Below are 57,671 nucleotides of genomic sequence, written 5' to 3'. Positions count from 1 at the left end.
CATTCAGCAAGCTGTGGGCATGCCCGCGAACCGCAGCGACCAGGCGCTGGCGGAAGTGCGCCAGTTTGTCGAAGACATGAAGGCCGATGGCTTCGTGGCCCGTGCCCTCAAGCGGCACGACATCGAAGGCGCGGCTGTCGCCCCCTTGGCATGAGCGCCACACAGACCTTCACCGCGCCAGAGGGCATGGTGGCGCCACGTGGCCACTACAGCCATGCCACGCGGGGCGCGGGCCTGGTGTTCGTGTCGGGGCAGTTGCCCGTGGCCGCGGACGGCCGTGTGCTGCACGACGCGGCCTTCGAGGTGCAGGCACGGCAGGTGCTGGACAACGTGGCTGCCGCGCTGACAGGTGCAGGCAGTTCGGTGGACAGGCTTCTGCAGGTGCGCGTGTACATCACCGACATCGGCCTGTGGCCGTCCTTCGATGCGATCTACGCGCAGTGGGCCGGCGATGCGCGGCCGGCGCGTGCGGTGGTGCCCGTGCCTGTGCTGCACTACGGGTGCAGTCTGGAGATTGAAGCTGTGGCGCTGGCCTGAGGTTTGCGCATTGCTTCTCGTCTGGGGGGTTGCGCATTGCTTCTGGCAGAGGTTTGCTCCGGGCCGCTGGTGCGTGTGCCCGTTCTCCGGCGCGGGCTCGCGGGCATCTGCTCGGGTGCTCATGCACCTCTTCGTCAACACCGCGGTTGGCACGCACGCTCTGTGGCAACCGCGAATGGCGCCTGCGCCCGGACACCCACACCATCGACCCCAGTGGCACCCAGGCGCACTACCGAAAACAGCCGCAGGCACGCCACCGTGTCACTCGTTCCAGTGGCGCCCCCACATGCCGCCGGCAACAGCCGCAGGCACGCCACCATGTCACTCTCGGCGGATGGTGGGGTTCGCGGGCGCAGGCGCCATTCGCGGTTGCCACAGAGGCTGAGCGCCAACCACGGTGTTCACGCCGTGGTGCGGGCATGCCCGAGCAGACGCCCGCGAGCCCGCGCCGGAGAACGCGGACCACGCCAGCCGTCAGCGCGATCCGCAGGCGTGAAACAGGGCCGCACCAAGCCAACCATCAACGCGATGCGCAGGCGTCAAACAGGGGCGCACAGAGCAAACCGTCAAAGGATGTGCTTCCACTTCGCCCGCACGGTCTCCTGGAGTTCCTTGCTGGCCTCGGCCACCGCGGGAAACTCCTTGATGAAGTCGTATGGGCGGCACGCATCGATGATCGCCTTGGACGTGAACGGCGCCTTGGACGTGTAGGCGATGGACATAGGGTCGTTCTTCGATCCCATGCCGCGCTTGATGATGTCGATGTCCAGGTCCGGGTCGGTGCGCGTGGCCACGGCCCACATCACTTCCTGCAGGTTGGAGGGGTCGATGTCCTCGTCCACCACCACCGAGTAGCGCGACATGTACGCGCCCACGCCGCACTGGCTCAGGATGTGGCCGGCCTGGCGCGCATGCCCGGCATAGCGCTGCTTGATCGACACCACGTTGAACATGCGGGCGCCACCGATTTCGTGGGCCCAGACCGCTTGCACGTCGGGCACGCCCGATGCGAGCAACGCGTCCATCAGCAAGGCCGAACGCATGACGGCCTTGGAGTAGGAATAGTCGTTCGGCGGTTTGGCCGGCGGGCTGCCCATGATGATCGGGTTGTGGCGGTAGTACACGCGCTCGATCGTCACCACTGGCGCAGTGGCCGGCTTGCCCGGGTAGTAGCCGTGGAACTCGCCGAAGGGGCCTTCGATGCGCTCGTCGTTCACCTGCGCCCAGCCTTCCAGCACGATCTCCGCACCGCTCGGGATGGGCAGGCCCGTCAACTGGCCCTTCACCACCGACACCGGCTGCTTCAGGATGGCGCCGATGTAGTTGTACTCGCACATGCCGAACGGTACTTCGATGCCGGAGATCAGGTAGCCCAGCGGGTCGCAGCCGACCACGATCGCCACCGGGAAAGGCTTGCCGGCCTTCATGTATTTGTCGTACTGGATCGCGCCGTGTTTGCCGGGCACCATGTCCAGGCCCACGTGGTTCTTGTCGTGGACCATCACGCGGTAGGTGCCAACGTTGACCCAATCGGAGTCCAGGTCCTTGGTGACCACCATGCAGCCGGTGCCGATGTAGCGCCCGCCATCGAGTTCGTGCCACAGCGGCGACGGGAAGGCGAACACGTCCACGTCCTCGCCGGTCTGGATGTTCTCGAAGATCGGGCCGCTGTCCGCGAAGACCGGCGGATATTGATCGGCTTCGCCTTGCCACTGCTTGGGCTTGCCGCGCAGCGACTGCGTGAGGCCGCCGTTGGTGTTTTCAATCGGCAGGCGCAGGATGGACGACAGGCGCGACGGGCTGCTGGTGCTGCAGGTCATCACGCGATGGCCCTTCGGATAGCCCGGGATGTCGTCGAACAGCAGTGCGTTCGGCAGCTCCTTCTTCACGTTGAGCTCGCTGATCGCGCCCAGCTCCAGGTTCCACTCGGCGCCCGACACCTCCGTCAGTTCCCCCAGTTGTTTCACTTCATCGATCCACGCTCGCAGGTCCAGCGGGTTTCCAACGGTCGAATTGCTCATGCTCTGTTGTCTCAAAAAACTTGGAAGGACGTCGGGGTGGTGGGATCAAGACTCGATCTTGAAATCCATCTCCTTGATCAACCGGCTCCAGCGGGTCATCTCGTCGCGCATGAATTTGTCCTGGTCGTTCAGGAACAGCAGCTCGGCGCCGGCTTTTTCCACGTCGGCGACGAACGACGCGTCGGCGAGGACCTTCTTGCCCAGGTTGCGCTGCACGTCGAGCACGGCGCGCGGCGTGCCGGCGGGCGCGAAGAGCGCGTTGAACACGAGCACCTGCATCTCGTCGAAGCCGGCCTCGACCGCGGTGGGGATGTCGGGTGCGGCCTTCATGCGCTTGGGGCTGTTGATCGCCAGGATGCGGATGCGGCCGGCGCGGTGGTGCGCCAGGACGGCCGACGACATGATGGGCGTGCCCACCTGCAGGTGGCCGGCGACCACGTCCGACATGGCCGGGCCGCCCCCACGGTAGGCGATATGGGTGATGTTGAGTTTGCCGCCCACGTACTTGAGCAGTTCACCCGTGAGGTTGGTGATGGTGCCGGCTCCGGCCGACCCGTAGGAGAGCTTGCCGGGTTGGGCGCGCGCCAGCGCCACCAGTTCCTTCAGCGAATTCACGGGAAGGGATGGGTGCACGACCACGCAGGTCGGGTTGGCGCTGACCATGCTCACCATGGTGAAGTCTTTCAAACCGTCGTACTGCGGCTTGGCCGATGCCAGTGGATTGATGATCTGCGTGGTGGACGTGCCCAGCAGCAGGGTGTAGCCGTCCGGTTTGGCGCGCGCCACTTCGATCGCGCCGATGGCCCCGCCCGCGCCGGCCTTGTTGTCGATGACGAAGGTGTAGCCGGACAAGGGCGTCGCGGCTTTGGCCCAGTAGCGCGCCATGATGTCGCCATCGCCACCCGGTGCAAACGGCACCACGACGCGGATGGGCCGATCGGGGTAGCCTGCCTGTGCGGCGGCCGGAAGGGATACGCCTGCTGCGGTCACGCTGGCCGCGGCCAGCATGAATTCACGGCGTGAAAAATCGTTCGTCATCGTCTGTCTCCTTGTGTCAATGAAGTGCTGAAAGTTGCGTTGCGCGATGAGCGTTTGCCTACTGCCCCATGCCGCTCCAGCGCCGGACCAGTTGCGTGTCGATGTCGAAAAGGTCCAGGCAGCGGCCCACCGTGTGGTTGACCATCTCGTCGATCGAGGCGGGCCGTGCGTACAGCGCGGGCACCGGCGGCATGATCACGGCGCCGTTTTCGCTGGCTTGCAGCATGGTTTTGAGGTGGCCGTTGTGCAGCGGCGTTTCGCGCAGCAGCAGCACCAGCTTGCGGCGCTCCTTGAGCACCACGTCGGCCGCGCGGGTCAAGAGCGAGGTCGTGTTGCCATACGCGATCTCGGACAACGACCGGATGGAGCAGGGCGCGACCACCATGCCCAGCGTCTTGTAGGAGCCGGACGAGATCGACGCGCCGATGTTCTTGGCGTGGTGGACTTCGTCGGCGAGCGCCTCGACGTCCTTGGGCTTCATGTCCGTTTCCGTGCTCAGCGTGAGCTTGGCCGAGTCGCTCATGACCAGATGGGTCTCGATGTCGGATTCGCGCAGCACCTGCAGCAGGCGGATGCCGTAGATGGCGCCCGAGGCACCGCTGATGCCGATGATCAGACGGCGGCGTTGGGTCGGGTTGGCATTCACAGGGCGTGTGTTCTTGAGCGGTGGAGTGAAGGGAAGCCAGGCGATGGCTTTGACGAAGGGCATCGCACCGCGTGCGGAGCCGACGTGTTTTCAGTCGGCGGATTCTTGCGTCCCGGTCGGCATGCGTCTAACGATAAATTTCGCTGGAGGTCACGAAAAATCCTCATGTCGACGCGCTCGCTGGCGGACTGCATGTGGCCCGGCCATGCAAAACGGCCGCAGAGGCGGCCGTGGGTCTGTGGCGCAACGCAGTGTTGGACTGCGCGCCAGGCGTGTGCGTCAGTCGATCTTCACGTTCGCCGACTTGACGAGGTTCACCCAGAACTTGCTGTCGTCCACGAGCCATTTGCCATATTGCTCGGGCGAGTCGGACAGCGACACCTCGGTGCCCTCGCGCGCCAGCGCGGCCTTCACCGACGGTTGCTGCATGGCGGTGCGCACCGCGTCGTAGAGGGTCTTCACCACGGGCGCCGGGGTGCCGGCGGGCGCGAACATGCCGTACCAGAACTCGAGGTTGTATTCCGGCAGGCCCGCTTCGCGCATGCCCGGCAGGTCGGGCACGAGGGGTGAGCGTTCGCGCGTGCTGACCGCGATGGCGCGCAGCTTGCCTGCCGAGGACTGCGGCAGCACCGAGGGCGAGGTGCCGAAGGTGAGCTGGGTTTCGTTGGCCATCACCGAGGTGATGGCGAAGGAGCCGCCCCGGTAGGGCACGTGGGTCATCTCGGTTTTGGTGATCAGGTTGAACAGCGCCGCGCCCAGGTGCGGTGCCGACCCGTTGCCCGAAGTGGAGTAGTTCAGCTTGCCCGGGTTCTTCTTCGCTTCGGCGATCAGGTCGGGCACCGTGCGGATCGGGCTGCTCGGGTTGACCGCGAGCACCAGGGGCGAGGTCGTCATCTTGGTGATGGGGATGAAGTCGCTCGGCTTGTAGCTCAGCTTGGCGTTGAGCGCGGGGTTCACCGAAATCGCGCTGGGGCTGGCGATCATCAAGGTGTAGCCGTCGGCGGGCGCGTTGGCCACGATGTCTGCCGCGATGCTCGAACCGTTGCCGGGCTTGTTGTCGATGACCACGGTCTGCCCCAGCGCCTTGCTGAAGGCCTCGCTCATCGTTCGGGCGACATAGTCCGCCGCGCCGCCCGGCGCAAAGCCGATCACGATGCGAATGGGCTTGTTCGGGTAGGCCGCCGGCTGGGCCCAGCTCAGGGGGGCCAGGGTGCCGAGGGTCAGGGCGAGTATCAGGGTCTTGCTTTTCATGGTGTGTCTCCTCTTGGGGGTGGTGATGTCAAACGGGGTCCGCCGGCATGCGCAGGACGATCTTTCCGATGTGCGCGCCGGCTTCCATGCGCGCTTTGGCTTCTTCGAGTTGCGTGAAATCCATGACGCGGTCGATGCGGGGCTGGATGCGGCCGGCGGCGATCAGGGGCATGACCTCCGCCACGAAACGCGGCACGGCCGCGGCGCGTTGCGCCTTGGTGCGCAACTTGTTCGAGACGCCAAACAGCGTCAGGCGCTTGGCATGCAGCGCCTCCAGATCGAGTTCGGCGCGCACCACGCCGTCGACATAGCCCACGGTGGCCAGCCGGCCTTCGAAAGCGAGCGAGCGCATGTTTTCGGCGAACACGCTGCCGCCCACCGTGTTGATGACCAGGTTCGCGCCCTGTTCGCCTGTGGCTTTCAGGACCGCGGGCGCGAAGTCGGCGTTGCGTGTGCACAGGCCCAGGTCCAGGCCCAGCGGCTTCAGATCGGCCAGCTTCCCCGCCGAGCCCGAGGTGCCGATCACCTTCGCGCCCAGGGCCTTGGCGAGCTGCAGCGAGGCCACGCCCACGCCGGAAGAAACGCCGTTGATGAGCAGCCATTCGCCGGCCTGCAGGCGGCCCTGCAGCACCAGCATGTCGAAGGCCACGAGGAAGGTCATCGGCACGCTGGCCGCCTGCTCCCAGGTGATGCCGGGCGGCACGTGCATGGCTTCCGCGCCTTCCATCAGCGCGTGTTCGGAGAACGCGCCCGGGCAGCGGCCCATCACGCGGTCGCCGGGCTTGAAGCCGGCCACTTCCGATCCGACGGCCACGACCTCGCCCGCACCTTCGCCGCCAATGGCCTTCCAGCTGCCCGGCTTGCCGTGCAAGCCACCCAGCAGGAATTCGCCGCGGTTGAGCGCCGCGGCGCGCATGCGCACGAGCAGTTGATTCGGGCCCGGCGTGGGGACCGGGCTGTCGCGCAGTTCGAGCACCGATTCGGTGTCGCTCATCTGCATCCAGTAGGACTGCATGAAATGTTCCTTGAAAAGGTCAGCGGCCGGTGAAGACCGGCTTGCGTTTTTGCATGAAGGCCGTGCGGCCTTCGGTGTAGTCGGCGCTCTCGAAGCAACCGCGGATGAGCGAGGCGCAGAGCCCGCTGTCCAGCTCCGGCGAGGGCTTGAGGATTTCGCGTGTGATGGCCTTGCCCGCCATCACCGTGAGCGGCGCGTTCTCGCCGATCGTGGCGGTGTATTCGGCCAGCAGTTGCGGCAGGGCGTCGGGCTCGCAGGTGCGCGAGACCAGGCCGAGCGATCGGGCCTCGGCCGCGTCGATGCGGCGCGCGGTGAAGAAGAGGTCTTTCGCCGCGCCGGGACCGATCAGGTCCACCAGGTTCTTCATGGCCGAGTAGCGGTAGCCCAGGCCCAGGCGGCCGGCGGGAATGGAGAAGACCGAGTCGCTCGTGGCGATGCGGATGTCGCAGCTGATGGCCACGTTCACACCACCGCCGATGCAATAGCCGCGGATGCAGGCCAGCGTGGGCTTGGGAAAGTCGTGGATGCCCATGAGCGTGGTTTCGGCCATCTTCTCGTAGTAGGCGACGGCTTCGCGCGCGGCGCGCATGTCTTCGAACTGGGAAATGTCCGCGCCCGACACGAAGGCTTTTTCACCCGCGCCCGAGAACACCACCAGGCGCACGCGGTGATCGTCCTGCGCCAGGGCCAGCAGGGGCGGCACGGCTTCCCACATGTCGACCGAGAGTGCGTTGTGGCGCGCCGGGTTGTTGAATCGGATGTGCAGCGTGCGGTCGTCGAGCCAGGTTTGCACGCGTTCGGTGGTCGAGGTGTAGGTCGGGGTGCTCATCAATAGACTCCGGCGGCTTTCATACGGGCGAAGTCCTCGGTAACGAGGCCCAGTTCGCCCAGGATTTCTTCGGTATGTTCGCCGCGCCGTGGCGCGGAACGGGCAATGGTGCTGGGTGTGCGTTCGAGTTGCACCGGCTGGCCGACCATGCGCTGCGGCCCTTGCCACTTCGAGACCACGTGCTTCACCATGCCCAGGTGCTGCACCTGCGGTTCGTCCAGCGCTTCCTGCATGCTGCTGATGAGGCCGCAGGCCACACCGCCGTCGTTCAGGCGCTCGATCCAGTGCGCGCGGTCGTGCGCGGCCAGGCGCTGGTTGATCTCGGCGTTGAGCGTGTCGCGGTTCACCGAGCGCGAGGGTTTGTCGTGGTAGCGTGGATCGGTGATCCATTCGGGCGCGCCCAGGATGTGGCAGAAGCGTTCCCAGATCTTGGAGCCGAAGACGGCGATGTTCATGTAGCCGTCGCGCGCCTTGTAGACCCCGGTGGGAATGCTGGTCGGGTGGAAGTTGCCCGCTTGCGTGGCCACGTCGCCATCGATCAGGTAGCGCGAGGTCTGGAAATCCATCATGTAGACCATGGACTCCAGCAACGAGGTGTGCAGCCACTGGCCTTTGCCCGAGGCCTCGCGTTCGAGCAACGCCACCAGCACGCCCTGCGCGGCAAAGATGCCGGCACACAGGTCGCCAATGGGAATGCCCACGCGCATCGGCCCATCACCGGCCTGGCCCGTCACGGACATGAGCCCGCTCATGCCTTGCGCGATCTGGTCGAAGCCCGGGCGCGTTGCCAGGGGGCCGCTCTGCCCGAAGCCCGAGATGCTGGCGTACACCAGCCGCGGGTTGGTGGTGGCGAGCGATTCGTAGTCGATGCCCAGGCGGAACTTCACGTCGGGCCGGAAGTTCTCGACCACCACGTCCGCCGTGTCGATCAGGCGCTTGAGCGTGGCGATGCCTTCGTCCGTCTTCAGGTTGAGCGTGATGGAGCGCTTGTTGCGGTGCGTGTACTGGTAGTCGGAGCCGTCCTGGCCGCCCAGGGTGTCGTCGCCGCGCATGCTCTCGGGCATTTGCACCTGGACCACGTCGGCGCCCCAGTCGGCGAGTTGGCGGCAGGCGGTAGGGCCGGCGCGGACCTGGGTGAGATCGATCACGCGAAAGCGTTGCAAGGCGGTGGAAGCGGGGATGTGGGGCATGGGTGGTTCAGCGGGTCGTGGCGGACGGTGCAAGGCCGCAGGGCGCAAGCCTTTCGTCTCGTGAGAAATGGGTGGTCTCCGTGTTTTGTGCGCGCATCGTGGCAGCGCTGGTCTGTGTTGTAAATTGCATCTTTCTGAACACTTGATGCAGTTTGCGAAAGAATCGAATGGCCACCAAACGCACGATCAAACCCTCGCTCGCCGATTTGCGCGCCTTCGTCACGGTGGGGGAGTTGCAGAGCTTCGCGGCCGCCGCCGGGTTGCTGCATCTCTCGCAGCCCGCGCTGTCGCGGCGCATCGCCAACCTGGAGCGCGTGCTGGACGTGCGCCTGTTCGACCGCACGACGCGCAGCGTCGAACTCACGCCCCTGGGGCGGCGCTTTCTGGGCAAGGTGCGCAACATCATTGCGGAGCTGGACCATTCGGTGGTCGACCTCAGCGACGTGGCGCACATCGAGGTGGGTGACGTGGCGGTGGGCTGCGTGTTCCTGGCGGTGTCGCATTTCCTGCTCGGCGTGATCGAGCAGTTCCGCCAGGCGCATCCGCATGTGATGGTGCGCGTGATGGAAGAGGGTGCGGATGAGGTGCTCGCCTGCGTGAAGAGCGGCGAGGCCGAGATCGCGCTCAACTACGTCGGCATGCAGGACCCGGAAGTCGAGTTCACGCCCATGCTCAAGGACCGTTTCGTCCTGGCCTGCCGGGTGGACCATCCCCTGGCCAAGCGGCGTTCGGTGCGCTGGGACGAGGTGGTGAAGCATCCCTATGGGCTGGTGTCGCACGCCAGCCGCAACCGCGTGCTGATCGACCAGGCCCTGGCGGACGTGGCCCATCTGCCGCGCCCGATCTGCGAGTTCCGCCATGCCTCGACGCTGATCGGGTTCGTGGACCGCGGCCTGGGCGTGGCGGTGGTGCCGCAACTGGCGTTGCCATTCCCCTCCGACACGATCGTGGGCATTCCGATCGAGAGTCCGGTCTACCGCACCATTGGCGTGATCCGCCGTCGGGGCCGCAGCCTGTCACCGGCCGCGGAGGCGTTCGAGCGCCTCCTGATGGCGGCCAGCCGCACCACGCACAAACCCCGCCGGTAACGTGTGCGACAGGCGGCACCACGTTCTTGCACAGGGAAAACCCATGCTTGCGGCGGTGGATCGGCTTCCTAGAATGTGCCGTATCCTCTGGGCGGGCTATTCTGCCCCTGGCTCACCCATTCCTGAAGGTTCTGCAGTGCAAAAATCGAAGGCCGGTAGCGGCAGTGCGCGTTCGGACGCTGTGCGCGTGATCAAGAAGTACCCGAACCGGCGCCTGTACGACACCGACACCTCGACCTACATCACGTTGACCGACGTCAAGACGCTGGTGATGGACAACGAGCCTTTCGTGGTGCGTGACGCCAAAACGAACGACGACCTCACCCGCAGCATCCTGTTGCAGATCATCCTGGAAGAAGAAACCGCGGGCGTGCCGATCTTCACCGAGCAGGTGCTGGCGAACATCATCCGTTTTTATGGCCACGCCATGCAGGACTTCATGGGCAGCTATCTGGAGAAGAACGTCCAGATCTTCATGGACCTGCAATCCAGGATGACCGCGCAAGCGCCGGGCGCCACGCCCGAGGCCTGGAAGCAGTTCATGAACGCGCAGTCGCCCGTGATGGAAGGGATGATGGGCACCTACCTGGAGCAGTCGCGCAGCGCGTTCAACCAGCTGCAGGAGCAGATGCAGAAAAACAGCGAGCAGATGTTGGCGGCCTTGGGGCTCAAACGCTGAAGCCCGTCCCCGACCGGGGTCTGAGACAATCGGGGCATGTCTGAAACTCTCGCCCCACCCGCCAACGTTACCCCCAAAGTCGGTTTCGTCAGCCTGGGTTGCCCCAAAGCGCTGACCGATTCCGAGCTCATCCTCACGCAGCTCAGCGCCGAGGGCTACCAAACCTCCAAAACCTTTGCCGGCGCCGATCTGGTGATCGTCAACACCTGCGGCTTCATCGACGACGCCGTGCGCGAAAGCCTGGACACCATCGGCGAAGCCCTGGCCGAAAACGGCAAGGTCATCGTCACCGGCTGCCTGGGCGCGCGCGAAGGCGAGGGCGGCGGCAACCTGGTGCGGCAGATGCACCCCAGCGTGCTCGCCGTGACCGGCCCGCATGCCACGCACGAGGTGATGACGGCAGTGCACGAGCACCTGCCCAAGCCGCACGACCCGTTCGTGGACCTGGTGCCACCCCAAGGCATCAAGCTCACGCCACGCCACTACGCGTATCTGAAGATCAGCGAGGGCTGCAACCACCGCTGCACCTTCTGCATCATCCCGTCGATGCGCGGCGACCTGGTGAGCCGCCCGATCGGCGATGTGCTGACCGAAGCGCGCAAGCTGTTCGAAGCCGGCGTGAAGGAGTTGCTGGTGGTCAGCCAGGACACCTCGGCCTACGGCGTGGACGTGAAGTACCGCACCGGTTTCTGGGACGGCAAGCCGGTGAAGACGCGCATGTTCGACCTGGTGCGCTCGCTCGGTGAGCTGGCCAAAGGCTACGGCGCCTGGGTGCGCCTGCACTATGTGTATCCGTATCCGCACGTGGACGAGATCATTCCGCTGATGGCCGAAGGCCTGTGCCTGCCGTACCTGGACGTGCCCCTGCAGCACAGCCACCCCGACGTGCTGCGCCGCATGAAACGCCCGGCCAGTGGCGAGCGGAACCTGGAGCGCATCGCGCGCTGGCGCGAGCTGTGTCCACAGATCGTGGTGCGCAGCACCTTCATCGCCGGTTTCCCGGGCGAGACCGATGCCGAGTTCGACCACCTGCTGGATTTCGTGCGCGAAGCCCGCATCGACCGCGCCGGCTGTTTCGCCTACTCGCCCGTGCCGGGCGCCACGGCCAACGAGCTGCCCGATGCGGTGCCCGATGCCCTGCGCGAAGAACGCCGCGCGCGCTTCATGGCGGTGGCCGAGGCCGTGTCGGCCGAGAAGCTACAAGAGCGGGTGGGCGCGACCATGCAGGTGCTGGTCGATTCCGCCCCCGGCCTGGGCAAGAAGGGCGGCATTGGCCGCAGCTATGCCGATGCGCCCGAAATCGACGGCGTGGTGCGCCTGTTGCCACCCGAGAAGATCAGCAAGACCATGAAGGTCGGCGAGTTCACCAAGGCCCGTGTGGTCGCCGCCCAAGGTCACGATCTGTTGGCGGTGCCGATCTGAGATTGCCAGGACGGACCCGCCTCGCCGCCCCGGCTTGCTCGGCCCCGCCAGATCCGTTCGTTACTTTTGGCCACCCAACCCGGTTCCTGAGCGCTGCTCGGACCGGGTTTTTTTTCGCGCCCACGCGCGCCGCACCTCGGGTTAGTCCTCCCGTTGACCGCATTGACGCCTTCGCAGTCCGTCGCTACTATCGCGTCAGATTGTTAACAATCGTCTTTTAAACAAAATACGTGAGGATGCCGGATGGCCAAATCGGTTGAGGTTCTTTCGGAGGTTTCCGGGAGTGTGTGGAAGGTCCTGGTGCAGCCGGGTCAAGCGGTCGCCGAGGGCGACGTCCTCGTCATCGTGGAGTCGATGAAGATGGAGATTCCCGTGGAGGCGCCTTGCAATGGGGTGTTGACGTCGCTGTCCTGCGAAGAGGGCAAGCCGGTGCGGGAAGGCGATGTGGTCGCCCTGGTGGAGGCGGCATGACGCGCGACGTCCCGGGCGACAAGCTGGACTACCGGCATTGGGAGGGCGCCGTGGCGTTCCGTCTTTTTTCGGGCAGCGACCAGCCGACCTTGACCGTGGCCGAGCAGATCGCCGCGTCCATCGGCGACCGCATCATCTCCGGTGCGCTGCCGCCGCGCGAGCGCATTCTGGAAGAGGAGCTGGCGGCCGAGTTCAACGTCAGCCGCGGCCCGGTGCGTGACGCCATCCGCATCCTGGAGCGCGAGGGCCTGGTGACCATCCTGCCGCGGCGCGGTGCGCTGGTGACGGACCTGGCGGCGCACGAGGTGAGCGAGATTTTCGAAATCCGCGCCGGCCTGCTGGAGATCGTCGCGCGCAAGGTGGCCGCCGCGCGCGACCCGGATCTGCTGGCGTTGCTGCGTGCGGGCGTGGCGCGCCTGCAGCGCCTGGCCGCCATGAAAGACGACCAGGGCGCGTACGCCGAGACGTCGTACCGGCTGTCCATCCTGTCGGTGCGCGCCTGCGGCAACCAGCGGCTGACGCGCATGCTGGTGGCGCTGTCGCTGCAGACCTTGCGCTACGCCAAGCTGAGCCTGGCCAGTGCCGAGCGGCGCAAGCGCTCGGCCAGCATCTGGACCGAAGCCCTGGCGCTGCTCGACGCGGGTGACGCCGAGGGTTATGCGCGCAAGGTGCGCCAGCGGGTGGAGGAGTCGGGCGCGGAAGCTTCGCGGCAACTGGACGCGCCGGCCAGCGGCACCGCCAAGCCTTCGACGAAAGCGACCTCATGACGGGCGGCGCGAATGCCCAAGGCCCTTTGCGCGGCCTGACCGTGGTCGAGATCTGCACCACCATCGCCGGCCCGGCCTGCGCGCGGATGATGGCGGACTTCGGCGCGGACGTGATCAAGATCGAGCCGCCGTCGGGCGATCCGGTGCGGCAGATGGGCCGGCACGTGGACGACGTGTCGCTGTATGCGGCGGCGATCTTGCGCGGCAAGAAGTCGGTGGCCCTGGACCTCAAGCAAGCCGAGGGTCGCAAGCTGGCGTTCGAGCTCGCGAGCCGCGCGGACATCCTGGTCGAGAACAACCGCCCCGGCGTGCTGGAGCGGCTGGGCCTGTCCTATGAAGCGCTCTGCGCCGTGAACCCGGGCCTGGTGATGGTGCGCATTTCCGGCTACGGCCAGGACGGGCCCTATGCGGAGCGGCCGGGCTACGGCGCCATCTGCGAGGCCGTGGGCGGCGTGCGGCACATGACCGGCGACCCCGACCGACCACCGGCCCGCGTGGCCCTGGCCACCACCGACTACCTCACGGCGACCTACGCCGCGTTTGGCGCGGCCATGGCGATCATCGAGCGCCAGCGCACAGGGCGCGGCCAGGTGGTGGACGTGGCCTTGTACGAGACCGCGTTTTCGCAGATGGAGCCCTACGTGCCCGCCTACGAGAAGCTCGGCTTCGTGCCGCAGCGCGTGGGCCCGAACCTGCCGACGATGGCGCCCAACAGCCTCTACCCGACGGCCGACGGCAGCTGGATGCTGATCGCGGCCAACAGCAACCCGACCTTCGAGCGGCTGGTCAACGCGATGGGGCAGCCGCAATTGCTGACCGACCCGCGCTTCGCGGACATCCGCACGCGCGGTCAGCCGGACAACATGAAGGCCATCGATGCGATCGTGGCCGAGTGGACGCGCACGCTCGACACCGCCGCGCTGGCGGCGGTGCTGCAAGCGGCCGAGGTGCCGTCCTCGCCGATCTACACCATCGCCGACATCTACGCCGACCCGCACTACGCGGCGCGCGACATGCTGGTGAAGGTGCCGCATCCGCAACTCGGCCACACCACGCAGGCCGGCATCGTGCCCAAGCTGTCGGGCACGCCCGGCGCTATCCGGCATACCGGGCCGGACATCGGCGCCGACACCGCCGAGGTGCTGCGCGGCATGGGCCTCAGCGATTCACAGATCCAGCAACTGGAGGCCGCCCAGGTCATCCGCACGACACGCACATGAATTCACCACTCCCTCCACACCCCGTCACCGACGCCGCCAACGACGGCGAATGGGCCGCCGAACTGCAAGAGCTGGCCTACCGCCGCAAGCGCGGCGCCTCCATGGGCGGGCCCGAAGCCCTGGCCAAGCATGCGGCGCGTGGCCGCCTCAACGCCCGCGAACGGATCGCAGCCTTGCTCGACGCGAACAGTTTTCGCGAACTCGCCCGCATCGCGGGCAAAGGCAGCTACGACAAAGAGGGGCACTTCAAGGACGTCGCACCGGTGAACGCCATCATTGGCACGGGACGCGTCGAAGGCCGCAAGGTGATGCTGTCTGCCGACGACTACACACTGCGTGCCGGTTCGTCGGAGGCCACCATCTCGGACAAATGGGTCTACGCCGAGCGCATGGCGCTGGACCTGCGCATGCCGCTGGTGCGCCTGGTGGACACGGCCGGCGGAAGCGTGAAGCTGCTGGAGCAACAGGGCTCCAGCAAGATCCCCGGCTACTCCACCTGGCCGGTGGTGGACCTGCTCAAGCATGTGCCGGTGGTGGGCGTGGCGCTCGGCGCTTGCGCGGGGCTGGGTGCGATCAAGGTGCTGATGTCGCACTTCTCCGTCATGGTGCGCGACCAGGCGCAGGTCTTCGCGGGCGGGCCGCCCGTGGTCAAGCAGGCCTACGGCATCGACATCGACAAGAACGATCTCGGCGGCTGGAAGGTGCACCGCCGCAGCGCGCTGGTGCACAACGAGGCGCAGGACGAGGCCGACGCGTTCGAGCAGGTGCGGCGCTTTTTGTCCTACCTGCCGCGCAACGCGCGGCGGGTGGCCGAGCGCGGCCCGCGCGAGGACGATCCGGGGCGCGCGGACGACTGGCTGAAGAACGCGATTCCGCGCGACCGGCGCAAGCTGTTCGACCCGCGCAAGATCGTGGCCTCGCTGTTCGACACCGGCACCATATTCGAGATCGGCCGCCACCAGGGCGGCTCCGTCATCACCGCGCTGGCACGCCTGGATGGCTACCCGGTCGGCGTGATGTGCAGCGACCCGCGCGTAGCCGGTGGCGCGATGACGACCAAGTCGGCCTGGAAGATCGAGCGACACGTGAAGATGTGCGACACCTTCGGCTTGCCGATCGTGAACCTGGTCGACCAGCCTGGCAATGCCACCGGACCCGAGGCCGAGCTCGACGCGACGCTGCTCGGCGCGGTGCGCGTGTTGACCACGATCGAAGACGTGCAGGTGCCCTGGATGTCCGTGATCCTGCGCCGCGCCTTCGGCCTGGCCGGCGGTCTGCACGCGCCCAAGTATTTCCCGGCGCTGAACCACCGCGTGGCCTGGCCCTCGGCGCGCTGGGGCTCCATTCCGGTGGAGGGCGGCGTGAAGGCCGCGCACCGCCAGGAAATTGAAGGAGCCGAAGACCCGGCTGCGCGCCAGGCCGAGCTGGAGGCTTACTACAACCGCATCGGCTCGCCGTTTCGCACGGCGGAGAAGTTCGGGATCCTGGACATCATCGATCCGCGCGAGACACGCGCCTTTCTGTGCGACTGGATCGAGGACGCCTGGGAGGCCATGCTCGCCCGCCGCGTCGGGCGCGCTGTCTGAGCGCGTCGAACCACGGCCTTGTGCGTTTTCCCCCTGCATTTCATTTCAAACAATAGGAGACAAGCCATGATGTCATCTCTCGTCCGCCGCCTGTTGCGCCTGCCCGCACTCCTGGCCACCTGCGCCGCCGCCGTTGCCATGGCCCCCGCCATGGCCCAGCAGTGGGAGCCCACGCGCAAGGTGGAGCTGGTGGTGCCCTCCGGACCCGGCGCTGCGCTCGACGCCGCCGCGCGCGAAATGTTCAACCAACTGGAGAAGCGCAAGCTCGTGACGCAGCCGCTGGTGGTGTCCAACCGCTCGGGTGGCGCCGGGGCGGTCGCCCTGCAGACCCTGGAGCAGCACGCGGGCGACGCGCATTGGTTGTCCATCTTCACCACCGGCATGCTCAATGCCCGCGCCATCGGCAGCGTCTCCACGACGTACGAAGGCATGACGCCGCTGGTGGTCATGCTCGAAGAGGCGGTGGTGGTGGCGGTGCGCGCGGACTCGCCGATCCGCAATGCGGCGGACCTCGTCGCGCGGCTGACGACGGACCCGGAAGCCTTGTCCATCGGCGTGGCCACGGCGATCGGCAATCACATTCACGCCGGCATTGCCAAGCCACTGCAGGTGGGCGGCGTGAACATCGCCAAGTTGCGCGTCGTGCCGTTCAAGTCGTCGGCCGAGTCCATGACGGCGCTGCTGGGCGGTCACCTGGACGTGGTGGCGGCGAGCACGCCCAATGTCATCGCGAACATGCAGGCCGGCCGCATCCGCGTGATCGCCGTCGCCACGGGCGAGCGCCTGAAGGGCGCGCTGTCGTCGGTGCCGACCTGGACCGAACAGGGCGTGCCCGCCGTCTATGCCTCGGTGCAGGGTGTGTTGGGCCCCAAGGGCATGACGCGGGAGCAGGTGCGCTTCTGGGAGCAGGCCTTCCGCCAGGTGATCGAGAGCAGCGAGTGGCAGGAATTCGTCGCCAAGCAGAACTGGCGCCCGGTGTTCATGGGTTCGGCGGAGATGGCCAAGTACATGGAGACCGAATACGCCGCCACCAAGAAGCTGATCACCGAGTTGAAGCTGGACACGTCCGCCGCGAAGTGAAGCCATCCCGTTCCTGAAAGCGACCGATGTTCCAGAAGATCCTGATCGCCAACCGCGGCGAGATCGCGTGCCGCGTGGCGGCCACCGCGCGCCGCATGAGTTTGCGCACCGTGGCGGTGTATTCCGACGCCGATGCGCATGCCAGGCACGTGGCCGACTGTGATGAAGCGGTGCACATCGGCGCCAGCCCGGCGCGCGAGAGTTACCTGTGTTGGGAACGCATCATCGAGGCGGCCAAGGCCACCGGCGCGCAGGCCATCCACCCGGGCTACGGGTTCCTGAGCGAGAACGAGGCCTTCGCCCAGGCCTGCACCGAGGCTGGGCTGGTGTTCATCGGCCCGCCTGCATCGGCCATCCAGGCCATGGGTTTGAAAGCGGCGGCCAAGCAGTTGATGGAGCGGGCCGGCGTTCCGCTGGTGCCGGGTTACCACGGCGCCGACCAGGACCCCGAGCTGTTGCTGCGCGAAGCCACCCGCATCGGATTTCCGGTGCTGATCAAGGCCAGTGCCGGTGGCGGTGGCCGGGGCATGCGGGCCGTGGACAAGGCGGAGGACTTTCTGGCGGCCCTCGCCGCGTGCCAACGCGAAGCGAAAGGCGCCTTCGGCGACGACGCGGTGCTCATCGAGAAATACGTCCAGCGGCCGCGCCATATCGAAGTGCAGGTGTTCGGCGATGTCCACGGCCACTGCGTATCCCTCTTCGAGCGGGACTGTTCGGTGCAGCGGCGCCATCAGAAGGTGCTGGAAGAGGCGCCCGCGCCGGGCTTGTCCGACGCGATGCGCCGCCGCATGGGCGAGGCCGCCGTGGCCGCGGCGCGCGCGGTCAACTACGTGGGCGCCGGCACGGTGGAATTCATCGTCGAGCAGCGCGGGCAGGGCGAGATGGACTTCTTCTTCATGGAGATGAACACGCGCTTGCAGGTCGAACACCCGGTGACCGAGGCGATCACGGGGCTGGACCTGGTCGAGTGGCAGATCCGTGTCGCGAGGGGCGAGGCGCTGCCGCTCCAGCAGCACCAACTGCGCATGCACGGCCATGCCATCGAGGCGCGCATCTGCGCCGAAAACCCGGACAAGAACTTCCTGCCCGCCGCCGGGACGCTGCAGGTGTACCGCACACCACCGTGTGTGGCATTCCTTCCACCCGGCGAACCCGTACGTTCGCAGCCGATACGCATCGACTCGGGTGTGCGCGAGGGCGATCAAATCTCCCCGTTCTACGACTCCATGATCGGCAAGCTGATCGTGCACGGCGACACGCGCGAGCAGGCCCTGGCGCGCCTGGACGAGGCGCTGGGGCAGATGCATATCGTGGGCCTGAACACCAACGTGCAGTTCCTGCGCTACGTCGTGCGCAGCGACGCCTTCTCGCAATCCGATCTGGACACGGCGCTGATCCAGCGAGAGAAAGCAGCCGTGTTCAAGCAGGAGCCTGTGGGCCTGCCGATGGCCGCTGCCATCGCGGTTGCCCAGGCGCTGCTGGAGGAAGAGCGGAGCCATGAGGCGCAGAACGGCGACACCCGCGGCTTCGCCTTCGAATTCGGCGGCGCGCATGCTCAGGCGACGCTGACGGTTCTGCGCGATGGCGGCTTGCGGCTGGCGGTCGGCGGCACCAGCGGTGCGCTGGAGTTCCAGCAGGCGGGCGATGCGATCGACGTCCGCTTCAATGGCGAGCGCACATTGGCCCATGTGTACACGGCCGGCACCACGCGCCATGTGTTCACGCCGCGCGGTGCGGCCCGCATCACGGCGCTGGAGGAGGTTTCAGAAGGGGAGGTGGTTCATCCGCATCCATGAGGCCGAAGTTTGCTCAGGAGCGGCGCGAATCGCGGTCAATGCCATCGATGTCGCGGCACAAAAGAAAACGGCGCCTGTTGGGCGCCGTCATCATTTTCAAAGACAAGATCTTTTTGATCTTTCGGGAATCACAGTGGATTTCTGTGACTGGCTGATATCGCCAAAACCCCGTGTTAATCTTGGTGCCCAGGAGAGGACTCGAACCTCCACGATGTTACTCGCTAGTACCTGAAACTAGTGCGTCTACCAATTCCGCCACCTGGGCTTTCAGGAAAACCAGAAGTATAGCAGAGAAAAAGTGAACGAAAAAAACAGCCTGTTGGCCGAATTTGAAGGTGTCGTGTCCGGTCATCGCGACGGACATGGTTTTGTGATCCGCGACGATGGCCAGGCCGATATTTATCTCCCGTCGAACGAAATGCGGGCCGTGTTGCACAAGGACCGGGTCAAGGCCCGCATCGTGCGGCTGGACCGCAAAGGCCGCCCCGAGGGGCGTGTCACCGAGATCGTGGAACGCGCCGATTCGCCCATCATCGGGCGCTTGTTGCAAGAGAGCGGTGTGTGGCTGGTGGCGCCAGAAGACAAGCGCTACGGCCAGGACGTGCTGATTCCCAAAGGCGCTACCGGCTCGGCCAAACCGGGCCAGGTGGTGGTGGTGCAACTGACCGAACCGCCGGCGCTCTACGGCCAGCCCGTGGGCCGCGTGAAGGAAGTGCTGGGCGAGATCGACGACCCCGGCATGGAGATCGAAATCGCGGTGCGCAAGTACGGCGTGCCGCACGAGTTTTCGGATGCCGCGCTGGCGCAGGCCCGCGCGCTGCCCGACCATGTGCGGGGCCCCGATCACAAGCACCGCGTGGACCTGCGCGACGTGCCCTTGGTGACCATCGACGGCGAAGACGCGCGCGACTTCGATGACGCGGTGTACTGCGAACCGGCCAAGGTGGGCAAGGGCAAGGGCTGGCGCCTGCTGGTGGCCATCGCCGACGTGAGCCATTACGTGGAGACGGGCTCACCGATAGACGTGGATGCCTATGACCGCGCCACCTCGGTGTACTTTCCTCGCCGCGTCATTCCCATGCTGCCCGAGAAATTGTCCAACGGCCTGTGCTCGTTGAACCCGGGCGTGGAGCGTCTGTGCATGGTGTGCGACATGCTCGTCAACGCCAAGGGCGAGGTGCATGCGTACCAGTTCTATCCGGCGGTGATGTTCAGCCATGCGCGCATGACCTACACAGAGGTTGCTGCCATCCTGCAGAACACACGTGGGCCCGAGGCAGCTGCGCGCAAGGGGCTCGTGCCCTATCTGTTGAATCTGCACGACGTGTACCGTGCGCTGTTGACCGCGCGCGGCGAGCGCGGCGCGGTGGATTTCGAGACCACCGAAACCCAGATCGTCTGTGACGAATCGGGCCGCATCGAAAAGATCATTCCGCGCACCCGCAACGATGCGCACAAGTTGATCGAAGAGGCGATGCTCGCGGCCAACGTGTGTTCGGCCGACTTCATCAACCAGGGCAAGCACACCGGCCTGTTCCGTGTGCACGAAGGCCCGACGCCCGAGAAGCAGGAAATCCTGCGCAACTACCTCAAGGCCATGGGCGTTTCGCAGACCATCGGCGACAACCCCAAGCCGGCCGATTTCCAGCAGATCGCGCTCGCGACCAAAGACCGCCCCGAAGCACAGCAGATCCACACCATGCTGCTGCGCTCCATGCAGCAGGCGATCTACACGCCGATCAACAGCGGGCATTTCGGTCTGGCGTTCGAGGCCTACACCCACTTCACCAGCCCGATCCGCCGCTACCCGGACCTGTTGGTGCACCGGGTGATCAAGGCCATTCTGGCGCGCAAGCGCTACGAGCTGCCGACGCTGCCCACACCGGGCGAGGCGCACGCCAAGCTCAGCAAGCGCCTGGCCAGCCGTGTGAAACCGCCCGTTGCCGGCGAGCCGGTGAAGAAACCATCGGCTGACACCTTGGCCTGGCAGGCCGCCGGGTTGCACTGCAGTGCCAACGAACGGCGGGCCGACGAAGCCAGCCGCGACGTGGAGGCCTGGCTCAAGTGCAAGTACATGCGCGAGCACCTCGGCGAAGAGTTCAGCGGCGTGGTGACCTCGGTCACCAGCTTCGGCCTGTTCGTCACGCTGGATGCGATGTATGTCGAAGGTCTGGTGCACATCACCGAGCTGGGTGGCGAGTATTTCCGGTTCGACGAGGCGCGCCAGGAGTTGCGCGGCGAGCGCACCGGCATTCGCTATGCGTTGGGCAGCCGCGTGCAGGTGCAGGTGAGCCGTGTGGACCTGGATGGTCGGCGTATCGATTTCCGGCTGGTCAGCGGAAACGACGACCTCCTGCTGCGTGCCATGCGCGACAAGACCGGCGTGCCGGGTACGCCGGACGATGGCGCATCGGCTTCGCGTGCAGGCAAGACACGCCGAGGCAGGGACGCCAAGGCGCAGACGCGCCACGACGGTTCGCAACAGCAGCAGCCCGCGCCGGAGACGAAATCGGCGTCGCGCAAAGCCACGGGCAAGAAGCCGCAACGCGGCGGCGCACGCAGCACCGCGAGCCAGTCTCGAAAGAGTCGGCGCTGAGTCGAAGGAGGGATGACGGGCATGCCTCGTTCAACACACCCATCTCCCTCTGTGACGACGGCCCCTGCGATCAAGCCTGTACCGGCGTCGCGCCGCAAGAACGACGGGGTGGCGACCGAGCGGGCGCTGCGCATTGGCGTGTCGGCGCGCCTGTTGCACCGCGCCCCGCAGGAGCTGGGGTTTCGCAACAAGATCCTGCAGTACATCGAGCAGTCGTTGGCGCACTGGATCATGGAACACGGGGCCGTGGCGTTCATGGTGCCGGCGGTGGCCCACGACAGCAAACACGCGGCGCGCCATCTCAAGGTCGAGCAAGTGGTGCAGGAGCTGGATGCGCTGGTGCTGCAGGGTGGTGCTGACGTCGCGCCTCAGAGCTATGGCCAGACCCCGATGGACTCGCGTTGGCAGGGCGACGTGGTGCGCGACCGCTACGAGCTGGGGCTGCTGCGCACATTTCTCGCCCAGAAGAAACCCGTGCTGGGCGTGTGCCGCGGCGCCCAGTTGCTCAACGTGGCTTTTGGCGGCACGCTGTACCAGGACATCGCCACGCAATGTGCCGCCGCCCACGCCCATGTGGACACCGAGCTGTACGACCAACTCGAACACGACGTGACCTTCCTGCAAGGCACGGCATTGACCAGGCTGTATCCCAATGCGTCTCAGCTGCGTGTCACGAGCATCCACCACCAGGCGGTGGCCCAGTTGGGCAAGGGCATGGTGGTCGAGGCCGTGTCCACACTGGACGGCATGGTCGAAGCCATTCGCTGGACCGGCGATACCTATGCGAGGGGCGTGCAGTGGCACCCCGAGTTCCACCACGGCCGCGACGCCTTGGCCGACAGCTCACCGATCATGCTGGACTTTCTGGAGGCGTCGCGCGAGGCCGCGTTGGAGAGGTTGAAGCAGGGCCTTGAACCCGACCCCCGCATTCCCCGGGCGCCTCTGCGCTTTGTGGGGTCCTGAGCAAGGGGCTTGCGCCTCTAAACTCGTGCATCGCCATCCCACCCGCCTACGCCATGCGCATCGTCTTTTTTTTGCTTGAAACCTTCTTCTTTTTCCTGGTGGCGGCCGCGTTGCTGCGCGCCTGGATGAACCATCTGCGCATTCACATGTCGGCGCAGCCGGGTCGGTTCGCGATCGCGGTGACCAACTGGCTGGTGGCGCCGCTGCGGCGCGTGCTGCCCCGCGCACTGGCGCAGAGCCCGATCGACTGGGGCAGCCTGCTGGCCGCGGTTCTGCTTTGCATCGCGTATGGCGCGCTGTGGCTGCTGCTGGCGTCCAGCGTATCGGCGGCGCCGCTGTCCATGGAGGCGGCCATCGGCACGGTGGGGACCATGGCGGTGCGCATGCTGGTGCGCACCTTGTTGCAGGGCCTCATGCTGCTGTTGCTGGGCTATGCCATCCTGTCGTGGGTGCAGCCACATTCACCGGTGATGGCCACGCTGGATCGCCTCTGCGCGCCCATCTTGCGGCCGGTGCGCCGCGTGGTGCCTCTGGTGGGCGGGGTGGACCTGTCGGTGCTGCTGCTCATCATCCTGCTGCAGGTCGGGTTGATGTTGCTGGGCTGACGTCAATCGAGCGGCGTGACCCTGGCCGCGAGGCGGCTGGCGCTCAGACCGTGTGACGCGCCACCGTCCCATCGGTCGGCCAGCGCGCCATGGTGGAACACCGCATCGGCCACGCGCGCGAATGCGTGCGAAGGCGATGGGTGAGGGCGGGCCAGTGCGCCGCCGATCATGCCCGCCAGCACATCGCCCGTACCGGCGGTGGCCAGCGCGGCATTGCCCGATGGGTTGATGTGCGGCGTCTCGCCCGGCGCGGCGATCACGGTGCCCGAGCCTTTGAGCACGCACACCGACCCGAACCGATCTGCGATGGCTTGGGCTGCGCGCACGCGGTCGGCCATGACGGCGGCGGTGGTGCTCTCCAGCAAACGGGCGGCCTCCAGCGGGTGGGGCGTGAGCACGGTGGTCAGGCCACGGCCATGGCGGTGGCCGAGCAGGGTTTGCAGTGCCGGGTCGGTGGCGATGGCGTTGAGTGCATCGGCATCCAGCACCAGCGGGTTGGCGTGCGAGAGGACGCCGGGCAGCACCGCCGCCACGGAAGCACCCCCTCCGCAGCCGCACACCACGCTGGCGCTGCGCAGCACCCCGCGCTCGATCAGGCGGTCAATGTGGCGGAACATGAGTTCGGGGCACATCGGGTCCCATGCCACGGCGCTCTGCGCACTGCCTTCCAGCAAACCCACGAAGATGCGGCCCGCGCCGGCATGCAACGCGGCACGCGCGGCGAGGATGGCCGCGCCGGTCATGCCGGCGCCATCGACGGCCATGCCTTGGCCGCCGATCACGACCACATCGCCGTAGCTGCCTTTGTGGCTGGCATGGGCGCGGCGCGGTGGTGAGGTTGTGGTGCTGGTGCCGAGGCCAGAGAGCCATGCACTGGCCGCTGCGAGCGCGATGGGTGAGACGCCGAGATCGTCCAGCCACACGTCGCCCGCCGCGTCACGCCCCACGCCGGTGAAGAGGCCCGGCTTCAGTGTCAGCAGCGACAGCGTGTGGCGCGGCGCTGGCGCGACCGTGACCATATTGGCCAGCGGTGCCAGCACACCCGTGTCAGCGTCCAGTCCGCTGGGAAGATCGATGCTCAACACGGGCGCAGGGCTGTTGCGCAAGCGGTCCAGCCAGAGCGCCACAGGCCCTTCGAGCGAACGCACGAGGCCGATGCCGAAGAGTGCGTCGATGGCCAGGTCGGCATCGGCTGGCGGCGCGTCGCTGAACGTCACGCCTGCGTCGCGCGCGGCTTGCAGTGCCCATCGGGCATCGGCCGGCAGGCGGGCTTCGTCGTGAGCCGCGTGGGTCACAACCACCCGCTGTTCACCACCGCGTTCTTGCGCCCAACGGTGCAAATGGGTGGCGGCCACCAGGCCGTCACCGCCGTTGTTGCCGGGCCCGCAGGCGATCCAGATGCACCGGGCATGGGGCTGCAGCGCGAGCGCCAGGCGAGCCGCCGCCAGACCGGCGCGCGCCATCAGCGTGTGATCGGGCAGGGCGGCTGCCGCTTGCTGTTCGATGTGGCGCGTGGCGGCAGCGCCGTGCAGCGCCTCGCGGCGGTCGCCAGAGACCTGCCGAAGGCCGGCCTGTGATGTGAAGTCGGGCGTGCCCAATGCGTCGCTCCAGAGGATGTGGGAAGGTCGACGGCCACGCGGGCAGGGGACCCGCGTTCCATTTCAACACGTTTGCCCTCGCGCGGAGGGCGTCATCAACGGAAGGTTCAGAGGCCGAGGCGGCGCGGCGAACAACCCGCTACGCCCACATCGGGACTGCGGCCGGCCAGTTGGTCGGCCAGCACCCGCGCACTGCCGCACGCCATGGACCAGCCCGCGTTCCCGTGCCCCACGTTGAGCCAGACGCCGGGCAGCTTGCTGGCGCCCAGCGCGGGCAAGCCATCGGGCAGCGAGGCTTGCGCACCCTGCCATTCCTGAACGCTGCCCCGTGGGCCGCCCAGCCGCACGGCGCCGGGGAACCAGTCGGACAGCACCGCATAGAGCCGGCGCAAGGTGGTGGGCGACAGCTGACCCGTCGGGGTGCCGAAGTCGCTGCCACCGGCCACGCGGATGCGCTGGCCGAGGCGGGCGATCGAGACCCCGTTCGCGGCGTCCAGCACCGCCGATTGCGGCGCGTCCAGCGGCTCGCGCACCGCGGCACTGAGGGAGTGGCTGTGGATGGCCCGCACGGGCAGGCGCAGGCCGAGTGGCTGCAGCAAGGCCGCGCTGTGCAGGCCCGCGCAGACGATCACCGCGTCGAAACGCCGGGATTCACTGGGCGCGTGGGGTGCGGGGGGCTTGCCGCCGCCGGCCGCTGAAACACGCAATTCAACGCCCTGAGCAGCCTTTGCATCGATGGATTCCACCCGCGTGTTGAACGCGAAGTGGCAGCCCAGCTGGCGGGCCTCGTCCCGGATGGACAGCGCAAACTCACGGCAATTGGCCACCGCTTCGCCGGCCAGTTCGACCGCGCCATGGAGGGGCGTTTCGGGGTTCATCGCCGGCTCCAACGCGCGCGCCTGCTCGGCGGAGAGCTCGCGGTGCTGGATGCCGAGGTCCTTCATGTGCTGCAGCGCCGTTCGCGCCTGTTCTGCCTGGCGCGCCGTGCGCCAGAGCACCAGCATGCCCTGGCTGCGGTCGTGGTTGAGTTCCTGCTCTTCGGTGATGGACAGCAGCCGCTCCTGGCTGTAGCGCATCAATTGGTGGATCTGCTGATGCCGCGCGGGTTGGTATTCGCCGCGGCCGGCGCGCAGCCACCGCCACAGCCAGCGCCACTCTGCCCCGCGCGGCAGGTGTGCCAGCCGGAGACTGTCTGCGCGGCTCGACCAGGGCAAGTGCAGACTGCGCTCGGGCGTGTTCCAGGGGGCGGTCCAGCCGGCGGCGACCAGCGCGCCGCTGGCAAAGCTGGCTTCTTCCGCCACGGTGCTGCGGCGTTCGAACACCGTGACTTCGTGGCCATCGAGCGCGAGTTCAAAGGCGGTCGTGGTGCCCACCACGCCCGCGCCGACCACGGCGACTTTCAAGACCTACCCCGGCTGGGTGTGGAGTGGGACAGAGAGGGCAAGGCAGGGGGCATGGGGCGCGGAAGTAACGCGGAAGCGTGCCTGTGGACAGGCGTCGTTCCGCAAGAGCAGGGAAGGGGCAGGAGTGATCGGACTGCTATAATCGACGGGCTTTGCAGGTGGCCGGCCCGAACAACCGTTCGAGTGGCGCCTTGTGAAGCAAATCGCAAACCAGCCCAACCGGGTGTCGCCCGCAGCATCAGGACCTTCAACGGTCCGCCAAATGCCAAGGTGATCGGGGCTGGATTTTAGACTCAACCTCTGGAAAGTAATCACATGTCCATCTCCATGCGCGAAATGCTGGAAGCCGGTGTCCATTTCGGTCACCAAACCCGCTTCTGGAACCCCAAGATGGCGCCGTACATCTTCGGCCATCGCAACAAGATCCACATCGTCAACCTCGAAAAGACGCTGCCCCTGTTTGAAGAGGCCGCCAAATTCGTGCGCCAGCTCTCCGCCAACCGCGGCACCATCCTGATGGTGGGCACCAAGCGCCAGTCGCGCGACATCGTGGCCCAGGAAGCCCGTCGTGCCGGCGTTCCCTTCGTTGACCAGCGTTGGCTCGGCGGCATGCTGACCAACTTCAAGACGGTCAAGACCTCGATCAAGCGCCTCAAGGACATGCAGGCCCAGAAAGAAGTCGGTCTGGACAGCATGAGCAAGAAAGAGCAGCTGATGTTTGCTCGCGAAATGGAAAAGCTCGAGAAGGACATCGGCGGCATTCAGGACATGAATGCACTGCCCGACGCCATCTTCATCATCGACGTGGGCTTCCACAAGATCGCCGTGCTCGAAGCCCAGAAGCTGGGCATTCCGCTGGTGGGCGTGGTCGACACCAACCACTCGCCTGTGGGCATTGACTACGTCATCCCCGGCAACGACGACTCGGCCCGCGCCGTGGCCCTGTACGCCCGTGGCATCGCCGACGCCATCATCGAAGGCCGCAGCAACGCGGTGAACGATGTCGTCAAGGCTGTCGCGGCCGAAGGCTCCGACGAGTTCGTGGAAGTCAAAGAAGGCGCTTCCGCCTGAGTCTGTCTTTCCTCCGAAAGAGGGGCTCTTGTGGCCCCTTTTTTGTAAGACAAGCAACCGATCATTGAGCATGCCGCTGGCTTCTGTGGAGGCGCGGCAGAAAACGGAGAAACAAAATGGCAATTACCGCAAGCATGGTCGCTGAACTGCGCGCCAAGACCGACGCGCCCATGATGGAGTGCAAGAAGGCACTGACCGAAGCCGATGGCGACATGGCCAAGGCCGAAGAGCTGCTGCGTGTCAAGCTCGGCACCAAGGCCGGCAAGGCCGCCAGCCGCGTCACCGCCGAAGGCGTGGTGACCAGCTTCATCAATGGCAACACCGGCGCCATGGTCGAAGTCAACTGCGAAACCGACTTCGTCACCAAGAACGACAGCTTCCTGGCACTGGCCAATGCTGCCGCCAAGCTGGTGGCCGAGCAAAACCCGGCCGACCTCGACGCCTTGGGTGCACTCGCCTACAGCCAGGACGGCTTCGGCCCCACGCTGGAAGAAGTGCGCAAGGGCCTGATCGGCAAGATCGGCGAGAACATGAGCTTCCGCCGCTTCAAGCGCTACAGCGGCGGTGGCAAGGTCGCCGGCTATCTGCATGGCACCCGCATCGGCGTGCTGGTGGAATTCGATGGTGAGGAAACGCCCGCCAAGGACACCGCGATGCACATCGCCGCCATGAAGCCCGTGGCCCTGACCAGCGCCGACGTGCCTGCCGAGCTGATCGAAAAAGAGCGCTCGGTTGCGACCGCCAAGGCCGCCGAGTCCGGCAAGCCCGCCGACATCGCCGCCAAGATGATCGAAGGTTCGGTGCAGAAGTACCTCAAAGAGGTGTCGCTGTTCAACCAGCCTTTCGTCAAGAACGACAAGCAGACGGTCGAGCAGATGCTCAAGGCCGCTGGCACCACGGTGAAGGGCTTCGCGCTCTACGTGGTGGGTGAAGGCATCGAGAAGAAGGTCGACGACTTCGCTGCCGAAGTCGCGGCCCAGGTCGCGGCCGCCAAGGGCGGTTGATCCGTTCAGGCTGACACACCACAACGGGCCGCAAGGCCCGTTGTGCCGTGTGGACCTGTATTTTTTGGTTTTTCCCCGGCAGGCGGGCGCGATGTCCTCGCTACACTTGCCGGCTGAATCTTTTTTATCGATATCCTGAAAGTCGCCCATGCCAGCCTACAAACGGATTCTGCTGAAACTGTCGGGAGAGGCCCTCATGGGCGATGACGCTTTCGGCATCAACCGGGCCACCATCGTGCGCATGGTGGAAGAAATCGCTGAGGTCACGCGCATGGGTGTGCAAGTGGCCATCGTCATCGGTGGCGGCAACATCTTCCGCGGCGTGGCGGGTGGTGCCGTCGGCATGGACCGCGCCACGGCCGACTACATGGGCATGCTGGCCACCGTGATGAATTCGCTTGCGCTGGCCGACTCCATGGACAAGGCCGGCCTGGTTGCGCGTGTGATGTCGGCAATCGCCATCGAGCAGGTGGTGGAGCCCTATGTGCGCCCCAAGGCGCTGCAGTACCTTGAAGAAGGCAAGGTGGTGGTGTTCGCTGCCGGCACCGGCAATCCGTTCTTCACGACCGACACGGCCGCGGCCTTGCGCGGTGCCGAGATCGGTGCGGAGATCGTGCTCAAGGCCACCAAGGTCGATGGCGTCTATTCTGCCGACCCCGATAAGGACCCCAACGCGACGCGCTACGCCACGATCTCGTTCGATGAGGCCATGGGCAAGAACTTGCAGGTTATGGACGCCACCGCTTTCGCGCTTTGCCGTGACCAGAAGCTGCCGATCAAGGTGTTCTCCATTCTCAAACCTGGCGCGCTGCGCCGGGTGGTACAGGGCGGCGATGAAGGCACGCTGGTTCACGTTTGATGCCGTTGTGGCATCCTATTTTTCGTTGCATTGAGGAGTATTCATGAGCACCGACGACGTCCGTAAAACCGCTGAGCACAAGATGCTTCAATCGGTGGAATCGCTCAAGAGTGGACTGACAAAAGTGCGCACGGGGCGTCCGAACCCCGCGCTGCTGGACACCGTTCACGTCGACTACTACGGCTCCATGCTGCCGCTGTCGCAGGTGGCCAACCTGACCCTGCTGGACGCACGCACCATCGGTGTGGCGCCGTGGGAAAAGGGCATGGGCGCCAAGATTGAAAAAGCCATTCGCGAGTCGGACCTCGGTTTGAACCCCTCGAGCCAGGGCGACCTGATCCGCGTGCCGATGCCGCCCATGACCGAAGAGCGCCGCAAGGAGCTCACCAAGGTGGTGCGCAACGACGGCGAAGCCGCCAAGATCGCGATTCGCAACCTGCGGCGCGACGCCAACGAAGCGGTGAAGAAACTGGTCAAGGAGAAGCTGGCGTCGGAAGACGATGACCGCCGCTCGCAGGAAGACATCCAGAAGCTCACCGATCGCATGATCAACGAAGTGGACCGCCTGGTGGCATCCAAAGAGCAGGACATCCTGGCGGTCTGATCCGTCTGCGTGCCCACCGTCCAACCGAACATGGCTTCACCAACGTCATCCCCTATCGAGCAGGGCAAACTGCCTGGCCACGTGGCCATCGTCATGGATGGCAACGGCCGTTGGGCTCAGAAGCGGTGGTTGCCACGTGTCGCAGGGCACAAGCAAGGCGTGGAGTCGCTGCGTGGCATCGTCAAGGCGTGCATCGAGCGTGGCGTGCCTGTGCTGTCCGTGTTTGCCTTTTCGTCCGAGAACTGGAACCGGCCGGCCGAGGAAGTGTCCGGCCTCATGGACTTGCTCGTGATGGCGCTCTCGCGCGAGGTGCCCAGCCTGGAAAAAAGCGGTGTGAGGCTGCATTTTCCCGGGGACCGCAGCGGCCTGTCGCCGCGCGTGGTGCAAGGCCTGGAGGCCGCCGAGCGCGGCACCGCCCACAACAGCAAGCTGATCCTGAACGTGTGTTTCAACTATGGCGGTCGTTGGGACGTGGTGCAGGCCGCGCGGCGCCTGGCAGAGCAGGGCGTCGAGATCACCGAGGAAAGCCTGTCGCAGGCGACCGCGCTGTCCCATGTGGGCGACCCGGATCTGCTGATCCGCACCGGTGGCGAACTGCGCATCAGCAACTTTTTGCTCTGGCAATCGGCCTACACCGAGCTGGTGTTCACCGAATGCCTCTGGCCGGATTTTGACGCTGCCGAACTGGACCGTGCCTTCGGCGAATTCGCCCGGCGCGATCGCCGCTTCGGGCGGACCGCCGAGCAGCAGGCCGATGCGCAGCCTGCGGCGGGCAAGCGACATGCTTAAGCAGCGGATCATCACGGCCGTGCTGTTGCTGGCCGTTCTGCTGCCCGCGCTGTTCTACCCGTCGATCGAACCCTTTGCCGCATTGACCTTGCTGTTGATCGTGGCGGGCGGCTGGGAATGGTCCCGACTCAATGGATTCGGTTCATCCCTGTCCCTGGCTCTGGGCGTCGGTCTGGGCGCGTTGATGGTGTGCGTCTGGCTCATGGGCGGTCTGAACTGGTCGCTGCGCCCCCTGTGGTTGGCCCTTGGCGCGCTGTGGGTGGCCCTCGCGGTGGTGATGCTGCGGCGTGGCGTCAAGGGCTGGGGTCAGTGGCCTGCCGGTCTGCGCCTGTGCATCGGTCTGGTGGTGATTGCCTGTGCCTGGTTGGCGATGGTGCAGGCGCGCCAGATCGGTCTGGGTTTTCTGCTCTCCGTGCTGTGCCTGGTCTGGATGGCGGACGTCGCGGCCTATTTCGGGGGCAAGGCTTTTGGCAAACGCAAGCTGGCGCCCAACATCAGCCCGGGCAAGAGCCAGGAGGGCGCGGTCAGTGGCCTGTTGGGCGTCATCCTGCTCGCCGCGTGCTGGCTCCTGGTGGATCCCCAAGGCGGCAGTCTGTACGCCAGGCTCTGGGCCATCGGGCCCGCGTGGGCCGTGCTCGGTGTGGTGTTCCTCGTCGCCATGAGTGTCGTGGGCGACCTGGTGGAGTCGCTGGTCAAGCGCAGCGCCGGTGCCAAGGATTCCAGCCAGTTGTTGCCCGGACATGGCGGCGTCCTGGACCGGGTGGATGCGCTCTTGCCGGTGTTGCCGCTGGCCATGATGCTCATCACAATTTGAATCCATGACCCACCGTCCCCAAGCCGTCACCATTCTGGGCTCCACGGGCTCCATCGGCACCAGCACGCTGGACGTCATCGCGCGCCATGCGGAGCGCTACAGCGTGTTCGCGTTGACCGCGGCCACACAGGTAGACGCGATCCTCGCGCAGTGTCAGCAGTTCCATCCGCGCTACGCCGTGATGGCCAGCCCGGTGCATGCGCAGCAACTTGCCCAGCGCGTGCGCGAACTCGGCCTGAAGGTGGAGGTGCTTTCCGGTCCGAAGGCGTTGTGTGATGTCAGCGAAGTCCCTGGGGTGGATGCCGTGATGGCCGCCATCGTCGGTGCCGCGGGCCTCGCGCCGAGCCTGGCTGCGGCGCGTGCGGGCAAGAAATTGTTGTTGGCCAACAAAGAGGCGCTGGTGGTCGGCGGCGCGTTGTTCATGCAAGCGGTGCACGAAGGTGGTGCTACCTTGCTGCCCATCGACAGCGAACATTCGGCTGTGTTCCAGTCCTTGCCCGAGGATCCCGCCACGTGGTCACGCCGGGTGGAGAAAATCGTGCTGACCGCATCGGGCGGGCCTTTCCGCGAACGCGACCCCGGTACCTTGCGCGAGGTCACGCCGGAACAGGCGTGTGCCCATCCGAACTGGGTGATGGGTCGCAAGATCTCGGTCGATTCGGCCACCATGATGAACAAGGCGCTGGAAGTCATCGAAGCCAGTTACCTTTTCGGCATGCCGGGCGATCAGATCGAGGTGGTGATCCACCCGCAGAGCGTGATCCATTCGATGGTGCAATACACCGATCGCTCGGTGGTGGCGCAACTGGGTACGCCGGACATGCGCGGGCCCATTGCCTATGGCCTGTCCTGGCCTGAGCGCATCGTGTCAGGCGCTGCCGCGCTCGATTTCGCCAAGCTCGGTTCGCTGAGCTTCGAGGAGCCCGACGACCGGCGTTTTCCAGGCCTGCGCCTGGCATGGGACGCACTCGCCGGGCCCACCGGCACCACCGCCGTCCTGAATGCCGCCAACGAAGTGGCGGTGGACGCGTTTCTGGGCCGGCGCCTTCGCTTCGACCAGATTCACGCGATCAATCATGCAACTTTGCAGGCCTTGAGTCCCTCCAAGCCTCACAGCCTCGATGACCTTCTGGCGATCGATGCCGAAGCACGTGCCGTGGCGCAGGCCGGGGTCGACCGGTTGACGGTCTGATCTCCGCGCCGGCGGGCTGAGGCCCCTCCCGTTTTCAATCGAACTCCTCATGCTCACACTTGTTGCTTTCGTGGTGGCCCTGGGTCTGCTGATCGCCGTGCACGAGTACGGCCACTACCGCGTGGCGGTGGCCTGCGGCGTGAAGGTCCTGCGCTTCTCGGTGGGGTTTGGCAAACCGCTGCTGACCTGGCGCAAGAAGGGCAGCCCGACCGAATTCGTGCTCTGCGCGCTGCCCTTGGGTGGCTACGTGCGCATGCTCGATGAGCGCGAAGCGCCTGTGGACGAAGCCGAACGGCATCTCGCGTTCAACACGCAACCCTTGCGCTCGCGTGCCGCCATCGTGGCCGCCGGCCCCGCGGCCAACCTGTTGCTGGCCATCGCGATCTACGCGCTGGTGAACTGGACCGGTGTGGACGAGCCCAAGCCGATCCTGGCCACGCCGGTGGCGGGCTCGGTGGCCGAACGCGCGGGCTTGCACGGCGGCGAATGGGTGGCCGAAGCGGGCGCTGCCGACGCCGAGGCCAGTGCGGTGGGATCGTTCGAAGACCTGCGTTGGCGTCTGACGCAGGCCGCGCTGTCCAGCGACGACATCACCTTGTGGGTGGCCCCGCGCGAAGGTGGGGCCACGCGCCCCGTGCGGCTGGCGCTGAGCGAGCTGGACGTTCGCGAAGCCGATGCCGCGCTGTTCCAGCACATCGGCATCACCGGCCCATGGAGTACGCCCGTGGTGGGCGAGATCATGGCCGGCGGCGCTGCCGCGGCGGCAGGCCTGCGCGAGGGCGACGTGGTGCGTCGTGTCGATGACCAGCCGGTGGGCGATGGGCAAAGTTTGCGCGCCCGCATTCGCGCCGCGAGCGGCCCCGCGGGGGAGCCGATCGAACAGCGTTGGGATATCGTGCGCAACGGCCAGGCGATGGTCCTGACGGTCAAGCCCGTGCCCGAACAGCAGGCTGGGGTGTGGGTCGGGCGCGTGGGGGCCTACATCGGCGCCATGCCCGAAATGATGACCGTGCGGCTGGGACCTGTGGATGGCTTGGTGCAGGGCGTGGTGCGCACCTGGGAGGTCTCGTGGCTGACGCTCAAGATGATGGGGCGCATGCTCATCGGAGAGGCCTCGGTCAAGAACCTCAGCGGCCCGCTCACGATCGCCGATTACGCGGGCAAGTCGGCCAGTCTTGGTATCACGTCTTACCTGCTGTTTCTCGCGCTCATCAGCGTGAGTTTGGGCGTGCTCAATCTGCTGCCGCTGCCGGTCCTCGATGGTGGACACCTGATGTATTATCTTTGGGAGGGTGTCACTGGGCGCAGCGTGTCTGATGTCTGGATGGAGCGCCTGCAGCGAGGGGGTGTCGTGGTTCTCATGGCACTCATGTTCGTCGCCTTGTTCAACGATGTGGCCCGCCTGGCTGGCTGAACGCTTCCTTTCCATGAAAAAAAACTCTTTCGGTCTTCGCGGCCTGACCCTTTCTGCGCTCGCGACGGCCCTGCTTTCGGCCCTTCCAGCTTGGGCCGTTGACCCTTTCACCTTGCGCGACATCCGTGTCGAAGGCTTGCAGCGCGTGGAGCCCGGCACGGTGTTCGCATCGCTGCCGTTTCGCATTGGCGACCAATACAACGACGACCAGGGCTCGACCGCGATCCGCTCGCTGTTCGGCCTGGGCTTGTTCAGCGACGTGCGCCTGCAGATCAATGGCGACGTGCTGGTCGTGATCGTTGAAGAGCGGCCGACCGTGGCCGACATCGGCTTCTCCGGCATCAAGGAATTCGACGAAGACGTGCTGAAGAAGGCCTTGCGCGACATCGGCCTGACCGAGGGCCGGCCGTTCGACAAGGCATTGGCCGACCGCGCCGAGCAGGAACTCAAGCGCCAGTACATCAACCGCAGCATGTACGCGGCTCAGGTGGTGACCACGGTCACGCCGGGCGAGCGCAACCGGGTCAACCTGAACTTCAGCGTGGTCGAGGGCGACATCGCCAAGATCAACGAAATCCGCGTCGTGGGCAACCAGGCGTTTTCCGAGTCGACCCTGCGCAACCTGTTCGATCTCGACACCGGTGGCTGGCTGAGCTGGTACACCAAATCCGATCGCTACTCGCGTGCCAAACTCAACGCCGACCTCGAAACCCTGCGCTCCTACTACCTCTCGCGCGGCTACCTCGAGTTCCGTATCGACTCGACCCAGGTCGCCATCTCACCCGACAAGGAACACATGTCGGTCACCATCAACATCACCGAAGGTGATCGTTACGTGGTGAAGTCGGTGGCACTGGAAGGCCAGTACCTCGGCCGGGAAGAGGAGTTCAAGTCTCTCGTGACGATGCGCGCGGGCCAGGCCTACAACGCCGAGGACGAAACCAGCACCGTCAAGGCCTTCACCGACTACTTCGGCGCCTTTGGCTACGCCTTCGCGCAGGTCGAGCCCACGCGGGACGTCGATCGCGTGAACAAGCAAGTGTCTTTCGTGATCCGTTCGCAGCCGGCGCGCCGTGTGTACGTGCGCCGCATCAACGTCGAAGGCAACAACCGCACGCGTGACGAAGTCATTCGCCGCGAGTTCCGCCAGCTGGAATCGGCCTGGTACGACAGCGACCGCATCCGCCTCTCGCGCGACCGCGTGGACCGTCTGGGCTTCTTCACCTCGGTCGAAGTCGACACGCAGCCCGTGCCGGGCACGCCCGATCAGGTGGACATGAACATCACGGTGGCCGAAAAGCCCACCGGCAACCTCACCCTCGGTGCGGGTTACTCGCAGGCCGAAAAGCTGTCGCTCATTGCCGGCATCCGGCAGGAGAACGTGTTCGGCTCCGGCAACTACCTCGGCATCGACGTCAACACCAGCGACTTCAACCGCCAGGTCGTCGTGAGCACGGTGGACCCGTATTTCACCGCCGATGGCATCTCGCGCGCCATCGATGTGTTCTACCGCACCACCACGCCGTACTCGCAGCAGGGCGGTGACTACCGCCTCGTCACGCCCGGCGCGAGCATCAAGTTCGGTGTGCCGTTCACCGAGCAGGACACCGTGTTCTTCGGCATCGGTGTCGAGCAGACCCGCATTGATGCCGGTACCGGGCTGCCACAGGCCTACGCTCAATACACGAATGACTTTGGCGAATCCAGCACGTCGGTGCCCCTGACCCTTGGCTGGTCGCGCGATGGGCGGGACAGCGCCCTGGTGCCCACGCAAGGCCGCCTGCAGCGCTTCAACACCGAGCTGGGCGTGGCGGGGGACACCCGCTATGTCAAGGCCAACTACCAGTTCCAGCAGTACTTCCCGTTGAGCAAGCAGTACACGCTCGCCTTCAACGGTGAGATCGGCTACGGCAAGGGCCTGGGCGGCCGCCCGTATCCGCTCTTCAAGAACTTCTACGGCGGTGGTTTGGGGTCCGTGCGTGGCTTTGACCAAGGCACGTTGGGCCCGACCTCCAAAATTTTGACTGGCGTCTCCGCAGACCAGGAAGTCAACATCGGTGGCAACCGCAGTCTGGCGCTCAGCGCCGAGTTCATCACGCCCTTCCCGGGGGCTGGCAACGACCGTACCTTGCGCATGTTCGGGTTTGTGGACGTGGGCAACGTGTACGGCGACAATGACAACCGTCCGAATGCGCGCGACCTGCGTGCTTCCGTGGGGGTAGGCTTGAGCTGGATCTCGCCTGTTGGCCCCCTGCGCTTCGCTCTGGCCCACCCTATCCGCAAATTCCCTGGCGATAGAATCCAGAAATTCCAGTTTCAGATCGGAACCTCCTTTTGATGAAGACTTTTTACCGAATTTTCAACCGACGCCTCGTGCTGGCGGCAGGCCTGAGCCTGCTGACCCTGGCTGCGACGGCGCAGGACCTGCGCATCGGCGCTGTGAACCTCGAACGCATCTTGCGTGAAGCCAATCTCGCCAAGACGGCGCAGACCAAGCTGGAGCGCGAGTTCTCCGCCAAGGAGAAGGAAATCCAGGGCCTTGCGGCCCAGCTGAAGACCGCTTCCGAGAAGTTCGAGCGAGAAGCGCCTACGTTGCCCGAGGCGCAGCGCGGCACGCGCCAGCGCCAGCTGGTCGATCAGGACCGTGAGTTCCAGCGCAAGCAACGCGAATTCCAGGAAGACCTCGCCCTGCGAAAGAACGAAGAATTGCAAACGGTCGTTGACCGCGCCAACCGCGTGATCAAGCAAGTGGCCGAGGCCGAAAAATACGACTTCATCATCCAGGAAGCCGTGTACATCAACCCCAAGCACGACATCACCGACAAGGTGCTCAGCGGCTTGAACGGCGGCAAATAAGCCGTTCGGGACCCCACGTGTCGAGGCCTCTGGGCGAGATTGTTGATGCCCTGGGTGGTACGCGGCACGGTTCGCCCGACCTGTTGATCGAACGCCTGGCCCCCGTGGCCACGGCGGAGCAGGGCGACTTGGCCTTCGTGGCCCAGGCCCGTTACGCCAGCCAGATCGAAACCACGGCGGCCAGTGTCCTGATTGTTCCGCCTGCCTTGCAGGCCCAGGCCCTTGCACGTGGCGCCTGCATCGTCTCGGACGACCCTTATCTCTACTTTGCGCGGCTAACCCAATGGTGGCGTCGGCAGCACGACCCGGCCCCCACGCCTTTCATCGATCCCTCGGCCAGCATCCACCCGTCTGCCCATCTGGGCGAGGGCGTCAGCGTGGGCCCGTTTGCCGTGATCGGAGCCGACGTGCATCTGGACCGCGGCGCGCGCGTTGGCGCGCACGTCGTGCTCGGTGCGGGCGCGCGGGTGGGGCAGGACACCGTGCTGCATCCCAGGGTCACGATCGGCGAGCGTTGCGTGCTGGGCGAGCGCTGCACCGTGCACCCGGGCGCGGTGATCGGCGCCGATGGTTTCGGCTTCGCGCCGCACGCGGGCGAGTGGGTCAAGATCGAGCAACTCGGAACGGTGCGCATCGGCAATGATGTGGATATCGGCGCCAATACCTGCATCGACCGTGGCGCGTTGGGCGACACCGTGATCGAGGACGGCGTCAAGCTCGACAACCTGATCCAGATCGGCCACAACGTGCGCGTGGGCAAGCACACCGCCATGGCGGGGTGCGCAGCCGTGGCAGGCAGCGCCACCATCGGCGCACATTGCACGATCGGCGGCAGGGCATCGGTGCTGGGGCATCTCACGCTCGCAGACGGCGTGAACGTGTCAGCGCTCTCCGTGGTCACGCGGTCCCTGCTCAAGCCGGGTCACTACACCGGCTTCTTTCCCATCGACGACAATGCGAGCTGGGAAAAGAACGCCGCTTCTCTCAAGCAACTCAATCGCATGCGCGAGCGCCTCAAGGCCGTGGAGCAAGCGATGGAGCATGCGCTCAAAAACAATTCAACGCCATGATGGACATCCACAAAATTCTCAAGCAGCTGCCGCACCGTTACCCCTTCCTGCTGGTGGACCGCGTGCTGGAACTGGACAAGGGCAAGAGCATCAAGGCGCTGAAGAACGTGACCATCAACGAACCGTTTTTTAGTGGCCATTTCCCGCACCGCCCGGTCATGCCGGGCGTACTCATGCTGGAAGCCATGGCGCAGGCCGCTGCCTTGCTGGCTTTCGACACCATGGGCGCTTCGCCCGACGACAAGACGGTGTACTACTTCGCCGGTATCGACGGTGCTCGCTTCAAGCGCCCGGTCGAGCCCGGTGATCAACTGATCATGGACGTCACGCTGGACCGCATGAAGGCCGGTATTTTCAAATTCAAAGGCATCACTCGCGTGGGTGATCAGGTGGCATGCGAGGCCGAGTTGATGTGCACCGTGCGCTCCATCGCCTGACCATGCTGGAGGGCGTTTCGTGTCTTTGATTCATCCCACCGCACTGGTGGACTCGGCCGCCGAACTCGACAGCTCGGTCAGCGTCGGTCCCTACACGGTCATCGGCCCTCATGTGAAGGTCGGCGCGGGCACCACCATTGGCGCCCACTGCGTGATCGAAGGTCACACCACCATCGGTCGCGACAACCGGATCTTCCAGTTCAATTCGCTGGGTGCGATTCCGCAGGACAAAAAGTACGCGGGCGAGCCCTGCGAGCTGGTCATCGGCGACCGCAACACCATCCGCGAGTTCTGCACCTTCAACATCGGTTCGCCCGGTGACCGCGCCGTGACCCAGGTCGGCGACGACAACTGGATCATGGCCTACGTGCACCTGGCGCACGACTGCGTGGTCGGCAACCACACGATCTTCGCCAACAACTCGCAACTGGCGGGCCACGTGGTCGTCGACGACTGGGTGATCCTGGGCGGATTCACCGTGGTGCACCAGTTCGTGCGCGTGGGTGCACATGCCATGACGGCGATGTGTTCCTTGCTGTTCGCCGACCTGCCGCCGTTCGTGATGTGCCAGGGCCAACCTGCACAAGCGCGCTCGATGAACTTCGAAGGCCTGCGCCGCCGCGGCTTTTCGCCCGAGCGTGTCGCGGCCGTGAAGGGCATGCACAAGGCGCTCTATCGGGACGACCTCAAGCTGGATCAGGCGGTGGAGCGCATCCGCGGCCTGACCGACAAGACGCCCGAGGCCGCGCCGGACGTGGCCATGATGCTGGATTTCCTCGGGCAGGTGTCGCCCCAGCGCGGCATCGTCCGCTGAGGCGCCCGCATGACGCCTTCCAAACGCTTTGCCCTGGTGGCGGGCGAGACATCGGGCGATCTGCTGGCGGGTTTGCTGCTCGGCGGCGTGCGGCAGCGCTGGCCTGATCTGCAGTCGTTCGGCATTGGTGGCGCGCAGATGGCGGCGCAAGGATTCAACGCCTTGTGGTCCAGCGAAAAACTGGCGGTGCGCGGCTATGTGGAAGTGCTTCGCCATTACCGCGAGATCGTGAACATCCGCTCGCAGTTGCAGCAGCGTCTGTTGACCACGCAGCGACCCGACGTGTTCATCGGCGTGGACGCCCCCGACTTCAACCTCGATCTGGAAGCCAATCTGAAGGCCGACGGCGTGCGCACGGTGCATTTCGTGTGCCCGTCCATCTGGGCCTGGCGCGCGGAGCGGGTGGAAAAAATCCGCCGCAGTGCCGACCACGTGCTGTGCATCTTTCCCTTCGAACCCGAGTTGCTGGCGCAGCACGGCATTGCCGCTACCTACGTCGGGCATCCGCTGGCCAACGTGATTCCGCTGGTGCCAGACCGCGCGGCGGCACGCGCCAAGCTCGGCCTGCGTGAAGACGACACCGTGGTCGCGATCTTGCCGGGCAGCCGCGCCTCTGAAGTGCAGTACCACGCGCGGGCATTCTTCGAAGCCGCTGCGCTGTTGCTGCGCGCGCGCCCGGGCATGCGTTTCGTGGTGCCCGCCGTGCCGGCGCTGCGGGAGCGCATCGAGGCCGACGCGCGGGCCGTGGGCCTGGGCGAGGCGCTCAGCGTGATTCCAGGCCAATCGCACACCGTGCTGGCCGCGTGCGATGTGACGCTGATCGCCAGCGGCACCGCCACACTCGAGGCCGCGTTGTTCAAGCGCCCGATGGTGATCGCCTACAACATGAACTGGGTGACCTACCAGATCATGCGCCGCAAGCACTTGCAGCCGTGGATCGGCCTGCCCAACATTCTGTGCGGTGAGTTTGCGGTGCCGGAGTTGGTGCAGCACGCGATGACCCCGCAGGCTTTGTCGCAAGCGGTGCTGGACTGGCTCGACGCACCGGAGAAAATCAAGGCTCTGGAGCAGCGCTTCACCACGTTGCACCACACGCTGCAACGAGACACCGCTCAACTGGCCACCGATGCGATCGAACAAGTTCTTGAAAGCTGAACAGGCCCGCCTGGTCTGGGACACGCCCGGGCTGTTGGCGGGTGTGGACGAGGCTGGGCGTGGACCGCTGGCCGGGCCGGTCGTGGCCGCAGCGGTGATCCTCGACGAACGTGTGCACATCAAGGGGCTGGCGGATTCCAAGCAGCTCACCGAGGCACGGCGCGAGCGCCTCTACGACGAGATCCGCGCCAAGGCGCTGTGCTGCAGCGTGGCGCAAGCCAGCGTGGAAGAGATCGACCAACTCAACATCCTGCAAGCCACCATGCTGGCCATGCGCCGTGCCGTGCTCGGCCTGCGGCTCAAGCCGAACAAGGTGCTGGTGGACGGCAACCGGCTGCCGTCCCTGGACGTGCTGGCCGAAGCCATCGTCTCGGGCGATGCGCTGGTGCCTTCGATTTCCGCCGCATCCATCCTGGCCAAGGTCACGCGCGATCGGCTGCTGTGCGAGCTGCATCTGCTGCACCCCGAATACGGCTTCGACCGCCACAAGGGCTACGGCACGGTGCAGCACATGCAGGCCCTGAAGATGCACGGTGCGATAGCGGTGCACCGCCGCTCGTTCGCCCCGGTGGCGCGCGCGCTGATGGTGGTGGCGCCCGAACCCGACGCCGCACCATGACCGCCACACCCCACGCGATCAGCTCGCGCGACAACCCCTTGCTCAAGCGCCTGCGCCTGCTCGCGCACGACAGCACGGCCTACCGCAAGCTCGGCCAGGTGTGGCTGGAGGGCGATCACCTTTGCCGCGCGCTGTTGGCACGCGGGCAGCGGCCGGTGACGGCAGTGTTCACCGAGTCCTTCTGGGTTCAGGCCCCTCACGACCTGCGCGATGCGGCCGACCATGTTGTCACCGTGCCGGACGGGCTCATGGCAGGCATCAGCGGGCTGGAGTCGCCTGCCGGTGTGGGCTTCGTGTGGGCCTTGCCCGAAGCGGCATCGGTGCAGGCCGGCGTGGCCACCGTCGTGCTGGATCGCCTGCAGGATGCAGGCAATGTCGGCTCGATCCTGCGCAGCGCCGGGGCGTTCGGTTTTCACCAGGTGGTTGCTCTGAAGGGCACGGCCGCGCTCTGGTCGCCCAAGGTGGTGCGCGCGGGCATGGGCGCGCACTTCGGTCTGCGCCTGGTGGAAAGCCTTTCGCCCGACGATGTCGAAGTTCTCGGCGTGCCCTTGATCGTCACCAGTTCGCACCGAGGTCACTGGTTGCACGAAGCCCGCCTGCCATGGCCCTGCGCCTGGGTGTTGGGGCATGAAGGGCAGGGCGTGAGCACGGCGCTGGAGGAACTCGCGGCCCATGCGGTGCGCATTGCGCAGCCGGGGGGCGAAGAGTCGCTCAACGTGGCCGCCGCGGCGGCGATTTGTTTGCACGCAAGTGGTGCGCAACAGGGCACATCGGGCCAGAGCGCGGGTCGCCAGACGCTATAATTCCGGGGTTTACCCGCAATCGGCGCAACCCCTGCGCGCCCCGGCTTTTCACCCCAGGTTTTTTGCTCTGTTTTCAGCTCCGGCACACGTCGGTGCGAGGCAGATGCGAGGCCTGCGCGGCACCTGCCGCCGGCGCGAGGATGTTGCAGCCCCCACTCTGGAGAATTCCGTGCTTCCCGTCCACCCGAAAGCCCTTCTCGCGCTCGCCGACGGCACGGTCTTTACAGGCATTTCCATTGGCGCCGCCGGCCAGACCACGGGTGAGGTCGTTTTCAACACCTCGCTCACCGGCTACCAGGAAATCCTCACCGATCCCAGCTATTGCCAGCAGATCGTCACACTGACGTATCCGCACATTGGCAACACCGGCACCAATGTCGAAGACGTGGAGGCCAATCGCATCCACGCCGCCGGCCTGATCATCAAAGACCTGCCCCTGCTGGCCTCCAACTTCCGCAGCAACGAAACGCTTTCGCAATACCTGCAGCGCGAAGGCACGGTGGCCATCGCCGACCTCGACACCCGCGCCCTCACGCGCCGCCTGCGCACGCACGGCGCGCAAAACGGCTGCATCCTGGCCTTGCCCGCGGGCGAGGCCATCACCGATGCCCACCGCGCCGCCGCACTGGCCGCTGCGAAAGCCGCGCCCAACATGGCGGGCACCGACCTGGCCAAGGTGGTCTCCGCTCCCGCACCGTACCTCTGGACCCAGACCGAATGGCAACTCGGCTTTGGCTACGGTGAGCAGATCGCACCACGCTTCCATGTGGTCGCCTACGACTTCGGCGTGAAGTACAACATCCTGCGCATGCTCGCGCAGCGCGGCTGCAAGATCACCGTGGTGCCCGCGCAAACGCCTGCGTCCGATGTGTTCAAGCTCAAGCCCAATGGCGTGTTCCTGTCCAACGGCCCGGGCGATCCGGAGCCCTGCGACTACGCGATTGCGGCGACCCGCGAGATCATCGAATCCGGCATGCCCACCTTCGGCATCTGCCTGGGTCACCAGATCCTTGCGCTGGCCAGCGGCGCCAAAACCTTCAAGATGAAGTTCGGCCACCATGGCGCGAACCACCCGGTGAAGGATCTCGACAACGGCCGCGTGAGCATCACCAGTCAGAACCACGGTTTTGCCGTGGACGAAAAAACGCTGCCGGCCACGCTGCGCGCCACGCACGTGAGCCTGTTCGACGGCACGCTGCAAGGCCTGGCCCGCACCGACAAGCCCGCTTTCTGCTTCCAGGGCCACCCCGAAGCATCGCCCGGCCCGCACGACATCGGCTATCTGTTCGACCGCTTCATCGACCTGATGCAGGCCCGCGTGCCCGCCGCCGCCTGAGCCGACGCACACCCATAGCGAACCATGCCCAAAAGAACCGACATCCAAACCGTCCTCATCATTGGCGCCGGCCCGATCATCATTGGCCAGGCCTGTGAGTTCGACTACTCCGGCGTGCAGGCCTGCAAGGCGCTGCGCGAGGAGGGCTACAAGGTCGTGCTGATCAACAGCAACCCCGCGACCATCATGACCGACCCGGCCACGGCCGACGTCACCTATATCGAGCCCATCACCTGGCAGACGGTCGAGAAGATCATCGCCAAGGAGCGCCCATTGGCCCAAGGTGGTTTCGCCATCCTGCCGACCATGGGTGGCCAGACCGCGCTGAACTGCGCGCTCGATCTGTGGCACAACGGCGTGCTCGCCAAATACGACGTCGAGTTGATCGGCGCGACCCCCGAAGCCATCGACAAGGCCGAAGACCGCTTGAAGTTCAAGGACGCCATGACCAAGATCGGTCTGGGTTCGGCGCGCTCGGGCATTGCGCACAGCATGGAAGAAGCCTGGGGCGTGCAGAAGACGGTGGGTTTCCCGGTCGTCATCCGCCCGAGCTTCACGCTCGGCGGCACCGGCGGCGGCATCGCCTACAACCCGGAAGAGTTCGAGACGATCTGCAAGCGTGGCCTGGAAGCTTCGCCCACCAACGAACTGCTGATCGAAGAATCGCTGCTCGGCTGGAAAGAGTACGAGATGGAAGTGGTGCGCGACAAGGCGGACAACTGCATCATCGTCTGCTCGATCGAAAACCTGGACCCCATGGGCGTTCACACCGGTGACTCGATTACCGTGGCGCCGGCCCAGACGCTGACCGACAAGGAATACCAGATCCTGCGCAATGCATCGCTGGCGGTGCTGCGCGAGATCGGCGTGGACACGGGCGGCTCCAACGTGCAGTTTTCCATCAACCCGAAGGACGGCCGCATGGTCGTCATCGAAATGAACCCGCGCGTCTCGCGTTCTTCGGCGCTCGCGTCGAAGGCCACGGGTTTCCCGATCGCCAAGGTGGCCGCCAAACTGGCCGTCGGCTACACACTCGACGAGCTGCGCAACGAGATCACCGGCGGCGCCACGCCCACGAGTTTCGAGCCCAGCATCGACTACGTGGTCACGAAGATTCCGCGTTTCGCGTTCGAGAAGTTCCCCACCGCCGACAGCCGCCTGACCACGCAGATGAAGAGCGTGGGCGAGGTCATGGCCATGGGCCGCACCTTCCAGGAATCGTTCCAGAAGGCCTTGCGCGGCCTCGAGGTTGGCGTGGACGGCATGAACGAAAAAACGCAGGACCGCGAGACGCTCGAGCGCGAGCTCGGCGAGCCGGGTCCCGACCGTATCTGGTATGTGGGTGACGCGTTTGCCGCGGGCTGGACGCTGGAAGAAGTGCACCAGTTCACCAAGATCGATCCGTGGTTCCTGGTCCAGATCGAAGAGATCGTGAAGATCGAACTCGCGCTGGAAAAAACCAGCCTGGAGGCGATCGACGCCGAGACGTTGCGCGGCCTGAAGAAGAAGGGCTTCTCCGACCGCCGCCTGGCCAAGCTTCTCAAGACCAACGACCAGGCCGTGCGCGAGCGCCGCATTGCCGAGAACATCCGTCCCGTCTTCAAGCGCGTGGACACCTGCGCGGCCGAGTTCGCCACCGACACCGCCTACCTGTACTCCACGTACGAAGGCCACGGCGACGGTGAGTGCGAAGCCGAGCCGACGAACAAGAAGAAGATCATGGTGCTGGGCGGTGGGCCCAACCGCATCGGCCAGGGCATCGAGTTCGACTACTGCTGCGTGCACGCCGCACTCGCGATGCGCGAAGACGGGTACGAGACCATCATGGTCAACTGCAACCCGGAAACCGTGTCGACCGACTACGACACCAGCGACCGCCTGTACTTCGAGCCGCTCACGCTCGAAGACGTGCTGGAAATCGTGGACAAGGAAAAGCCCACTGGCGTGATCGTGCAGTACGGCGGCCAGACGCCGCTCAAGCTCGCGCTCGGCCTGGAGGCTGCGGGCGTGCCCATCATTGGCACCAGCCCCGACATGATCGACGCCGCCGAAGACCGCGAGCGCTTTCAGCAATTGCTGCACACGCTGGGTCTGCGCCAGCCGCCGAATGCGACGGCACGCGCCGAACCCGAGGCACTGGAGAAGGCCGCTGCGCTGGGCTACCCGCTCGTGGTGCGCCCGAGCTACGTGCTCGGCGGCCGCGCGATGGAAATCGTGCACGAGCAGCGCGACCTGGAGCGCTACATGCGCGAAGCGGTCAAGGTGAGCAACGACTCGCCCGTGCTGCTCGATCGCTTCCTCAACGATGCGATCGAATGCGACGTGGACGCGGTGCGCGACCACACCGGCCGTGTGTTTATCGGCGGCGTGATGGAGCACATCGAACAAGCGGGCGTGCACAGCGGTGACTCCGCCTGCTCGCTGCCGCCGTACTACCTGAGCAAGGCCACGGTGGACGAACTCAAGCGCCAGACCGCGGCCATGGCCGAAGGCCTGAACGTGATCGGCCTGATGAACGTGCAGTTCGCGATCCAGGAAGTCGATGGCAAGGACGTCATCTACGTGCTTGAAGTCAACCCCCGCGCATCGCGCACGGTGCCTTTCGTCTCGAAGGCCACCGGCATTCAACTGGCCAAGGTTGCGGCGCGCTGCATGGCTGGCCAGTCGCTCGACGCGCAAGGCATCGGCGCCGAAGTCACGCCACCGTACTTCAGCGTCAAGGAAGCAGTGTTCCCGTTCGTGAAGTTCCCCGGTGTCGATACCATCCTCGGCCCCGAGATGAAGTCCACTGGAGAGGTGATGGGCGTGGGCAAGACCTTTGGTGAAGCCTTCGTGAAGAGCCAGATTGGTGCCGGCACCAAGCTGCCGACCTCGGGCAAGGTGTTCCTGACCGTCAAGAACAGCGACAAGCCGCGCGCGGTCGACATCGCGCGCCACCTCGTGGAGATGGGCTTCGAACTGGTCGCTACGCGCGGCACCGCCGCAGCCATCGCCGCGGCTGGTGTGGCCGTGCAGACGGTCAACAAGGTGACCGAAGGCCGTCCGCACATCGTCGATGCGATCAAGAACGGCGACATTGTGATGGTGGTCAACACGGTGGAAGAGCGCCGCAACGCCATCGCCGATTCGCGGGCCATCCGCACGTCGTCCCTGTTGGCGCGCGTGACGACCTTTACCACCATCGCCGGCGCCGAAGCGGCCGTGGAGGGCATGAAGGCCATGGACAACCTTGACGTGATCAGCGTGCAGGAGATGCACGCTCAACTGGCACTGAACTGAGCTGGTGCGGCGCCCTTCCGTGGCGCCCGTGATCGGACGACCTGGACGAGACTGCCGCCGACATGGAACCGTGTCGGTGCGTCTGTTACTCAGGGTTCATGAAGCGCCGCGACACGTTCACTTGAACGGGTAGATCGCGCCTCCGCGTGGTGTCGCGGTGGCTTTGAGCCCATGGGTTGCCGGTGGTTGCTTCGCAAGGAGCTCATGCCATGTCCAAGGTTCAGACCCCAGCTACTCCGCGGTTGTCGCTACCGGTGTCGAAAGACAAGGGCATCCCCCTTGAAGTTTCAAGCCGCGGGCGCAGGAGGGCAGGTATTTAGCACGCAAACCACCACGGCCACATCCAGCAGCCAGATCGTTTTTTCCAAGGTGATCGACGGGGGTGCACTCCTGAAGCGCCTCGGCCTCGACTCCAGCGATGCCTCCCAGGCGAACCGCGACGCGCTGGCGTGGGAGTTGCGCAAACCCGGTGGCGCGGACGTCGCCAACGTCAAGCAATACCTGCAAGTGCTGGTAGCCGAAAACAAGGCGCGCTGCAACGGCCAGACGCCCGACAGATTGCACATCTACATGGGCTTTGGCGACGTGATGGGCGTGGACCGCAAGGCCGCATTGAAGTTGGCCACAGGCTTGAGAGAGAAGGCCAACAACCTGCTGGGGCACATCAACGATCCCGACTGCAAGCAGATGTTGAACTGGATCGCCGATGCCTGGGGCAGCTATTCGCGCATTTTCGCCAGGGAGCAGGCCAACGAATCCAGCATGAGGTCGTACCGACAACCGACACCTCGACCCGGTGCGAACCTCGACGATGCCAGATCGCAATCCCAGTCGATGTTCCATGGACGGGGGACGGCAGGTGCAGGCGACAGCACGTTGACGAGTGCATTCGTTGACCATTCGAACGAAGAGCAGAGCGCCGCGAGTGAGTCGCAGGAACTCAAACAACCCAAAACCACACTGGGCAACAAGGGATCCAACTTCTCCGGTGGGGCGTCCGCCGCTGTCGGCGCGACCACCACGAGCGTGGCCGTGACAACGGCCACCACAACCGGGACGACGACCACGACCGCCACGATGGGCGCGGCGACCAACGTCAACTGGTATGCCGATCTGGATATCGCACATGCCTCCTCGGATGTGATCCTCGCGCGGGCGAAGTTGCGCGACGATCTGATGAGCGCGCTGGCCGAAGGGGATGACAAGAAGTTGGCCGCTCTGCTGCGGTTGTTGCCGCCTTCGCTGGAGGAGCCCGCTTACTACTTCCCTGAGCCGGATCCGGACCCGGAGATCGCCTATGGAACGTCCTACGAAACGCTGTTGTCATTGGCCAATGCATACACCGACGCGAACCCCCAAGGCGAAACGTTTCGCAAGTTCGTGGCGTATGGCGCCGATGTGGAGCAGATGACCCTCTGGTCGAAAACCTTTCGAGCGACCTGGTCAGGGCAGGCAGCGAGCGCGCAGAAGGTCTGCTCGCTGCTGAGGAGTGTCAAGGAAACGCAACTTGGGGCCTTGGCCAAATCCATTGCGCCCGTGATCGCAGCAGCGGTGAAGGACTACAAAACGCTCGCGGACGACCTCGCTGCGCAGCCCATCGCCAAGCTGTCCATGTTGAGGGACAAGTGCACGGTGCTGGCGCCCTATATGGACGAGACGGTGATGGCGCAGTTCCTTGAAGCGATCAAGGATGCTCGGAGTTTGCAGCGCAAGGCCATCAAGACCTTGCGCGACGAGCTCATCAAGTACCCCATCAATGAAGCGGAGGTGATGCGACATCTGATGGTCGAGTGCGCGAGAGCCTGCACGACCGACCTGATAGACGATGTCAGCCGGCATGCCAAGCCGCAGGAACTGTTCACCATGAAACAGCGGCTGACCGAGCTTGGTGGCCGTATTGCCAGTGGCGCCAACGCGTTCACGGCGGAGCAAGGGCGTGCCGTCAAATTCATGATCTGGAAGCTGGATCTTGTTCTCAAGGGAAAGGACCTCTGGGGCACGGACCTGAACAAACACATGCAATCGAAGGGATGATGTGTCGGAACCGTTTGGGTGTCTCCGTTACACAAGATGCCTGAAGGCAGCAAGGAGCAACGCATGAGGGTCCGCACATGAGCCACGCTTGGTCGGCGCAGATGATTCACCTGTCCCGCGATCTGGGGGTACCAGGGTACGAAGACGGGACCCTGTGGTTTCGTGAGCAGGGCGGCATCGAGGTTGTTGTGGAGCCGCTGCTGGATGGCGAGTCCTTGGCGGTGCACGCGCGTCTGGGCCGTGTTGGCTGGGAGGACGCCTGCCCCAGTCGCGAGGAACTGCTGCGCGCCAATGCACCATCGGGTGGTCGCTGCATCACGGCCATTGACGCGGTGGAAGACGATGTGATTCTTTTTCGCCGTTTTGACGACGCCTCTTTGCCTTATGAGGTCTTCGTGGACGATGTGCAGCAATTCGCCCGGATCGCCGCCGAAGGGTTGCCAGTGCTGGCTTCGCAATCAGGTCACCACCAGGACGATGGCATGACGACATCGACGCACCTTGAGGCAGGCAACCTGGTGCGCAACGCCATCGGCGACTTCGCGCATGCGCGTGGACTGAAGCCACCAGAAGACACGAGCCACTTTCTCGTGTGCATGCCGGGCGGCGGCGGTATCAGCGTGCAGGTCGAGCCAGCGTCGGGTGATGTGCTGCTGATTTCGCACCTGGGCCCGGCACCGACCGATGATCAGGAACTGCGTCAGCTGCTGGAATTGCACATGCTGGGCGAAGCGACCGGCGGCGCTTACTTCGCAATCGACGAGCAGGGTGGCGATCTGATTCTTCACCGGAGCGTGAGCGCCGATGGGCTCGATGGGCTGGAGCTTGATCGTCTCCTGAATGCGCTGGGTGTCGCCACCCTGGATTGTGCGCAGCGGCTGGGGATCTCATTGCCCCGTTACGACTGAGGTTTGACCGACAGGGGCCCGTTGCGCTACGTGCCTATAATCCATCGAAGCAAAAAACCAACCCCAACCGCCGGCCGCCGCCGGCGGTTTTCCTTTGTGGAGACCAATCGTGGCCACCATCCCGATCACCAAACGCGGAGCTGAAAAGCTCAAGGAAGAACTGCAACGCTTGAAGACCGTGGACCGCCCCTGGGTGATCAACGCGATTGCCGAGGCGCGGGCGCAGGGCGATCTGAGCGAAAACGCCGAGTACGACGCCGCCAAAGACCGCCAGGGCTTCATCGAAGGCCGCATCGCCGAAATCGAAGGCAAGCTCTCGGCCGCACAGGTCATCGATCCGGCGACGCTGGATGCGGGTGGACGCGTGGTGTTTGGCGCCACGGTGGAGCTCGAAGACGAAGGCAGCGGCAATCCCGTGACCTACCAGATCGTGGGTGAGGACGAGGCCGATCTCAAGCTGGGGTTGATCAACATCAGCAGCCCGATCGCGCGCGCGATGATCGGCAAGGAAGAGGGCGACGCGGTCGAGGTCCAGGCACCCGGCGGCCTCAAGCGCTTCGAAATCGTGGCCGTGCGCTACGCGTGATGGCGATGGCGGTGCCCGTGCAGCAGCGCCTGTCCATCCTGATTGCCGCCGTGTGGTGGGGCGGTATCACGGCGCTGAGCTTCCTTGCGGTGCCTGTGCTGTTTGCAAGCCTGGGCAGTCCGGCCGTGGTAGGGCCGGTGGCGGCCAAACTCTTTTCGTTGCAGTGCTACGCCGGCCTGTTGCTCGGCCTGGCGCTGCTGGTGACGCTGCGCCAAGGGCATGAACGCGGCAGCCCGCCCGACGCGGCCACCCTGACCACGCTGGGCTTCGTGCTCTTCGCGATGTTGCTGGCCTTGCTGCAGGAGTTCGGCGTGGCGCAGAACATCGTCGCCGCGCGCGCCAGTGGTGGCAACCTGCGGCTGTGGCACGGCGTGGGCAGTGCCATGGTATTGGGCCAATGGCTATGTGCTGGCGTGGTGCTGTGGCGCCTCTCAGGGCGCCTGTCCAGGTAGTCGGATCAGCTCACCAGGCGCTCTGCGGATTCGAGCGTGTTCACCATCAGCATGGTGATGGTCATCGGGCCAACGCCACCGGGCACCGGTGTGATCCATCCGGCGATTTCCTTCACGCCGTCGAAGTCCACGTCGCCGCAGAGTTTGCCTTCGTCGTTGCGGTTCATGCCCACGTCGAGCACCACCGCGCCAGGCTTGACCATGTCGACGGTGAGCACGTTGCGTTTGCCGACGGCGGCGACGATCACGTCGGCCTGCAGCGTCAAGGCTTTGAGGTCCTTCGTTGCGCTGTGGCAGATGGTCACCGTGGCGTTCTGCTGCAGCAGCATCAAGGCCATGGGCTTGCCGACGATGTTGCTGCGGCCAATCACCACCGCGTGCTTGCCCTTGAGCTCGTAGCCGATGCTTTCGAGCATCTTCATGCAGCCATACGGCGTGCAGGGCCAGAAGCCGGGCATGCCGGTCATGAGCGCGCCCGCGCTGGCGATGTGAAAGCCGTCCACGTCTTTGGCTGGCGAGATGGCCTCGATCACTTTCTGTGCGTCGATATGCGCAGGCAGGGGCAATTGCACCAGGATGCCGTGGATGGTCTTGTCGTGGTTCAGCGCATCCACGCGTGCGAGCAGCTCGGCCTCGCTCAGGGTCGCGGGCCAGCGCTCCAGAACGGAGTGCATGCCCGTGTCTTCGCAGGCTTTGACCTTGTTGCGCACGTAGACCTGGGACGCTGGGTTGTCACCGACAAGGACGACCGCCAGACCGGGCGTGATGCCTTTGGCTTTGAGGGCGGTCACACGCGCGCTGACGTCGGCGCGCAGTTGGCGGGAGAGGGCGTTGCCGTCGATCAGTTGGGCGGTCATGGCTTGAACGTGTGTTGTCTGTGGTTGAAATGCAAACGCCCGCCGAAGAGGGGCGGGCGTTGTGGGAGAGGGTGTAGGGTGTTTGCGGCTCAGGCCTTCGCCGGGGTTTGGCCGAGCGCGATCTTGAGCAGATCGGCCACAGTGTTGGCGCCGAGTTTTTCCATGATGTTGGCGCGGTGCGCCTCCACCGTTTTGATGCTGATGCCCAGGTCGTCGGCAATCTGTTTGTTCAGGCGCCCGGCAACGATGCGTTCGAGCACCTGGGCTTCGCGACTGGTCAGCTTGGAGAGCAAGGCATCGCGGCTGACGGCCTGCTGGTGCGTGGCGAAAGCTTCGCGCGCGCGTTCGAGCATCCGCTCGACCAGGGTGACCAGCTGGTCTTCCTTGAAAGGCTTCTGGATGAAGTCGAGCGCGCCCTTCTTCATCGATTCCACCGCCATGGGCACATCGCCGTGGCCGGTGATGAATACGATGGGCAGGGGTGATTGGCGTTCGATCAGGCGTTCCTGAAGTTCCATGCCGGTCATGCCACCCATGCGGATGTCGGCTATCAGGCAGGCCACTTCTCGGGCGTCGTATCGGCTGAGGAAAGCTTCGGCGGATTCAAAACATCGGACCCGGAAATCTTTGCCCTCAAGGAGCCATTGCAGCGAGTCGCGCACGGCCTCGTCGTCATCGACGACATAGACGGTACCTTTCTTGGGGATCAAACTCATCGCGCTCTTTCAGTGTCCGTCAGCGGCTGTATGGTGGGCTCAGCGGCAGTGTTGTGGATCTGCAGTCGCGAAACCACGGGGATCCAGAAACTGAAGCAGCAGCCCACCACCTCTTCGCCATTGTAGATGTTCTGAACTTGCATCCTGCCGTGGTGCGACTCGACGATGCTGCGGCACAGCTTGAGGCCGATGCCCATGCCTTCGCTCTTCGTGCTGTAGAAGGCCTCGTAGATGCGCTCGATCATTTCGTCGGGCACGCCGTTGCCCGAATCGCGCACCGAGAACTCGACCACGTCCTGGTCGTCCAGACGGCGCGGTCCGACGCGCAATTCCACGTAGCGCTCACCCGGTGCCCGGCCGGCCTGTGCGATCGCTTCGCCCGCGTTCTTGAGCAGGTTGATCAGCACCTGCTCGATCAGGATCGGATCGACGATGAGGTTGGGCAGGCGCGCGGCCACGTAGGGCGAGAGGCGCACCTGGTGGCGGCGCAACTCGATCTCGGCCAGCTCGATGGCGTTGCTCACCATCTGCGCCACGTCCGACAAGGTGGGGTTGGGTTCGCTGCGTTTCACGAACGCCCGGATGCGCTGGATGATCTGGCCCGCGCGCTGTGCTTGCCGCGCGGTCTTTTCCAGCGCGCCGAGCAGCTCGTCGGTACTGATGCGCTGCTCGGTCACGCGCGAGATCATGCCGTTGCAATAGTTGCTGATGGCGGTCAGCGGCTGGTTGAGTTCGTGTGCCACGCTGGAGGCCATCTCGCCCATGGTGATCAGGCGGCTGGCGGTCTGCGCGCGCTCGGCCTGGCGCGATGCCTGTTCTTCGGCGTTGCGGCGCGGCGTGATGTCGCTCGCAATCACCATTTGAGCGAGGCGCCCATCGACCCAGGTGAGGTAGCGCGTGCGAACCTCCAGCCAGCGGTCCAGCTCTTCAACGAACACCTCGGCGTTCTCGGAGCCCGCGTCGGTGAGGGTTTCGGTGGGCATGCCCGCGAAGGCGTCGACAGCATCGCCGTCGTCGGGGCTGGGAGAGGGCTGTGTGCCGGCCAGATCGACCAGGTGCCGGTGCCCCTGACCGCGGGTGCCGAACCAGAGGCGGTACATCTTGTTGGCGAACAGCATTTCGTCGCTGCCCAATGGTGCCACGGAGACCGCCGAATCCAGGCTCTCCAGCACGGTGGTGAAGCGCTCGTACGAGGCCGAGAGCTCTTCGCGGATGCGCTTGGGTTCGGTGATGTCGGTCATGGACGTCATCCAGCCGGTCTGATGTCCCTTGGGATCGATCAGCGGTGAGACGTACATGCGCGCGTCGAAGATGCTGCCGTCGCGACGCTTCACGTGTACCTCGAATCCGTTGGGCGTGGAGCGCCCGCGCAGCTCGTCGTCCAGGCGCGCGGCGAGTTGGTCGTGTTCGGCTTCGGGCCAATAGGGAAAGGGTGCGGTGCGGCCGACCAGCTCCCCTTCGGTCCAGCCGGTCATGGAGCAAAAGGCGGGGTTGACGTAGGTGATGCGCCCTTGCATGTCGAGCGCGCGCATGCCGGTGAGCATGGAGTTCTCCATGGCGCGGCGAAAGTTGGTTTCCGCCACCAGCGCCTGCTGCGCCTGCACGCGCCGCCGCGTGTGGCGCCAGGTGCCCAGCAGCATCCACACCGTGAGCGCGGACAAGGCGCCGATGACCCAGAAAAAGCCACTGCCCACGATGTCCTGCGAGGTGCGGTAGCCTTGGGCCTTGACGATCAGGCCGTTGCCCACGGGCGAGACGGGCGCTTCGTGTTCCAGCGGCGTGTTGGACCAGGGCAGCAGGCGCAACACGGAAGTGGGTGTCTGCAGGCTGCCCGCGAGCACGCGGCCGCGGTCGTCCATGAGCGCGACGGCGTAGCGCGCCATGATCTCGGGCGGGATGCCGAAGCGCATGAGGCCGTCGATCGAGTACTCGCCCATGATCGTGCCGGCAAAGCGCCCTTGCTCGGCGAGCGGTACGTGCAGCATCAGCGTTGCATTGCGCGCGTCTTCGCCCAGTGGTCGGGAGTAGATGGGTTGGCGCAGGTCGCGCGCGAGCTCGAAGGAGCCGTCGGTCTCGCCGGGGCTGAGCGTGCTGCCTACCGGGCGCACCAGCGCCGCCGGCGCGCTGGGCGAGACATAGCTGGCCTGCACATTGCGCCGCGCGTCGATCCAGCTGATCGCGAGCATTTCGGGGAACTGACTGACCAGCGACTCGACCTGGAACTCGAATTCCTCGATCTCGATTTCCTTGTTGCCGACCTCGCGCGCCAGCCGCATGAGTTGTTCCTGCCGTTCCAGCAAGCGCAGGCGCAGGCGTTGCTGGGCGTATTCGACGTCGCGCGTCACGGCCTCCTGCTCGCGCTCCAGTTCTTCGTAGCGCAGGTAGGTGATGGCGACCACGATAGCCGACAGAAAGAGCAGCACGGCCAGCAGGGGGCCGAGGGTGGCGAAGCGGTCTTGTCGGGACGGTGGTAAACGGCGCCACCAGCGCTTCCACCAGACCGCCTGAGCATGCGACGGCGGGGACGATGGGGTGTGAGGCTGGGGAATCATCAGCCCACGAGTCTACGTGAGCAGGGGCTGTGCAAGTCCTTGTGGCGCTTGAGAAATGTGAAGATGCTGTGCTGTGGCTTTGGCATTTTAAATTTCATAATGCAAAAAGTAAAAGCATATGTTGAAAATGAAGTTCTTTTGTGGAAAAATCCGTGACACCTCGGAGTGACCTCCGTAAGCTCAATTCAAACCAACAGGAGACAACCCATGTCAGCGAATGACGCTCTGAATGGCCGTGGCGCCGCGGATGCCGATGCACAGGAAACCCGTGAGTGGATGGAGGCGCTGGCCGCCGTCATCGAGAAGGAAGGGCCGGAACGCGCGCACTTCCTGCTGGAGAAATTGCTGGAAGAGGCCCGTCAACACAGCATTGACCTGCCTTTCTCGGCCAACACCGGCTATGTGAACACCATCGAGCCCGACCAGGAAGCCCGTTGCCCGGGCAACATCGCGATCGAAAAACGCCTGCGCGCCTACATGCGCTGGAATGCGATGGCGATGGTGGTGCGCGCCAACCGCCTCAATCCTGCCGATGGCGGCGATCTGGGCGGCCACATCGGTTCTTTTGCCTCGGTGGCCAGCATGTTTGGCGCCGGTTTCAACCACTTCTGGCATGCCGCGAATGAAAACCATGGTGGCGACCTGCTCTACATCCAGGGCCACAGCTCTCCGGGCATTTATGCGCGGGCCTATATGGAAGGCCGGCTGAGCGAAGAGCAGCTCGACAACTTCCGCCAGGAGGTGGATGGCAAAGGTCTTTCCAGCTACCCGCACCCCAAGCTGATGCCCGAGTTCTGGCAGTTCCCCACAGTGTCCATGGGCCTGGGCCCGCTGATGGCGATCTACCAGGCGCGTTTTCTGAAGTACCTGCACGCGCGCGGCATTGCCAACACCGAGAACCGCAAGGTCTGGGTGTTCTGCGGTGACGGTGAAATGGACGAGCCCGAATCGCTGGGCGCCATCGGCCTGGCCGCGCGCGAAAACCTCGACAACCTGATCTTCGTCGTCAACTGCAACCTGCAGCGCCTCGACGGCCCGGTGCGTGGCAACGGCAAGATCGTGCAGGAGCTGGAGAGCGAATTCCGCGGCAGCGGCTGGAACGTGATCAAGCTGCTCTGGGGCAATGGCTGGGACGCACTGCTGGCGCGCGACAAGACCGGCAAGTTGCGCGAGCTCATGATGGAGACGCTGGACGGCGACTACCAGGCCATGAAGGCCAACGACGGCGCCTTCGTGCGCAAGAACTTCTTCGGCAAGTATCCCGAAACCGCCAAGCTCGTCGAGCATATGACCGACGAAGAGGTGTTCGAGCTGCGCCGCGGTGGTCATGAGCCCACCAAGGTCTACGCGGCTTTCCATGCGGCTTATGAGCACAAGGGGCAACCCACGGTGCTGTTGGTCAAGACCGTCAAAGGTTATGGCATGGGCAAGGCCGGTGAAGGCAAGAACACGGTCCACCAGACCAAGAAGCTGACGGACGAAGACATCAAGTACATCCGCGACCGCTTCAACATTCCAATCCCGGACAGCGAGCTGCCCAAGCTGCCTTACTACAAGCCGGCCGACGACACGCCCGAAATGCAGTACCTGCAAGAGCGCCGCAAGGCCCTGGGTGGTTACCTCCCCAAGCGTCTCCCCAAGGCCGAAGAGAGCTTCACCGTGCCTTCGCTGGACACCTTCAAGGCGGTGCTGGAACCCACGGCCGAAGGCCGCGAGATTTCCACCACGCAAGCCTATGTCCGCTTCATCACGCAGTTGCTGCGCGACCAGGCCCTGGGCCCTCGCGTGGTGCCCATCCTGGTGGACGAGGCACGCACCTTCGGTATGGAAGGTCTGTTCCGTCAGATCGGTATCTACAACCCCAAGGGCCAGCTCTACACCCCGGTCGACCGCGACCAGGTGATGTACTACAAGGAAGACAAGGCCGGCCAGATCCTGCAGGAAGGCATCAACGAAGCGGGCGGCATGGCCAGCTGGATCGCCGCCGCCACGAGCTACAGCACGAACAACCGGATCATGATTCCGTTCTACGTGTACTACTCGATGTTCGGCTTCCAGCGCATTGGCGATCTGGCCTGGGCGGCCGGCGACATGCAGGCGCGCGGCTTCCTGTTGGGTGGCACCTCCGGGCGCACCACCCTCAACGGTGAAGGCCTGCAGCACGAAGACGGCCACAGCCACATCCTGGCCGGCACGATCCCGAACTGCATCAGCTACGACCCGACCTTCGCGCACGAAGTCGGCGTGATCCTGCACCATGGCTTGAAGCGCATGGTGGAGAAGCAGGAAAACGTCTTCTACTACATCACTTTGCTCAATGAGAACTACCCGATGCCAGGTCTGCAGCCCGGCACCGAAGAGCAGATCATCAAAGGCATGTACTACTGCAAGCAGGCGCCGGCGCTCAAGAAAGATGCGCCCAGCGTGCAACTGCTGGGCAGCGGCACGATCCTGCGCGAGAGCATCGCCGCGCAGGAACTGCTGGAAAAGGATTGGGGCGTGAGCGCCGGTGTGTGGAGCTGCCCGAGCTTCAACGAACTGGCCCGCGATGGCCAGGACGCCGACCGCTGGAACCTGCTGCACCCGACCGAGACGCCGCGCGTGCCGTTCGTGGCGCAGCAACTGAGCTCGACCACCGGCCCGGTGGTCGCGTCCACGGACTACATGAAGAGCTATGCCGAGCAGATCCGTCTCTTCATTCCGAAGGACCGCACCTACCGCGTGCTGGGCACCGACGGCTTCGGCCGCAGCGATTTCCGCAGCAAGTTGCGCGAGCACTTCGAGATCAACCGCCATTACATCGTGGTGGCCGCACTCAAGGCCTTGAGCGACGAGGGCAAGGTGCCTGTGGCCAAGGTGGCCGAGGCGATCAAGAAGTACGGCATCAACGCCGACAAAGTGAACCCGCTGTACGCCTAATCCGGAGACAACAACATGGCACTGATTGATGTGAAGGTCCCGGACATCGGGGACTTTGATGAGGTGGCGGTGATCGAGCTGCTGGTGAAGGTGGGCGACACGGTCAAGGCCGAGCAGTCGCTGATCACGGTCGAGTCGGACAAGGCGTCGATGGAAATTCCTTCCAGCACGGCCGGTGTGGTGAAGGAACTCAAGGTTGCGCTGGGCGACAAGGTGAAGCAGGGTTCGGTGGTGCTGGTGGTGGAAGCGGCGGGTGAGGCCGCCGCGGCGCCCGCTCCGGCGGCACCTGCGCCGGCTGCCGCAGCACCTGCTGCTGCCGCACCCGCGTCCGCTCCGGCGGCGCCAGCGGCGCCTGCCGCAGCAGGCCCGGTCGAGGTGCGTGTGCCCGACATCGGCGACTTCAAGGACGTGGCGGTGATCGAGCTGCTGGTGAAGGTGGGCGACACGGTCAAGGCCGAGCAGTCGCTGATCACGGTCGAGTCGGACAAGGCGTCGATGGAGATTCCGTCGTCCGCTGCCGGTGTGCTCAAGGAACTCAAGGTGAAGGTGGGCGACAAGCTCAACATCGGAGACCTGCTGGCGGTGCTGGAAGGCACAGCAGCGGCGCCTGCTGCCGCCGCACCCGCCGCTGCAGCACCCACGCCAGCGGCGCCAGCCGCCGCAGCGCCTCAGGCCGCGTCTGCTTCAGCGCCGGCTGCCCCGGCCGCCGCCCCCGCGCACAACCCGGGCA

The 57,671-nt window shown here is 65.3% G+C and carries 50 protein-coding genes and 1 tRNA gene (1 of these 51 running past the window's edge); 38 read left to right on the top strand and 13 right to left on the bottom strand.

Annotated features, from left to right (window positions below; genetic code table 11):
• Both FFS09_RS09490 and FFS09_RS09485 read left to right on the top strand, forming a co-directional pair.
• Nucleotides 1-154, top strand: the end of a protein-coding gene (locus FFS09_RS09490) for an ABC transporter substrate-binding protein (protein WP_137918617.1). Its footprint begins 581 nt before the window's first position; 154 of the gene's 735 nt are visible here — the last part of the coding sequence; the start codon falls outside the window, past its left edge; its stop codon occupies nucleotides 152-154.
• Entirely contained in the window at nucleotides 151-537 is a 387-nt protein-coding gene (locus FFS09_RS09485; RefSeq protein WP_137918616.1) for a RidA family protein, read from the top strand. Before FFS09_RS09490 ends, FFS09_RS09485 begins: the two co-directional genes overlap by 4 nt.
• Before the next feature lie 566 nt (nucleotides 538-1,103).
• Here FFS09_RS09485 and FFS09_RS09480 read toward each other — a convergent pair.
• The 7 genes from FFS09_RS09480 to FFS09_RS09450 all read right to left on the bottom strand — a co-directional run bounded on the left by FFS09_RS09480 (nucleotide 1,104) and on the right by FFS09_RS09450 (nucleotide 8,527).
• Nucleotides 1,104-2,558 (bottom strand): UbiD family decarboxylase, encoded by a 1,455-nt coding sequence (locus FFS09_RS09480; protein WP_137918615.1) that lies wholly within the window; start codon nucleotides 2,556-2,558, stop codon nucleotides 1,104-1,106.
• A gap of 45 nt (nucleotides 2,559-2,603) precedes the next feature.
• Entirely contained in the window at nucleotides 2,604-3,596 is a 993-nt protein-coding gene (locus tag FFS09_RS09475; RefSeq protein ID WP_137918614.1) for a Bug family tripartite tricarboxylate transporter substrate binding protein, read from the bottom strand.
• A 58-nt stretch (nucleotides 3,597-3,654) separates the two neighbouring features.
• Complete coding sequence (locus tag FFS09_RS09470; RefSeq protein ID WP_137918675.1) at nucleotides 3,655-4,242, bottom strand: UbiX family flavin prenyltransferase; 588 nt, start codon at nucleotides 4,240-4,242, stop codon at nucleotides 3,655-3,657.
• 279 nt (nucleotides 4,243-4,521) lie between these two features.
• Nucleotides 4,522-5,493: a Bug family tripartite tricarboxylate transporter substrate binding protein gene (locus tag FFS09_RS09465; RefSeq protein WP_137918613.1), complete on the bottom strand. Its 972-nt coding sequence runs from the start codon at nucleotides 5,491-5,493 to the stop codon at nucleotides 4,522-4,524.
• Nucleotides 5,494-5,521: 28 nt separating this feature from the next.
• Nucleotides 5,522-6,508, bottom strand: coding sequence for a zinc-binding dehydrogenase (locus tag FFS09_RS09460; protein WP_137918612.1), 987 nt, complete (start codon nucleotides 6,506-6,508; stop codon nucleotides 5,522-5,524).
• Nucleotides 6,509-6,527: 19 nt separating this feature from the next.
• Nucleotides 6,528-7,337, bottom strand: a complete 810-nt coding sequence (locus FFS09_RS09455; protein WP_137918611.1) for an enoyl-CoA hydratase — start codon at nucleotides 7,335-7,337, stop codon at nucleotides 6,528-6,530.
• On the bottom strand, nucleotides 7,337-8,527 hold the full coding sequence (locus FFS09_RS09450) for a CaiB/BaiF CoA transferase family protein (RefSeq protein ID WP_137918610.1): 1,191 nt from the start codon (nucleotides 8,525-8,527) through the stop codon (nucleotides 7,337-7,339). Before FFS09_RS09450 ends, FFS09_RS09455 begins: the two co-directional genes overlap by 1 nt.
• Nucleotides 8,528-8,694: 167 nt before the next feature.
• Here FFS09_RS09450 and FFS09_RS09445 point away from each other — a divergent pair, with 167 nt between their 5' ends.
• From FFS09_RS09445 to FFS09_RS09405, 9 genes are all read left to right on the top strand, one after another.
• The gene (locus FFS09_RS09445) at nucleotides 8,695-9,615 is read left to right on the top strand and encodes a LysR family transcriptional regulator (protein WP_137918609.1); all 921 of its coding nucleotides are present in this window, start codon (nucleotides 8,695-8,697) and stop codon (nucleotides 9,613-9,615) included.
• A gap of 136 nt (nucleotides 9,616-9,751) precedes the next feature.
• Nucleotides 9,752-10,294 (top strand): polyhydroxyalkanoate synthesis repressor PhaR, encoded by a 543-nt coding sequence (phaR, locus tag FFS09_RS09440; RefSeq protein WP_252374306.1) that lies wholly within the window; start codon nucleotides 9,752-9,754, stop codon nucleotides 10,292-10,294.
• A 36-nt stretch (nucleotides 10,295-10,330) separates the two neighbouring features.
• Complete coding sequence (rimO, locus tag FFS09_RS09435) at nucleotides 10,331-11,716, top strand: 30S ribosomal protein S12 methylthiotransferase RimO (RefSeq protein WP_137918607.1); 1,386 nt, start codon at nucleotides 10,331-10,333, stop codon at nucleotides 11,714-11,716.
• 243 nt (nucleotides 11,717-11,959) lie between these two features.
• On the top strand, nucleotides 11,960-12,187 hold the full coding sequence (locus FFS09_RS09430; protein WP_137918606.1) for a biotin/lipoyl-binding carrier protein: 228 nt from the start codon (nucleotides 11,960-11,962) through the stop codon (nucleotides 12,185-12,187).
• Entirely contained in the window at nucleotides 12,184-12,954 is a 771-nt protein-coding gene (locus tag FFS09_RS09425; protein ID WP_137918605.1) for a GntR family transcriptional regulator, read from the top strand. Before FFS09_RS09430 ends, FFS09_RS09425 begins: the two co-directional genes overlap by 4 nt.
• Nucleotides 12,951-14,174, top strand: coding sequence for a CaiB/BaiF CoA transferase family protein (locus tag FFS09_RS09420; RefSeq protein ID WP_137918604.1), 1,224 nt, complete (start codon nucleotides 12,951-12,953; stop codon nucleotides 14,172-14,174). Before FFS09_RS09425 ends, FFS09_RS09420 begins: the two co-directional genes overlap by 4 nt.
• Nucleotides 14,171-15,760 carry an acyl-CoA carboxylase subunit beta gene (locus FFS09_RS09415; protein ID WP_137918603.1) on the top strand — a complete coding sequence of 530 codons (1,590 nt, stop codon included), beginning with the start codon at nucleotides 14,171-14,173 and terminating at the stop codon, nucleotides 15,758-15,760. Before FFS09_RS09420 ends, FFS09_RS09415 begins: the two co-directional genes overlap by 4 nt.
• A 66-nt stretch (nucleotides 15,761-15,826) precedes the next feature.
• Nucleotides 15,827-16,840, top strand: a complete 1,014-nt coding sequence (locus tag FFS09_RS09410; protein ID WP_137918602.1) for a tripartite tricarboxylate transporter substrate binding protein — start codon at nucleotides 15,827-15,829, stop codon at nucleotides 16,838-16,840.
• Between the two features lie 26 nt (nucleotides 16,841-16,866).
• Entirely contained in the window at nucleotides 16,867-18,636 is a 1,770-nt protein-coding gene (locus FFS09_RS09405; RefSeq protein ID WP_137918601.1) for an acetyl-CoA carboxylase biotin carboxylase subunit, read from the top strand.
• A 180-nt stretch (nucleotides 18,637-18,816) separates the two neighbouring features.
• On the opposite strand, the gene FFS09_RS09400 is transcribed toward FFS09_RS09405, so the two are convergent.
• Nucleotides 18,817-18,901 (bottom strand) — tRNA-Leu (locus tag FFS09_RS09400).
• Nucleotides 18,902-18,934: 33 nt separating this feature from the next.
• On the opposite strand from FFS09_RS09400, the gene rnr reads away from it, so the two are divergent.
• The 3 genes from rnr to FFS09_RS09385 are packed head-to-tail and all read left to right on the top strand — an operon-like array spanning nucleotide 18,935 to nucleotide 22,800.
• Entirely contained in the window at nucleotides 18,935-21,232 is a 2,298-nt protein-coding gene (gene rnr / locus FFS09_RS09395; protein ID WP_252374305.1) for a ribonuclease R, read from the top strand.
• A 51-nt stretch (nucleotides 21,233-21,283) separates the two neighbouring features.
• Nucleotides 21,284-22,195, top strand: a complete 912-nt coding sequence (locus FFS09_RS09390; protein WP_252374304.1) for a gamma-glutamyl-gamma-aminobutyrate hydrolase family protein — start codon at nucleotides 21,284-21,286, stop codon at nucleotides 22,193-22,195.
• 53 nt (nucleotides 22,196-22,248) lie between these two features.
• The gene (locus FFS09_RS09385) at nucleotides 22,249-22,800 is read left to right on the top strand and encodes a YggT family protein (RefSeq protein WP_137918598.1); all 552 of its coding nucleotides are present in this window, start codon (nucleotides 22,249-22,251) and stop codon (nucleotides 22,798-22,800) included.
• Between the two features lie 2 nt (nucleotides 22,801-22,802).
• On the opposite strand, the gene FFS09_RS09380 is transcribed toward FFS09_RS09385, so the two are convergent.
• Both FFS09_RS09380 and FFS09_RS09375 read right to left on the bottom strand, forming a co-directional pair.
• Nucleotides 22,803-24,398: an NAD(P)H-hydrate dehydratase gene (locus FFS09_RS09380; protein ID WP_137918597.1), complete on the bottom strand. Its 1,596-nt coding sequence runs from the start codon at nucleotides 24,396-24,398 to the stop codon at nucleotides 22,803-22,805.
• Between the two features lie 107 nt (nucleotides 24,399-24,505).
• Nucleotides 24,506-25,801 (bottom strand): FAD-dependent oxidoreductase, encoded by a 1,296-nt coding sequence (locus FFS09_RS09375; protein ID WP_137918596.1) that lies wholly within the window; start codon nucleotides 25,799-25,801, stop codon nucleotides 24,506-24,508.
• A gap of 315 nt (nucleotides 25,802-26,116) precedes the next feature.
• Between FFS09_RS09375 and rpsB the strand changes: the two genes are divergently transcribed.
• The 22 genes from rpsB (at nucleotide 26,117) to FFS09_RS09265 (ending at nucleotide 49,897) form a co-directional block, all read left to right on the top strand.
• The gene (gene rpsB, locus FFS09_RS09370; RefSeq protein WP_137918595.1) at nucleotides 26,117-26,872 is read left to right on the top strand and encodes a 30S ribosomal protein S2; all 756 of its coding nucleotides are present in this window, start codon (nucleotides 26,117-26,119) and stop codon (nucleotides 26,870-26,872) included.
• 116 nt (nucleotides 26,873-26,988) lie between these two features.
• Nucleotides 26,989-27,876, top strand: a complete 888-nt coding sequence (gene tsf / locus FFS09_RS09365) for a translation elongation factor Ts (protein ID WP_137918594.1) — start codon at nucleotides 26,989-26,991, stop codon at nucleotides 27,874-27,876.
• A gap of 148 nt (nucleotides 27,877-28,024) precedes the next feature.
• Nucleotides 28,025-28,735, top strand: coding sequence for a UMP kinase (gene pyrH / locus FFS09_RS09360; protein WP_137918593.1), 711 nt, complete (start codon nucleotides 28,025-28,027; stop codon nucleotides 28,733-28,735).
• A 43-nt stretch (nucleotides 28,736-28,778) separates the two neighbouring features.
• Nucleotides 28,779-29,339 (top strand): ribosome recycling factor, encoded by a 561-nt coding sequence (frr, locus tag FFS09_RS09355; RefSeq protein WP_137918592.1) that lies wholly within the window; start codon nucleotides 28,779-28,781, stop codon nucleotides 29,337-29,339.
• A gap of 30 nt (nucleotides 29,340-29,369) precedes the next feature.
• Complete coding sequence (gene uppS / locus FFS09_RS09350) at nucleotides 29,370-30,128, top strand: polyprenyl diphosphate synthase (RefSeq protein ID WP_137918591.1); 759 nt, start codon at nucleotides 29,370-29,372, stop codon at nucleotides 30,126-30,128.
• Entirely contained in the window at nucleotides 30,121-30,942 is an 822-nt protein-coding gene (locus tag FFS09_RS09345) for a phosphatidate cytidylyltransferase (protein ID WP_137918590.1), read from the top strand. The genes uppS and FFS09_RS09345 overlap by 8 nt, the downstream gene beginning before the upstream one ends.
• Before the next feature lie 4 nt (nucleotides 30,943-30,946).
• Nucleotides 30,947-32,134, top strand: coding sequence for a 1-deoxy-D-xylulose-5-phosphate reductoisomerase (gene ispC, locus FFS09_RS09340; RefSeq protein ID WP_137918589.1), 1,188 nt, complete (start codon nucleotides 30,947-30,949; stop codon nucleotides 32,132-32,134).
• 49 nt (nucleotides 32,135-32,183) lie between these two features.
• Nucleotides 32,184-33,548, top strand: coding sequence for an RIP metalloprotease RseP (rseP, locus tag FFS09_RS09335; RefSeq protein WP_137918588.1), 1,365 nt, complete (start codon nucleotides 32,184-32,186; stop codon nucleotides 33,546-33,548).
• A gap of 13 nt (nucleotides 33,549-33,561) precedes the next feature.
• Entirely contained in the window at nucleotides 33,562-35,886 is a 2,325-nt protein-coding gene (gene bamA / locus FFS09_RS09330; protein WP_137918587.1) for an outer membrane protein assembly factor BamA, read from the top strand.
• A complete protein-coding gene (locus FFS09_RS09325) occupies nucleotides 35,886-36,404 on the top strand; it encodes an OmpH/Skp family outer membrane protein (RefSeq protein WP_137918586.1) in 519 nt (172 codons plus the stop codon). The genes bamA and FFS09_RS09325 overlap by 1 nt, the downstream gene beginning before the upstream one ends.
• 17 nt (nucleotides 36,405-36,421) lie before the next feature.
• On the top strand, nucleotides 36,422-37,474 hold the full coding sequence (gene lpxD, locus FFS09_RS09320; protein ID WP_137918585.1) for a UDP-3-O-(3-hydroxymyristoyl)glucosamine N-acyltransferase: 1,053 nt from the start codon (nucleotides 36,422-36,424) through the stop codon (nucleotides 37,472-37,474).
• Nucleotides 37,471-37,911 (top strand): 3-hydroxyacyl-ACP dehydratase FabZ, encoded by a 441-nt coding sequence (gene fabZ / locus FFS09_RS09315; RefSeq protein WP_137918584.1) that lies wholly within the window; start codon nucleotides 37,471-37,473, stop codon nucleotides 37,909-37,911. The genes lpxD and fabZ overlap by 4 nt, the downstream gene beginning before the upstream one ends.
• Nucleotides 37,912-37,930: 19 nt before the next feature.
• On the top strand, nucleotides 37,931-38,725 hold the full coding sequence (gene lpxA, locus FFS09_RS09310) for an acyl-ACP--UDP-N-acetylglucosamine O-acyltransferase (protein WP_137918583.1): 795 nt from the start codon (nucleotides 37,931-37,933) through the stop codon (nucleotides 38,723-38,725).
• Nucleotides 38,726-38,734: 9 nt separating this feature from the next.
• Nucleotides 38,735-39,880, top strand: coding sequence for a lipid-A-disaccharide synthase (lpxB, locus tag FFS09_RS09305; RefSeq protein WP_171019941.1), 1,146 nt, complete (start codon nucleotides 38,735-38,737; stop codon nucleotides 39,878-39,880).
• Entirely contained in the window at nucleotides 39,852-40,499 is a 648-nt protein-coding gene (rnhB, locus tag FFS09_RS09300) for a ribonuclease HII (protein WP_137918582.1), read from the top strand. Before lpxB ends, rnhB begins: the two co-directional genes overlap by 29 nt.
• Nucleotides 40,496-41,302 (top strand): TrmH family RNA methyltransferase, encoded by an 807-nt coding sequence (locus FFS09_RS09295; RefSeq protein ID WP_137918581.1) that lies wholly within the window; start codon nucleotides 40,496-40,498, stop codon nucleotides 41,300-41,302. Before rnhB ends, FFS09_RS09295 begins: the two co-directional genes overlap by 4 nt.
• Before the next feature lie 169 nt (nucleotides 41,303-41,471).
• Nucleotides 41,472-42,638 carry a glutamine-hydrolyzing carbamoyl-phosphate synthase small subunit gene (gene carA, locus FFS09_RS09290; protein WP_252374303.1) on the top strand — a complete coding sequence of 389 codons (1,167 nt, stop codon included), beginning with the start codon at nucleotides 41,472-41,474 and terminating at the stop codon, nucleotides 42,636-42,638.
• 24 nt (nucleotides 42,639-42,662) lie between these two features.
• Nucleotides 42,663-45,917: a carbamoyl-phosphate synthase large subunit gene (gene carB, locus FFS09_RS09285; protein ID WP_137918579.1), complete on the top strand. Its 3,255-nt coding sequence runs from the start codon at nucleotides 42,663-42,665 to the stop codon at nucleotides 45,915-45,917.
• A 279-nt stretch (nucleotides 45,918-46,196) separates the two neighbouring features.
• A complete protein-coding gene (locus tag FFS09_RS09280; RefSeq protein WP_137918578.1) occupies nucleotides 46,197-47,951 on the top strand; it encodes a hypothetical protein in 1,755 nt (584 codons plus the stop codon).
• A gap of 77 nt (nucleotides 47,952-48,028) precedes the next feature.
• Nucleotides 48,029-48,859, top strand: a complete 831-nt coding sequence (locus FFS09_RS09275; protein WP_137918577.1) for a type III secretion system chaperone — start codon at nucleotides 48,029-48,031, stop codon at nucleotides 48,857-48,859.
• Between the two features lie 109 nt (nucleotides 48,860-48,968).
• Nucleotides 48,969-49,445: a transcription elongation factor GreA gene (greA, locus tag FFS09_RS09270; RefSeq protein WP_137918576.1), complete on the top strand. Its 477-nt coding sequence runs from the start codon at nucleotides 48,969-48,971 to the stop codon at nucleotides 49,443-49,445.
• 5 nt (nucleotides 49,446-49,450) lie between these two features.
• The gene (locus FFS09_RS09265; protein WP_137918673.1) at nucleotides 49,451-49,897 is read left to right on the top strand and encodes a DUF4149 domain-containing protein; all 447 of its coding nucleotides are present in this window, start codon (nucleotides 49,451-49,453) and stop codon (nucleotides 49,895-49,897) included.
• Between the two features lie 5 nt (nucleotides 49,898-49,902).
• Here FFS09_RS09265 and folD read toward each other — a convergent pair whose 3' ends face one another.
• The 3 genes from folD to FFS09_RS09250 form a co-directional block, all read right to left on the bottom strand.
• Nucleotides 49,903-50,754 (bottom strand): bifunctional methylenetetrahydrofolate dehydrogenase/methenyltetrahydrofolate cyclohydrolase FolD, encoded by an 852-nt coding sequence (gene folD / locus FFS09_RS09260; RefSeq protein ID WP_137918575.1) that lies wholly within the window; start codon nucleotides 50,752-50,754, stop codon nucleotides 49,903-49,905.
• A gap of 89 nt (nucleotides 50,755-50,843) precedes the next feature.
• Nucleotides 50,844-51,470 (bottom strand): response regulator transcription factor, encoded by a 627-nt coding sequence (locus tag FFS09_RS09255; protein ID WP_137918574.1) that lies wholly within the window; start codon nucleotides 51,468-51,470, stop codon nucleotides 50,844-50,846.
• Complete coding sequence (locus FFS09_RS09250) at nucleotides 51,467-54,022, bottom strand: PAS domain-containing sensor histidine kinase (RefSeq protein ID WP_137918573.1); 2,556 nt, start codon at nucleotides 54,020-54,022, stop codon at nucleotides 51,467-51,469. Before FFS09_RS09250 ends, FFS09_RS09255 begins: the two co-directional genes overlap by 4 nt.
• Nucleotides 54,023-54,229: 207 nt before the next feature.
• Here FFS09_RS09250 and aceE point away from each other — a divergent pair, with 207 nt between their 5' ends.
• On the top strand, nucleotides 54,230-56,941 hold the full coding sequence (gene aceE / locus FFS09_RS09245; RefSeq protein ID WP_137918572.1) for a pyruvate dehydrogenase (acetyl-transferring), homodimeric type: 2,712 nt from the start codon (nucleotides 54,230-54,232) through the stop codon (nucleotides 56,939-56,941).
• Nucleotides 56,942-56,956: 15 nt separating this feature from the next.
• Nucleotides 56,957-57,671 (top strand): biotin/lipoyl-containing protein (locus tag FFS09_RS09240; RefSeq protein ID WP_289509298.1); only part of this gene is annotated, 715 nt, incomplete at its 3' end.

Source organism: Hydrogenophaga sp. 2FB (assembly GCF_005503365.1).
GTDB lineage: Bacteria > Pseudomonadota > Gammaproteobacteria > Burkholderiales > Burkholderiaceae_C > Hydrogenophaga.
This window is presented reverse-complemented; position numbering and strand designations above follow the sequence as displayed.

Excerpts from the sequence above, each read along its gene's own strand:
- FFS09_RS09465 (WP_137918613.1), bottom strand. The coding sequence starts at position 5,493 with ATGAAAAGCAAGACCCTGATACTCGCCCTGACCCTCGGCACCCTGGCC.
- carB (WP_137918579.1), top strand. The coding sequence starts at position 42,663 with ATGCCCAAAAGAACCGACATCCAAACCGTCCTCATCATTGGCGCCGGC.
- rnhB (WP_137918582.1), top strand. The coding sequence starts at position 39,852 with ATGCGATCGAACAAGTTCTTGAAAGCTGAACAGGCCCGCCTGGTCTGG.
- fabZ (WP_137918584.1), top strand. The coding sequence starts at position 37,471 with ATGATGGACATCCACAAAATTCTCAAGCAGCTGCCGCACCGTTACCCC.
- FFS09_RS09460 (WP_137918612.1), bottom strand. The coding sequence starts at position 6,508 with ATGCAGTCCTACTGGATGCAGATGAGCGACACCGAATCGGTGCTCGAA.
- uppS (WP_137918591.1), top strand. The coding sequence starts at position 29,370 with ATGGCTTCACCAACGTCATCCCCTATCGAGCAGGGCAAACTGCCTGGC.
- aceE (WP_137918572.1), top strand. The coding sequence starts at position 54,230 with ATGTCAGCGAATGACGCTCTGAATGGCCGTGGCGCCGCGGATGCCGAT.
- FFS09_RS09250 (WP_137918573.1), bottom strand. The coding sequence starts at position 54,022 with ATGATTCCCCAGCCTCACACCCCATCGTCCCCGCCGTCGCATGCTCAG.
- pyrH (WP_137918593.1), top strand. The coding sequence starts at position 28,025 with ATGCCAGCCTACAAACGGATTCTGCTGAAACTGTCGGGAGAGGCCCTC.
- tsf (WP_137918594.1), top strand. The coding sequence starts at position 26,989 with ATGGCAATTACCGCAAGCATGGTCGCTGAACTGCGCGCCAAGACCGAC.
- FFS09_RS09475 (WP_137918614.1), bottom strand. The coding sequence starts at position 3,596 with ATGACGAACGATTTTTCACGCCGTGAATTCATGCTGGCCGCGGCCAGC.
- FFS09_RS09455 (WP_137918611.1), bottom strand. The coding sequence starts at position 7,337 with ATGAGCACCCCGACCTACACCTCGACCACCGAACGCGTGCAAACCTGG.
- FFS09_RS09485 (WP_137918616.1), top strand. The coding sequence starts at position 151 with ATGAGCGCCACACAGACCTTCACCGCGCCAGAGGGCATGGTGGCGCCA.
- FFS09_RS09325 (WP_137918586.1), top strand. The coding sequence starts at position 35,886 with ATGAAGACTTTTTACCGAATTTTCAACCGACGCCTCGTGCTGGCGGCA.
- bamA (WP_137918587.1), top strand. The coding sequence starts at position 33,562 with ATGAAAAAAAACTCTTTCGGTCTTCGCGGCCTGACCCTTTCTGCGCTC.
- FFS09_RS09265 (WP_137918673.1), top strand. The coding sequence starts at position 49,451 with ATGGCGGTGCCCGTGCAGCAGCGCCTGTCCATCCTGATTGCCGCCGTG.
- FFS09_RS09425 (WP_137918605.1), top strand. The coding sequence starts at position 12,184 with ATGACGCGCGACGTCCCGGGCGACAAGCTGGACTACCGGCATTGGGAG.
- FFS09_RS09445 (WP_137918609.1), top strand. The coding sequence starts at position 8,695 with ATGGCCACCAAACGCACGATCAAACCCTCGCTCGCCGATTTGCGCGCC.
- rseP (WP_137918588.1), top strand. The coding sequence starts at position 32,184 with ATGCTCACACTTGTTGCTTTCGTGGTGGCCCTGGGTCTGCTGATCGCC.
- FFS09_RS09295 (WP_137918581.1), top strand. The coding sequence starts at position 40,496 with ATGACCGCCACACCCCACGCGATCAGCTCGCGCGACAACCCCTTGCTC.
- frr (WP_137918592.1), top strand. The coding sequence starts at position 28,779 with ATGAGCACCGACGACGTCCGTAAAACCGCTGAGCACAAGATGCTTCAA.
- ispC (WP_137918589.1), top strand. The coding sequence starts at position 30,947 with ATGACCCACCGTCCCCAAGCCGTCACCATTCTGGGCTCCACGGGCTCC.
- FFS09_RS09410 (WP_137918602.1), top strand. The coding sequence starts at position 15,827 with ATGATGTCATCTCTCGTCCGCCGCCTGTTGCGCCTGCCCGCACTCCTG.
- FFS09_RS09255 (WP_137918574.1), bottom strand. The coding sequence starts at position 51,470 with ATGAGTTTGATCCCCAAGAAAGGTACCGTCTATGTCGTCGATGACGAC.
- FFS09_RS09420 (WP_137918604.1), top strand. The coding sequence starts at position 12,951 with ATGACGGGCGGCGCGAATGCCCAAGGCCCTTTGCGCGGCCTGACCGTG.
- folD (WP_137918575.1), bottom strand. The coding sequence starts at position 50,754 with ATGACCGCCCAACTGATCGACGGCAACGCCCTCTCCCGCCAACTGCGC.
- FFS09_RS09405 (WP_137918601.1), top strand. The coding sequence starts at position 16,867 with ATGTTCCAGAAGATCCTGATCGCCAACCGCGGCGAGATCGCGTGCCGC.
- FFS09_RS09480 (WP_137918615.1), bottom strand. The coding sequence starts at position 2,558 with ATGAGCAATTCGACCGTTGGAAACCCGCTGGACCTGCGAGCGTGGATC.
- rpsB (WP_137918595.1), top strand. The coding sequence starts at position 26,117 with ATGTCCATCTCCATGCGCGAAATGCTGGAAGCCGGTGTCCATTTCGGT.
- FFS09_RS09385 (WP_137918598.1), top strand. The coding sequence starts at position 22,249 with ATGCGCATCGTCTTTTTTTTGCTTGAAACCTTCTTCTTTTTCCTGGTG.
- lpxB (WP_171019941.1), top strand. The coding sequence starts at position 38,735 with ATGACGCCTTCCAAACGCTTTGCCCTGGTGGCGGGCGAGACATCGGGC.
- FFS09_RS09275 (WP_137918577.1), top strand. The coding sequence starts at position 48,029 with ATGAGCCACGCTTGGTCGGCGCAGATGATTCACCTGTCCCGCGATCTG.
- rimO (WP_137918607.1), top strand. The coding sequence starts at position 10,331 with ATGTCTGAAACTCTCGCCCCACCCGCCAACGTTACCCCCAAAGTCGGT.
- FFS09_RS09430 (WP_137918606.1), top strand. The coding sequence starts at position 11,960 with ATGGCCAAATCGGTTGAGGTTCTTTCGGAGGTTTCCGGGAGTGTGTGG.
- FFS09_RS09345 (WP_137918590.1), top strand. The coding sequence starts at position 30,121 with ATGCTTAAGCAGCGGATCATCACGGCCGTGCTGTTGCTGGCCGTTCTG.
- FFS09_RS09415 (WP_137918603.1), top strand. The coding sequence starts at position 14,171 with ATGAATTCACCACTCCCTCCACACCCCGTCACCGACGCCGCCAACGAC.
- FFS09_RS09450 (WP_137918610.1), bottom strand. The coding sequence starts at position 8,527 with ATGCCCCACATCCCCGCTTCCACCGCCTTGCAACGCTTTCGCGTGATC.